This window comes from Streptomyces sp. NPDC087428 (genome assembly GCF_044744085.1).
In the GTDB taxonomy this organism is placed as follows: Bacteria; Actinomycetota; Actinomycetes; order Streptomycetales; family Streptomycetaceae; genus Streptomyces.
In genome coordinates, this window is record NZ_JBIUXR010000023.1 from 59,025 (window position 1) to 106,468 (window position 47,444).

General features: G+C 72.0%; 44 protein-coding genes (1 of these 44 only partly in view). 28 read left to right on the forward strand and 16 right to left on the reverse strand.

Translation table 11 applies throughout. The annotated features are described in order from the left end of the window. A protein-coding gene (locus tag ACIO3R_RS36135; RefSeq protein WP_402111247.1) for an SAM-dependent methyltransferase crosses the window boundary here: on the reverse strand, nucleotides 1-864 show its 5' portion. 105 nt of this gene lie to the left of the window's left edge; only the first 864 of its 969 coding nucleotides appear in the window; the start codon lies at nucleotides 862-864; the stop codon falls past the left edge of the window. A gap of 96 nt (nucleotides 865-960) precedes the next feature. Here ACIO3R_RS36135 and ACIO3R_RS36140 point away from each other — a divergent pair, with 96 nt between their 5' ends. Together ACIO3R_RS36140 and ACIO3R_RS36145 are read left to right on the forward strand one after the other, a co-directional pair. Further along, complete coding sequence (locus ACIO3R_RS36140; RefSeq protein ID WP_385034863.1) at nucleotides 961-2,166, forward strand: sensor histidine kinase; 1,206 nt, start codon at nucleotides 961-963, stop codon at nucleotides 2,164-2,166. 78 nt (nucleotides 2,167-2,244) lie between these two features. Beyond that, complete coding sequence (locus tag ACIO3R_RS36145; RefSeq protein WP_385034865.1) at nucleotides 2,245-2,919, forward strand: response regulator; 675 nt, start codon at nucleotides 2,245-2,247, stop codon at nucleotides 2,917-2,919. 14 nt (nucleotides 2,920-2,933) lie between these two features. Here the strand turns inward: ACIO3R_RS36145 and ACIO3R_RS36150 are convergent, their stop codons facing one another. Next, nucleotides 2,934-4,046: a DUF5937 family protein gene (locus ACIO3R_RS36150; protein ID WP_402111248.1), complete on the reverse strand. Its 1,113-nt coding sequence runs from the start codon at nucleotides 4,044-4,046 to the stop codon at nucleotides 2,934-2,936. An 87-nt stretch (nucleotides 4,047-4,133) separates the two neighbouring features. Beyond that, nucleotides 4,134-5,366: a threonine aldolase family protein gene (locus ACIO3R_RS36155; protein ID WP_385034869.1), complete on the reverse strand. Its 1,233-nt coding sequence runs from the start codon at nucleotides 5,364-5,366 to the stop codon at nucleotides 4,134-4,136. 193 nt (nucleotides 5,367-5,559) lie between these two features. On the opposite strand from ACIO3R_RS36155, the gene ACIO3R_RS36160 reads away from it, so the two are divergent. The 10 genes from ACIO3R_RS36160 to ACIO3R_RS36205 all read left to right on the forward strand — a co-directional run bounded on the left by ACIO3R_RS36160 (nucleotide 5,560) and on the right by ACIO3R_RS36205 (nucleotide 13,764). Then, nucleotides 5,560-6,519, forward strand: coding sequence for a Rossmann-like and DUF2520 domain-containing protein (locus tag ACIO3R_RS36160; protein ID WP_385034871.1), 960 nt, complete (start codon nucleotides 5,560-5,562; stop codon nucleotides 6,517-6,519). Then, the gene (gene panC, locus ACIO3R_RS36165) at nucleotides 6,516-7,562 is read left to right on the forward strand and encodes a pantoate--beta-alanine ligase (protein ID WP_402111250.1); all 1,047 of its coding nucleotides are present in this window, start codon (nucleotides 6,516-6,518) and stop codon (nucleotides 7,560-7,562) included. Before ACIO3R_RS36160 ends, panC begins: the two co-directional genes overlap by 4 nt. Next, nucleotides 7,559-9,295, forward strand: coding sequence for an L-aspartate oxidase (locus ACIO3R_RS36170; RefSeq protein WP_385034875.1), 1,737 nt, complete (start codon nucleotides 7,559-7,561; stop codon nucleotides 9,293-9,295). Before panC ends, ACIO3R_RS36170 begins: the two co-directional genes overlap by 4 nt. Nucleotides 9,296-9,297: 2 nt before the next feature. Then, nucleotides 9,298-10,341 (forward strand): carboxylating nicotinate-nucleotide diphosphorylase, encoded by a 1,044-nt coding sequence (nadC, locus tag ACIO3R_RS36175; RefSeq protein WP_385034877.1) that lies wholly within the window; start codon nucleotides 9,298-9,300, stop codon nucleotides 10,339-10,341. Then, entirely contained in the window at nucleotides 10,341-11,138 is a 798-nt protein-coding gene (locus ACIO3R_RS36180; RefSeq protein WP_189546096.1) for a type III pantothenate kinase, read from the forward strand. Before nadC ends, ACIO3R_RS36180 begins: the two co-directional genes overlap by 1 nt. A 150-nt stretch (nucleotides 11,139-11,288) precedes the next feature. Then, nucleotides 11,289-11,864 (forward strand): hypothetical protein, encoded by a 576-nt coding sequence (locus ACIO3R_RS36185; protein ID WP_385034885.1) that lies wholly within the window; start codon nucleotides 11,289-11,291, stop codon nucleotides 11,862-11,864. A gap of 75 nt (nucleotides 11,865-11,939) precedes the next feature. Further along, nucleotides 11,940-12,119, forward strand: coding sequence for a hypothetical protein (locus tag ACIO3R_RS36190; protein ID WP_385035012.1), 180 nt, complete (start codon nucleotides 11,940-11,942; stop codon nucleotides 12,117-12,119). 124 nt (nucleotides 12,120-12,243) lie between these two features. Continuing rightward, entirely contained in the window at nucleotides 12,244-12,717 is a 474-nt protein-coding gene (locus tag ACIO3R_RS36195) for a BlaI/MecI/CopY family transcriptional regulator (RefSeq protein WP_402111254.1), read from the forward strand. Nucleotides 12,718-12,726: 9 nt separating this feature from the next. Continuing rightward, nucleotides 12,727-13,284, forward strand: coding sequence for an amino-acid N-acetyltransferase (locus tag ACIO3R_RS36200; RefSeq protein WP_385035007.1), 558 nt, complete (start codon nucleotides 12,727-12,729; stop codon nucleotides 13,282-13,284). Nucleotides 13,285-13,428: 144 nt separating this feature from the next. Next, a complete protein-coding gene (locus tag ACIO3R_RS36205; protein ID WP_024494064.1) occupies nucleotides 13,429-13,764 on the forward strand; it encodes an Lsr2 family protein in 336 nt (111 codons plus the stop codon). On the opposite strand, the gene ACIO3R_RS36210 is transcribed toward ACIO3R_RS36205, so the two are convergent. Next, nucleotides 13,743-14,363 (reverse strand): SCO3374 family protein, encoded by a 621-nt coding sequence (locus ACIO3R_RS36210; RefSeq protein WP_385035005.1) that lies wholly within the window; start codon nucleotides 14,361-14,363, stop codon nucleotides 13,743-13,745. The two genes, ACIO3R_RS36205 and ACIO3R_RS36210, sit on opposite strands and share 22 nt — an antisense overlap. Before the next feature lie 442 nt (nucleotides 14,364-14,805). On the opposite strand from ACIO3R_RS36210, the gene ACIO3R_RS36215 reads away from it, so the two are divergent. Continuing rightward, nucleotides 14,806-17,334 (forward strand): ATP-dependent Clp protease ATP-binding subunit, encoded by a 2,529-nt coding sequence (locus tag ACIO3R_RS36215; RefSeq protein WP_363029574.1) that lies wholly within the window; start codon nucleotides 14,806-14,808, stop codon nucleotides 17,332-17,334. Nucleotides 17,335-17,417: 83 nt separating this feature from the next. On the opposite strand, the gene ACIO3R_RS36220 is transcribed toward ACIO3R_RS36215, so the two are convergent. After that, the gene (locus tag ACIO3R_RS36220; protein ID WP_402111255.1) at nucleotides 17,418-20,642 is read right to left on the reverse strand and encodes an NACHT domain-containing protein; all 3,225 of its coding nucleotides are present in this window, start codon (nucleotides 20,640-20,642) and stop codon (nucleotides 17,418-17,420) included. Next, nucleotides 20,639-21,031 carry a trypco2 family protein gene (locus ACIO3R_RS36225; RefSeq protein WP_385035001.1) on the reverse strand — a complete coding sequence of 131 codons (393 nt, stop codon included), beginning with the start codon at nucleotides 21,029-21,031 and terminating at the stop codon, nucleotides 20,639-20,641. Before ACIO3R_RS36225 ends, ACIO3R_RS36220 begins: the two co-directional genes overlap by 4 nt. A 458-nt stretch (nucleotides 21,032-21,489) precedes the next feature. Between ACIO3R_RS36225 and ACIO3R_RS36230 the strand changes: the two genes are divergently transcribed. Then, nucleotides 21,490-22,197, forward strand: coding sequence for a M23 family metallopeptidase (locus tag ACIO3R_RS36230; protein WP_402111257.1), 708 nt, complete (start codon nucleotides 21,490-21,492; stop codon nucleotides 22,195-22,197). A 20-nt stretch (nucleotides 22,198-22,217) separates the two neighbouring features. Here ACIO3R_RS36230 and ACIO3R_RS36235 read toward each other — a convergent pair whose 3' ends face one another. Beyond that, nucleotides 22,218-22,802: a TetR/AcrR family transcriptional regulator gene (locus ACIO3R_RS36235; RefSeq protein WP_402111259.1), complete on the reverse strand. Its 585-nt coding sequence runs from the start codon at nucleotides 22,800-22,802 to the stop codon at nucleotides 22,218-22,220. A 123-nt stretch (nucleotides 22,803-22,925) separates the two neighbouring features. Between ACIO3R_RS36235 and ACIO3R_RS36240 the strand changes: the two genes are divergently transcribed. Continuing rightward, the gene (locus ACIO3R_RS36240; protein WP_385034995.1) at nucleotides 22,926-24,509 is read left to right on the forward strand and encodes an MDR family MFS transporter; all 1,584 of its coding nucleotides are present in this window, start codon (nucleotides 22,926-22,928) and stop codon (nucleotides 24,507-24,509) included. Nucleotides 24,510-24,588: 79 nt separating this feature from the next. On the opposite strand, the gene cseC is transcribed toward ACIO3R_RS36240, so the two are convergent. The 5 genes from cseC to ACIO3R_RS36265 form a co-directional block, all read right to left on the reverse strand. Then, nucleotides 24,589-25,980: a two-component system sensor histidine kinase CseC gene (cseC, locus tag ACIO3R_RS36245; protein ID WP_385034993.1), complete on the reverse strand. Its 1,392-nt coding sequence runs from the start codon at nucleotides 25,978-25,980 to the stop codon at nucleotides 24,589-24,591. After that, nucleotides 25,977-26,684, reverse strand: a complete 708-nt coding sequence (gene cseB, locus ACIO3R_RS36250; protein WP_385034991.1) for a two-component system response regulator CseB — start codon at nucleotides 26,682-26,684, stop codon at nucleotides 25,977-25,979. Before cseB ends, cseC begins: the two co-directional genes overlap by 4 nt. Nucleotides 26,685-26,694: 10 nt before the next feature. Then, nucleotides 26,695-27,432, reverse strand: a complete 738-nt coding sequence (locus ACIO3R_RS36255; RefSeq protein ID WP_385034989.1) for a hypothetical protein — start codon at nucleotides 27,430-27,432, stop codon at nucleotides 26,695-26,697. Beyond that, nucleotides 27,420-28,058 (reverse strand): SigE family RNA polymerase sigma factor, encoded by a 639-nt coding sequence (locus ACIO3R_RS36260; RefSeq protein WP_385034987.1) that lies wholly within the window; start codon nucleotides 28,056-28,058, stop codon nucleotides 27,420-27,422. The genes ACIO3R_RS36255 and ACIO3R_RS36260 overlap by 13 nt, the downstream gene beginning before the upstream one ends. Nucleotides 28,059-28,297: 239 nt before the next feature. Next, nucleotides 28,298-29,200, reverse strand: a complete 903-nt coding sequence (locus ACIO3R_RS36265) for an A/G-specific adenine glycosylase (protein ID WP_385350105.1) — start codon at nucleotides 29,198-29,200, stop codon at nucleotides 28,298-28,300. 506 nt (nucleotides 29,201-29,706) lie between these two features. Here ACIO3R_RS36265 and ACIO3R_RS36270 point away from each other — a divergent pair. Then, entirely contained in the window at nucleotides 29,707-30,510 is an 804-nt protein-coding gene (locus ACIO3R_RS36270) for a hypothetical protein (RefSeq protein ID WP_402111284.1), read from the forward strand. 60 nt (nucleotides 30,511-30,570) lie between these two features. Here ACIO3R_RS36270 and disA read toward each other — a convergent pair whose 3' ends face one another. Together disA and radA are read right to left on the reverse strand one after the other, a co-directional pair. After that, nucleotides 30,571-31,695 (reverse strand): DNA integrity scanning diadenylate cyclase DisA, encoded by a 1,125-nt coding sequence (gene disA, locus ACIO3R_RS36275; RefSeq protein ID WP_363029598.1) that lies wholly within the window; start codon nucleotides 31,693-31,695, stop codon nucleotides 30,571-30,573. A gap of 124 nt (nucleotides 31,696-31,819) precedes the next feature. Continuing rightward, nucleotides 31,820-33,232, reverse strand: a complete 1,413-nt coding sequence (gene radA, locus ACIO3R_RS36280; protein ID WP_402111263.1) for a DNA repair protein RadA — start codon at nucleotides 33,230-33,232, stop codon at nucleotides 31,820-31,822. Nucleotides 33,233-33,426: 194 nt separating this feature from the next. On the opposite strand from radA, the gene ACIO3R_RS36285 reads away from it, so the two are divergent. Next, nucleotides 33,427-35,277 (forward strand): hypothetical protein, encoded by a 1,851-nt coding sequence (locus tag ACIO3R_RS36285; RefSeq protein WP_402111266.1) that lies wholly within the window; start codon nucleotides 33,427-33,429, stop codon nucleotides 35,275-35,277. A gap of 27 nt (nucleotides 35,278-35,304) precedes the next feature. On the opposite strand, the gene ACIO3R_RS36290 is transcribed toward ACIO3R_RS36285, so the two are convergent. After that, complete coding sequence (locus tag ACIO3R_RS36290; RefSeq protein ID WP_385034978.1) at nucleotides 35,305-36,144, reverse strand: hypothetical protein; 840 nt, start codon at nucleotides 36,142-36,144, stop codon at nucleotides 35,305-35,307. Between the two features lie 198 nt (nucleotides 36,145-36,342). Between ACIO3R_RS36290 and ACIO3R_RS36295 the strand changes: the two genes are divergently transcribed. The 10 genes from ACIO3R_RS36295 to proC all read left to right on the forward strand — a co-directional run bounded on the left by ACIO3R_RS36295 (nucleotide 36,343) and on the right by proC (nucleotide 45,447). Next, nucleotides 36,343-37,293 (forward strand): Ppx/GppA family phosphatase, encoded by a 951-nt coding sequence (locus ACIO3R_RS36295; RefSeq protein WP_385040331.1) that lies wholly within the window; start codon nucleotides 36,343-36,345, stop codon nucleotides 37,291-37,293. Nucleotides 37,294-37,387: 94 nt separating this feature from the next. Next, nucleotides 37,388-38,215 carry a sugar phosphate isomerase/epimerase family protein gene (locus ACIO3R_RS36300; protein WP_385040329.1) on the forward strand — a complete coding sequence of 276 codons (828 nt, stop codon included), beginning with the start codon at nucleotides 37,388-37,390 and terminating at the stop codon, nucleotides 38,213-38,215. Then, a complete protein-coding gene (locus ACIO3R_RS36305) occupies nucleotides 38,212-38,835 on the forward strand; it encodes a TetR family transcriptional regulator (RefSeq protein WP_402111269.1) in 624 nt (207 codons plus the stop codon). Before ACIO3R_RS36300 ends, ACIO3R_RS36305 begins: the two co-directional genes overlap by 4 nt. A gap of 131 nt (nucleotides 38,836-38,966) precedes the next feature. After that, nucleotides 38,967-40,817 carry a dihydroxy-acid dehydratase gene (ilvD, locus tag ACIO3R_RS36310; RefSeq protein WP_385040323.1) on the forward strand — a complete coding sequence of 617 codons (1,851 nt, stop codon included), beginning with the start codon at nucleotides 38,967-38,969 and terminating at the stop codon, nucleotides 40,815-40,817. Between the two features lie 158 nt (nucleotides 40,818-40,975). After that, complete coding sequence (locus tag ACIO3R_RS36315; RefSeq protein ID WP_385040320.1) at nucleotides 40,976-41,422, forward strand: acetyltransferase; 447 nt, start codon at nucleotides 40,976-40,978, stop codon at nucleotides 41,420-41,422. Nucleotides 41,423-41,491: 69 nt separating this feature from the next. Continuing rightward, nucleotides 41,492-42,064 (forward strand): hypothetical protein, encoded by a 573-nt coding sequence (locus ACIO3R_RS36320; protein ID WP_402111271.1) that lies wholly within the window; start codon nucleotides 41,492-41,494, stop codon nucleotides 42,062-42,064. A 59-nt stretch (nucleotides 42,065-42,123) separates the two neighbouring features. Then, nucleotides 42,124-42,960: a class I SAM-dependent methyltransferase gene (locus ACIO3R_RS36325; RefSeq protein ID WP_402111273.1), complete on the forward strand. Its 837-nt coding sequence runs from the start codon at nucleotides 42,124-42,126 to the stop codon at nucleotides 42,958-42,960. A 64-nt stretch (nucleotides 42,961-43,024) separates the two neighbouring features. Beyond that, on the forward strand, nucleotides 43,025-43,792 hold the full coding sequence (locus tag ACIO3R_RS36330) for an ABC transporter ATP-binding protein (RefSeq protein ID WP_385040314.1): 768 nt from the start codon (nucleotides 43,025-43,027) through the stop codon (nucleotides 43,790-43,792). Beyond that, the gene (locus ACIO3R_RS36335) at nucleotides 43,789-44,553 is read left to right on the forward strand and encodes an ABC transporter permease (protein WP_385040311.1); all 765 of its coding nucleotides are present in this window, start codon (nucleotides 43,789-43,791) and stop codon (nucleotides 44,551-44,553) included. Before ACIO3R_RS36330 ends, ACIO3R_RS36335 begins: the two co-directional genes overlap by 4 nt. 84 nt (nucleotides 44,554-44,637) lie before the next feature. Beyond that, nucleotides 44,638-45,447: a pyrroline-5-carboxylate reductase gene (proC, locus tag ACIO3R_RS36340; protein WP_385040308.1), complete on the forward strand. Its 810-nt coding sequence runs from the start codon at nucleotides 44,638-44,640 to the stop codon at nucleotides 45,445-45,447. 1 nt (nucleotide 45,448) lies between these two features. Here proC and ACIO3R_RS36345 read toward each other — a convergent pair whose 3' ends face one another. Continuing rightward, a complete protein-coding gene (locus ACIO3R_RS36345; protein WP_385040306.1) occupies nucleotides 45,449-46,036 on the reverse strand; it encodes a cysteine hydrolase family protein in 588 nt (195 codons plus the stop codon). Between the two features lie 74 nt (nucleotides 46,037-46,110). On the opposite strand from ACIO3R_RS36345, the gene ACIO3R_RS36350 reads away from it, so the two are divergent. Next, entirely contained in the window at nucleotides 46,111-47,133 is a 1,023-nt protein-coding gene (locus tag ACIO3R_RS36350; protein ID WP_402111275.1) for a GlxA family transcriptional regulator, read from the forward strand. Nucleotides 47,134-47,444 lie beyond the last annotated feature (311 nt).

Here is a 47,444-nt window from a genome sequence, read left to right on the forward strand (position 1 = left end):
GCTCGACGCCAGGGACAGCGGCGGGCGCCCGCCGCTGACGCCCAGGTCGTGCAGCGCCTCGCGCTGGGTGCGGATCTCCGCGGCCGGACCGCCCGCCGCCGCGCACGCGTCCAGTGCCACGTGGGAGGTGAGGTCGCAGCTGCCGTCCGGCACCGGCCGCACCTCGCGCCCCGCCCGGAAGCCGGTCAGCGTGCCGAAGGGCGGCCGCGCCTCCCGTAGGTGCATGTAGTCCACGGCCACCGCGAGCCCGCCGGACAGTGCGGACACCGCACGCGCCCACGCCTCGTCGCGCGGGCGGCCGATCTCCGCCCGGCCGCCCGGTCCCGCCGACGGCCACCAGCGGCTCAGCCACCGGGCGTCGGCCCCGCCCACCGGCTCGCCCAGCCGCTCCGCACCGTCCGACGGCCGGACCAGCACGTAGCGGTCGACGCCGTCCTGGTCCGTCTCGGCGATGGGCGTCGGCACGTTGTCCAGCCACTCGTTGGCGAACAGCAGCCCGCGCACGCCGCGCGGGGGCTCCGCGCACCACTGAACCCGTGGGTCCAGACCGCTGGGGCGCGCGGCCAGCTCCACGGCGTACGCCCGTACCGCGAGACCGTCGCCGCCCTCCGACGGGAGCGCGGCGAGCACTCCCGTCAACAGCTCTCCGCGCCCCGCCCCCAGATCCACCAGGTCCACCGAACGGGTCCCGAGCTCGCCGGCCGTCCTGACCAGCAGCCGGGCGACGGCCGCGGCGAACAGCCCGGATGCGTGCACGGAGGTACGGAAATGACCCGCGGGCCCCTCGGGGCTCCGGTAGAACCCCCCGTCCCCGTACAAAGCGGTCTCAGCCGCCTCCTGCCACCCGCGCCAGTCATCCGTCACATATCCAAGTCTCCACCTTGGGGAGTACGGTCTGCGGACCCGGATCGGCCCTTTGGCTGACCCGTGCACCTGTCGGCTGTCCCTACGCTGGGTTACGTGCAGCGCCTCTACGATTTCATCCGCAGACACCCGATGGGCGTCGACAGCTTCTGGGCTGTCTTCCTCCTCGGGCTCTCCGGCATGACCATTGTGGTGGGCGGTGTCGGGCGCGGCAGCGGTGAGCGCTTCGCCGTGGTGCCGGTCGTCATCGGTCTCAGCGTCGTCGTCGCACTGCGCCGCCGCGCCCCCGAGAAGATGCTGCTGCTCGCCATCGCGATGGGCGTCGTCCAGCTGGTGTTCGGGGTCAGACCGACCACCGCGAACTTCGCCATGCTGGTGATCACCTTCACCGTGGCCACCGTCGGGGAGCGCTGGGCGTCCCGGCTCGCCCTGACGTGCAGCCTGTGCGCGGCCGGGCTCTCCCAGCTCCGCTGGCCGAACGAGGAGCCGGGCAGCTGGGCGCAGAAGGGCTTCATCGTCGTCGTGATGACGGTGCCGTTCGTGCTGGCCTGGGTGCTCGGTGACTCGATGCGGACCCGGCGGGCCTACTTCGACCAGCTGGAGGAGCGCAACGCCCGGCTGGAGCGGGAGCGCGAGGCGCAGTCGAAGGTCGCGGTGGCCGCGGAGCGGGCCCGTATCGCCCGCGAACTCCACGATGTCGTCGCGCACAACGTCTCGGTGATGGTGGTGCAGGCCGACGGCGCCGCCTATGTCATGGACGCGGCGCCCGATCAGGCCCGGCAGGCGCTGGAGACCATCTCCAGCACCGGCAGGCAGGCGCTGGCGGAGATGCGGCGGCTGCTCGGTGTGCTGCGGACCGGAGACGTGCGGGAGAGCGGGGAGTACGTCCCGCAGCCCGATGTCGAGCAGATCGAGGACCTGGTCGGCCAGGTCAGGCAGTCCGGTCTGGCCGTCGACTTCAAGATCGAGGGCACACCGCGCCCGCTGCCCAGCGGCGTCGAGCTGACCGCGTACCGCATCGTGCAGGAGGCGCTGACCAACACCCGCAAGCACGGCGGCCCCAACGCCGGGGCCAGTGTGCGGCTGGTGTACTTCGACGACGGCCTCGGCCTGCTGGTGGAGGACGACGGCCGGGGCGCCGCGCACGAACTGTACGAGGACGGCGGCGCCGACGGCGCGGGCCACGGGATGATCGGCATGCGTGAGCGGGTCGGCATGGTCGGCGGCACGCTGGATGCCGGACCGCGCCCCGGCGGCGGATTCCGGATCAGCGCGCTGCTGCCGCTCAAACCGGCCGACTAGGGCTTCTCGAAGACGGCTCGGCCGTCCCCGCCCACCGAGGACCTACCGCAGAACGAAAAAACAGGAGACAGAGACCCCATGGCGATCCGCGTGATGCTCGTCGACGACCAGATGCTGCTGCGTACCGGCTTCCGGATGGTGCTGGCCGCGCAGCCGGACATGGAGGTCGTCGCGGAGGCCGGCGACGGCGCGGAGGCGATCGAGAACCTGCGGTCCACCGCGGTCGACGTCGTGCTGATGGATGTGCGGATGCCGCGGCTGGACGGCGTCGAGGCCACCCGCCGCATCTGCGCGCAGCCCGACGCGCCCAAGGTGCTCATCCTGACGACGTTCGACCTCGACGAGTACGCGTTCTCCGGGCTGAAGGCCGGGGCCAGCGGCTTCATGCTCAAGGACGTGCCGCCGGGCGAGCTCCTCGCCGCGATCCGTTCCGTGCACAGCGGTGACGCGGTCGTCGCGCCGTCCACCACCCGCCGGCTGCTCGACCGCTTCTCCCCGATGCTGCCCAGCGGTACGGCCGAGCCGCGCCACAAGGACGTCGCCAAGCTCACCGAGCGGGAGCGCGAGGTGATGCTGCTGGTGGCGCAGGGCCTGTCGAACGGCGAGATCGCCGCGCGGCTGGTGCTCTCGGAGGCGACCGTGAAGACGCATGTCGGCCGCATCCTGACCAAGCTCGGCCTGCGCGACCGGGTGCAGGTCGTCGTCCTCGCCTACGAGACCGGGCTGGTGCGGGCCGGCGGCGGGGCGGGCTGAGCGCGGGCGGGCCCTCAGCGCAGGATGCCCTCCAGGAAGTCGCTGCCGAGCCGCGCCACGACGGTCAGGTCCAGCTGGTGCAGTACGTACCGGCCGCGCCGCCGGGTCGTGATCAGACCGGCCCTCTTGAGCACCGCGAGATGGCGGGAGACCTCGGGAGAGGTGATGCCGTGCGTCTCCGCGAGCTCCCCGGTCGTGTACGGGGAGCGGGCGATGTTGCGGCACAGCCGCATCCGCACCGGGTGGGCCAGCGCCTCCATCCGCAGCTGGAGCAGCTCGACGGAGGCGGGGGAGGGCAGCTCGGGCCGGTGCACCGGGTAGTGGATCACCGGGCGCCAGCCCGGCGCGTGCAGCACCGTCAGGTGCGGCCAGCCGAGGCTGGTCGGGATGAGCGTGATGCCGGGGCCCACGGCCGGGTCGGTGGCGTCGGTCGAGCCCTCGGTCAGCTTGTCGATGTGGACGCGGTCCCCGGTGGCGTCCAGTGACACCGCGGTGGACACCGCGCCCAGCGCCTCGCCGATCCCCTTGTGCCGCAGCAGATCCGTCTTGTGCCGGGCGTCGGCCACCAGCTGGACCCGCGTCCGCCGCCAGGTGTCCGCGAAGAACGCCTGGTCACAGTCCTCGAAGAGGCGCCGGACCCAGCGGCGCACGGAGGCGGGGTCGGTCAGCAGCCGCTGGGTGAACTCCGCCTGCTGCGGGCCCCGCGTCGCCGCCATGTCCAGGGCGCGGGCGCGCATCCCGGCGTCGACCAGGGGCGAGGGCGCGCCGGCCCCGTACAGGGCGGCGCAGGTGAATTCCAGGGCCGCGGCGACGAAGCGCTCGTCGTCCAGCCGGTCGAGGATGTCCAGGTCCTCCGCGAGGCCGGCGCCCGTCCTGCCGTCGCCGCCGCGGACCCCCGCGAACGGCATGAAGACGTCCGAGAAGGTGTTCCGCCACAGGAAGTCCGCCTCGTGCAGCCGGTCGGCGAGGTCCGGCTCCAGGGCCGTGGCGGTGGCCGTCGCCCAGCCGTGCAGTCCCGGGTGGTGCCCCGGCTCGGAGAGCGCGTGCAGGGCGAGCCCCAGCTCCGCGAGGGGGGAGGTCTCGAAGACGATGCGCCCGGGGTCCAGCCCCGTGATGTCGATGGTCACGCTCACCCCTCCATGGTGCGGGGTGAGCGCGGCGGGCCGGGACCCGATTGACGGCCGGCGTCAATCGGCGGCCCGCCGGGCGCGCCGCTACTTCTGCCGGGCGAGCCGCTCCTGCTCGGCCACCAGCTTCAGGAAGTCGCCCACGGCCGCCTTCACGTCCGCCGCCGTCCACGTCAGCCCCGACTCGGTCACGCTGACCTCCGTGCAGGAGATCCCGGGGGGCCCGGCGCCGGCCGGCTGCCACATGCGGAAGAGCGCCGTGCCCCTCTCCTCCGCCTGCCGCACCGACGCCTCCGTAAGGACGTCGGACGCGTACGGCAGCCACACCTGGAACTGGTGCGTGTGCGGCGGGTCGGGATGCACCCGGAACCACCCGGCACCGGCCTCCGTGAAGCCCTCGGACAGCGCCTCCGCCACCACCCGCGCGTGGGCCACGTACGACGGCAGCTTCGGCAGCTCCCGCTCCAGGCCGCTCAGGGCGGAGAGCGCCGCCGGGAACTGCTGGAAGAGCTGGCCCCCGTACCGGTGCCGCCAGGTCCTGGCCTCCTCGATCAGCGAGGCGGAACCGGCGAGCGCGGCCCCGGAGATCCCGCCGAGGGTCTTGTAGAACGACACGTACACGCTGTCCGCGAGCGCCGCGATCTCCGGCAGCTCCCGCCCGAAGTGCGTCGCGCACTCCCACAGCCGCGCCCCGTCGAAGTGGACCACCGCATCGCGTTCGCGGGCGGCCGCCACCACCGCCTCCAGCTCCTCCCAGGTGGGCAGGACGAAGCCCGCGTCCCGCAGCGGCAGCTCCAGCATCAGGGTGCCGAACGGCTCGTCGAAGTCGCGGATCTCGTCCGCCGTGGGCAGCCGGGGCTCGGACGTCGGGTGGACGGTACGCAGCCCGCTCACCACCGACAGCGCGCCGCGCTCGTACATCTCGGGGTGGGCGAGCGGATGCAGCGCCACCGTCGGGTTGCCGGTGCGCCCCGCCCAGGAGCGCAGCGCGGCCTGCTGCGCCATCGTCCCGGTCGGGAAGAACGCGACCGCCTCCTTGCCGAGCACCTCGGCGATCCGCTGCTCCAGCTCGGCGACCACGCCGCCGCCGTAGATGTCCACGGGCTGCCCGAGATCGGTGAGCGTGCCGGCGTCGGCGGCCAGCACGGCCAGCTGCTCGCCGAGTGAGCGGTCCATCGGAGCCCGCCACAGGGTCCGCTCGGCCCGCTGCCACGCGGTGATCCGGCGGATCCGCGGGAACCGGTCCGCGTCCTGGGGTCCGTCCGGGCCCGGTGTCCCGTCCGCCGCTCCGGCGCCCGCCTGCTCGTTCATGTCTGCCATGGGACGATCATCACGCAGAACCGGGCTCCCGCCCACGGGTTATTCGCACCCCCGTCCGCCCCCGTCCGGAGCGGCCCGGCCGGCCGGGTTTCCCACAGCCTGTGGACAGTCGGGAGCCGGACGAAACGCTGGCGTAGCATGCAGAGAAATCGTCCGGTACCCCCCGCGGACTGGAACGGAAGGCCACTGCCGCGTGAATGCAACAGCCCCCAAGGAGCCCCTCGACGCGAGGGACCGCCCCGCCCGTCTCACCGTCGGCGTCGTCGGCGCGGGCCGCGTCGGCCCCGCGCTGGCCGCGTCCCTGCGACTGGCGGGACACCGCCCGGTCGCCGTGTCCGGCGTCTCCGACGCCTCGGTGCGCCGCGCCGCCGACCTGCTCCCCGACGTCCCCCTGGTGACGCCCGCGGAGGTCCTGGCGCGCGCCGAGCTCGTCCTGCTGACCGTGCCCGACGACGCCCTGCCGGGCCTCGTCGAGGGCCTCGCCGAGACCGGCGCGGTCCGGCCGGGACAGCTGATCGTGCACACCTCGGGGCGGTACGGCACGAAGGTGCTGGACCCCGCGCTGCGGGCCGGCGCCCTGCCGCTCGCCCTGCACCCGGCGATGACGTTCACCGGCACCTCCGTGGACGTCCAGCGGCTGGCCGGCTGCTCCTTCGGCGTCACCGCCCCCGAACAGCTGAGGCTCGCCGCCGAGGCGCTGGTCATCGAGATGGGCGGCGAACCCGAGTGGATCGCGGAGGAGTCCCGTCCGCTCTACCACGCGGCCCTCGCCCTCGGCGCGAACCACCTGGTCACGCTCGTCGCCCAGTCGATGGAGCTGCTGCGCACGGCGGGGGTCACCGCCCCCGACCGGATGCTCGGCCCGCTGCTCGGCGCCGCGCTCGACAACGCCCTGCGCTCCGGTGACGCCGCCCTGACCGGCCCGGTCGCCCGCGGCGACGCCGGCACGGTCGCCGCGCACATCGGGGAGCTGCGCGCCCACGCCCCGCAGACGGTGGCCGGATACGTCGCGATGGCCCGCGCCACCGCCGACCGCGCCCTCGCCCACGGCATGCTCAAGCCGGAGCTCGCCGAGGACCTGCTCGGCGTCCTGGCCGACGGCGGCCGCACCGATGGCGGCCGCACCGGCGCCGGACCGGAGGAGTCCCGATGACCGACCCCGCCGCCACGCTGCTCCGCACCGCCGCCGAGCTCGACGCGTACACCCCGGCCGCGACCGCCGGCAGCACGGCCGGCGCCCCCGGCACCCGGCCCGAGCGCGCCGTCGTGATGACGATGGGCGCCCTGCACGAGGGCCACGCCTCGCTGATCCGCGCCGCCCGCGCGGTCGTCGGACCGGCCGGTCAGGTCGTCGTCACCGTCTTCGTCAACCCGCTCCAGTTCGGGGAGGCGGCCGACCTCGACCGCTACCCCCGCACCCTCGACGCCGATCTCGCCCTCGCGGGCGCGGCCGGCGGCGACGCCGTCTTCGCCCCGTCCGCCGACGAGGTCTACCCCGGCGGGGAACCGCAGGTCCGGATCTCGGCAGGACCGATGGGCGAGCGGCTCGAAGGGGCCTCGCGCCCCGGGCACTTCGACGGGATGCTCACCGTCGTCGCCAAGCTGCTCCACCTCACCCGCCCCGGCCTCGCGTTCTACGGGCAGAAGGACGCCCAGCAACTGGCGCTGATCCGCCGCATGGTCCGCGATCTGAACTTCCCCGTGGAGATCGTGGGGGTGGAGACGGCCCGGGAGCCCGACGGCCTCGCGCTCTCCAGCCGCAACCGCTTCCTCGACGCGCACGAGCGCCACACCGCCCTCGCGCTGTCCCGGGCCCTGTTCGCCGCCCGTGACCGGCTCGCCGCCCAGCAGGCGCTGCACGCCCGCGCACTGTCCGGCGGGTCGAGCGAGGACCGGGCCGCCGGGCTCATCCGGCTCGGCGAGGCCCGGCTCGCCGCCGACGCGCAGGCGGTCGCCCGCGCCAGGCCGGACGGCGGACCGGCCGCCGTGCGCGCCGCCGCCCGCGCTGTCCTGGACGACGCGGCGGCCGAACAGCCCCCGCTCGAACTCGACTACGTGGCCCTCGTGGACCCGGCGGACTTCACCGAGTTCCCCGACGACCGCACCGCCGGCGACGCGGTGCTCGCCGTCGCCGCCCGGGTGGGTGCCACCCGGCTCATCGACAACATCCCGCTGACCTTCGGAGCCACCACGTGACCGGAATACGGCTGACCGCCCCCGCCCCCGGCTGGTCCATCGACGCCGATGTGGTGGTGGTCGGCTCCGGCGTGGCCGGCCTCACCACCGCACTGCGCTGCGCCGCCGCGGGCCTCGCCACCGTCGTCGTCACCAAGGCCCGGCTCGACGACGGCTCGACCCGCTGGGCCCAGGGCGGCGTCGCCGCGGCCCTCGGCGAGGGCGACACCCCCGAGCAGCACCTCGACGACACCCTGGTCGCGGGCGCGGGCCTGTGCGACGAGGCGGCGGTGCGCACCCTCGTCACCGAGGGCCCCGACGCCGTGCGGCGGCTGATCGGGATCGGCGCGCACTTCGACACCACGGACGACGGCGACATCGCGCTGACCCGCGAGGGCGGCCACCACCGCCGCCGCATCGCCCACGCGGGCGGCGACGCGACCGGCGCGGAGATCTCCCGCGCCCTGGTCGAAGCCGTCCGCTCGGCCGCCCTGCACACCGTCGAGAACGCCCTGGTCCTCGATCTGCTCACCGACGCCGAAGGCCGTACGGCCGGCGTCACCCTGCACGTCATGGGCGAGGGACAGCACGACGGCGTCGGCGCGGTGCACGCCCCCGCGGTGGTCCTCGCCACCGGCGGCATGGGCCAGGTCTTCTCCGCCACCACCAACCCGCCCGTCTCCACCGGCGACGGCGTGGCACTCGCGCTGCGGGCCGGAGCGGAGGTCTCGGACCTCGAATTCGTCCAGTTCCACCCCTCGGTCCTCTTCCTCGGCGCCGGCTCGGAGGGCCAGCAGCCCCTGGTGTCGGAGGCGGTGCGGGGCGAGGGCGCCCACCTCGTCGACGCACACGGCACGCGTTTCATGGTCGGGCAGCACGAACTGGCGGAGCTGGCCCCGCGCGACATCGTCGCCAAGGCCATCATCCGCCAGATGCAGCTGCACGACACCGAGCACATGTACCTCGACGCCCGTCACTTCGGCGCCGAGATGTGGGAGCAGCGCTTCCCCACCATCCTGGCGGCCTGCCGCGCCCACGGCATCGACCCGGTCACCGAGCCGATCCCCATCGCCCCGGCCGCGCACCACGCCTCCGGCGGTGTCCGCACCGACCTGCGGGGCCGTACGACGGTCCCCGGCCTGTACGCCTGCGGCGAGGTCGCCTGCACCGGGGTGCACGGCGCCAACCGGCTGGCCTCCAACTCGCTCCTCGAAGGACTGGTGTTCGCCGAGCGCATCGCGGCCGACATCGTCGCGGACCGCCCGCGCGCCGGCGCGGAGGCCGTCGTCACGCACCCGGTGACCTCGCCGCTGCTGGCGCCCGAGGCCCGGGGCACGATCCAGCGCATCATGAGCCGCGGCGCCGGCGTCCTGCGCTCCGCCGACAGCCTCGCCACCGCCGCCGACGAGCTGGAGGACCTGCACCGCAGCGCGTTCCTGAACGCCGGCGCGGCCGAGCCGAAGCTCGCGGTGCCCGGCGTCGAGGCCTGGGAGGTCACCAACCTGCTCCTGGTCTCCCGGGTGCTGGTCGCCGCGGCCAGGCAGCGCGAGGAGACCCGCGGCTGCCACTGGCGCGAGGACCGGCCCGAGCGCGACGACGAGAACTGGCGCCGGCACCTTGTCGTACGGCTCACCCCCGACCGGCAACTGGTCGTCCGCCGGACGGATACCGAGGGTTTCGGCCCCGTGCGCCCGGCCGGGGCAGCAGACTGCGCAGCAGCAAGCACCACCCACCCCACTCCCGAGGAGCCGTAACCGTGAGCACGCCCGAAGAGAATCCGCGCCCCACACCCGTGGACGTACCGCTGATCCAGATCGGCGCGCCCGCACCCGCCGCGGGCGGCTGCGGTGACGGCTGCGGCTGCGGCGGGGGCGACGGCTACGGCCTGGACGACCTGGAGTGCGGCCTCGACCCGTCGCTCGCCCAGCTCCTGGCCGACGCGGGCCTGGACCCGGTCCAGGTCGAGGACGTCGCGCACGTCGCCATCGCGGAGGACCTCGACGGCGGGGTGGACGTCACGACCGTGGCCACCGTCCCCGAGGACGCCGTGGCCACCGGCGACTTCACCGCCCGCGAGGCGGGTGTGGTGGCCGGGCTGCACATCGCCGAGGCCGTCCTGTCCATCGTCTGCACCTCCGAGTTCGAGGTCGAGCGGCACGTCGAGGACGGCGACCGCGTCGTCCCCGGCCAGAAGCTGCTGACGGTCACCACCCGGACCCGCGACCTGCTCACCGGCGAGCGCGGCGCGCTCAACCTGCTCTGCCGGCTCTCCGGCATCGCCACCGCCACCCGCGCCTGGGCCGATGTGCTCGAAGGCACGAAGACCGAGGTCCGTGACACCCGCAAGACGACCCCGGGCCTGCGCGCCCTGGAGAAGTACGCGGTGCGCTGCGGCGGCGGCGTCAACCACCGCATGTCGCTGTCCGACGCCGCGCTCGTCAAGGACAACCACGTCATCGCGGCGGGCGGGGTGGCCGAGGCCTTCAAGCGGGTCAGGGACGAGTTCCCGGACATCCCGGTCGAGGTCGAGGTCGACACGATGGAGCAGGTCACCGAGGTGCTGGACGCGGGCGCCGACCTGATCCTGCTGGACAACTTCACCCCCTCGCAGACGGCGGAGGCCGTCGCCCTCGTGGGCGGCCGCGCGGTCCTGGAGTCCTCCGGCCGGCTGTCGCTGGACTCCGCCCGCGCCTACGCGGAGGCCGGTGTGGACTACCTGGCCGTCGGCGCGCTCACCCACTCCTCGCCGATCCTCGACATCGGCCTGGACTTCCGCGACACCGACGGGGCCGACGCCTGATGCTGCTCACCATCGACGTCGGAAACACCCACACGGTGCTCGGCCTGTTCGACGGCGAGGAGATCGTCGAGCACTGGCGGATCTCCACCGACGCCCGCCGCACCGCGGACGAGCTGGCGGTGCTGCTCCAGGGTCTGATGGGCATGCACCCACTGCTGGGCATGGAGCTGGGCGACGGCATCGAGGGCATCGCCATCTGCTCCACCGTCCCGGCCGTCCTGCACGAGCTGCGCGAGGTGACCCGCCGCTACTACGGCGACGTCCCCGCCGTCCTCGTCGAGCCGGGCATCAAGACGGGCGTGCCGATCCTGATGGACAACCCGAAGGAGGTCGGCGCGGACCGCATCATCAACGCGGTCGCCGCCGTCGATCTGTACGGCGGTCCGGCGATCGTCGTCGACTTCGGCACGGCCACCACCTTCGACGCGGTCTCCGCCCGCGGCGAGTACACCGGCGGCGTCATCGCGCCCGGCATCGAGATCTCGGTCGAGGCGCTCGGCGTCAAGGGCGCGCAGCTGCGCAAGATCGAGCTGGCCCGGCCGCGCAGCGTGATCGGCAAGAACACCGTCGAGGCCATGCAGTCGGGCATCATCTACGGCTTCGCCGGCCAGGTCGACGGCGTCGTCGCGCGGATGAAGAAGGAACTGGCGGCCGACCCCGACGACGTCACCGTCATCGCGACGGGCGGCCTTGCTCCGATGGTGCTGGGCGAGTCCTCCGTCATCGACGAGCACGAGCCCTGGCTCACGCTCATCGGCCTGCGCCTGGTGTACGAGCGCAACGTGTCGCGCCTGTAGTCCGGGCCCGGTCACAAGGCCCTGACCGGCGGTTCGGGGGTGCGGCGGCTCATCGGGGCCGCCGCGCCGCCCGACGGCCAGTTAAACGGATTTTGTCCATTTAGCACGTATTGTCGCGTCATGCCCACGCCCTACGGATCACGCGGCGGTATGGCGTTCAGCGCGGACGAGCTGCGAGTGCTCCGACGTGCCCTCGCCATCGCCCTCCACCCCGCGCCCCTGCCCGACGAGGATGTCCAGGACTGCCTGCGGCTAGCGGGCTCCGTGGACGAGACGGTCAGCGAGGCGGGACGGCTGCGCGCTTTCCTCCTCGCCGACCTCGTCCGCTACCGAAGCGCCCTCCCCGGCTCCCTCAGCGGCTATCTGGAGCTCCTCCAGGACGCCCTGGCCGCCGGGTACGACCCCCGCCCCGAGGATCTGGCCGCACTGCGCGCCCTGCGCGGCGGGCCGGTCGCCGCGGCGCTCCTGGAGCGCTGTCAGGTGCTCGCGGAGCGTTCGGTGCGCGCCCGGCTGGCCGGGCGCTCCGTCGCCGCGACGGCCCCGGCGCCCCGCAGCCGGCTGCTCGCGCTGCCCGGCGGCCGTGCCGCGGAGCCGGACAAACCGAAGGTCCCGGCGGCCCCGGCCCGCCCGGCGGCGCCGTCCGAGCGCCCGGCGCCGAAGCCCTCCGAGGTCTTCCCGCCCCGCCGCCGCCCGGTGCCCCCGCCGCAGCAGCGCGCCGCGGGGTAGCGCGCGCCGGGGCGGCCCGACGCGCGGTGGAGGGGGCGCGCGGAAGTCCGTACCGGGCTCGCTACTCTGGACGGCATGGACTACGTATCCGCGCTCGTGCCCCCCGTGGTGATGGCAGCCTTCTTCATCGGCCTGGTCGTGACGATCGTCAAGAGCCAGGGCGGTCCCAACAAGGCCAAAGAGGACGCGGCCGTGGACGCGGCGATCAGCCGTGCCGAGTCGGCCCACCAGGCCGCGCGGACCGAAGCGGTCTGACTCCGTAAAACCGCGCGCATTGCGCACAGCACCGTACGAAGGGCGTACGGCTCCGAGAGAGCCGTACGCCCTTTTGCTGTGCGAATAACCGGCCATTCCAGACATTTGGCACTAGGGTGACGCTGTGCCCCGCCAATTGGGAGAGCTGGAAGACGCCGTGATGACCCGGGTCTGGCAATGGAACCGTCCGGTCACCGTGCGGGAAGTCCTTGAGGACCTTCAGCAGGAACGGTCCATCGCCTACACCACCGTCATGACGGTAATGGACAATCTCCATCAGAAGGGCTGGGTGCGCCGGGAAGTGGACGGCCGCGCATATCGATATACGGCGGTCTCCACCCGTGCCGCGTACGCGGCCGCACTGATGAACGAAGCCTGGTCGAGGAGTGACAACCCGGCCGCCGCGCTGGTCGCGTTCTTCGGCATGATGTCGGCCGAGCAGCGCGAAGCTCTCCGGGATGCCATGCGGATCGTTGTGCCCGCCCTTCCGGAGGCCGAGGTGCCGCCGGGCGGCGAAGCGGCCGATGAAGCGGTCGGTGAAGGGGCCGGTGAAGGCGCCGAAGCGGCCGATGGAGCGGAGTCGGAGGCCGGGCGATAGCGTCGGGGTATGTCCTCAGAGCTTCCACAAACCGATTTCCAGACCGAACCGTCGGTTATAAACGCGGCCATCACCGTCCGGCGTGCGAGGACGAGCGATGTGGGATCCGTCCGGCGTCTCCTCGACGGCTACGTACGTGAAGGCATCCTGCTCGACAAAGCGACGGTCACGCTTTACGAGGACATCCAGGAGTTCTGGATCGCCGAACGCGACGAGGACGCCCGGGTCATCGGCTGCGGCGCACTGCACGTGATGTGGGAAGACCTCGCCGAAGTCCGTACTCTCGCGGTCGATCACAGCATCAAGGGCGCCGGAGTCGGGCACCAAGTGCTCGACAAGTTGTTGCAGACCGCCCGCTGGCTGGGCGTGCGACGGGTTTTCTGTCTCACCTTCGAAGTCGACTTCTTCGCGAAGCACGGCTTCGTGGAGATCGGAGAGACGCCGGTCGACGGAGATGTCTACAGCGAGCTGCTGCGTTCCTATGACGAGGGAGTCGCGGAGTTCCTGGGTCTCGAACGAGTGAAGCCGAACACCTTGGGTAACAGTCGGATGCTTCTGCACCTGTGACCGCCGGAAGAACGCGGCGCTCTATGTCCGAATCGCGCACGTTTCCCGTCTTCTTGTGCTCCTGAACCTCTCCCGAGGGTTTGTGTTTTCCGGGGAAAAGCGGTTTCCTTTCCGCGTACTCCATTTTCGATGAAAGGAAATCCGGTGGCACAGAAGGTTCAGGTCCTTCTTGTTGACGACCTCGACGGCGGCGAGGCGGACGAGACCGTCACGTTCGCGCTGGATGGCAAGACGTACGAGATCGACCTCACCACGAGCAACGCGGACAAGCTCCGTACACTGCTCGAGCCTTACGCCAAGGGCGGTCGCCGTACCGGTGGCCGTGCCGCCTCCGGGCGTGGCAAGGGCCGTGCGGTTCCCGGCGGCAACAAGGACACCGCCGAGATCCGTAAGTGGGCCCGCGAGAACGGCCACAACGTGAATGACCGCGGCCGTGTTCCCGCGGACATCCGTGAGGCCTACGAGAAGGCCAACGGCTGACCGGCCGACTCATCGGAGGCCGGCCCGGTCCTGGCGCGCATCAGCCGGGCCCGGTGGCATTCCGTCGCCACGGCGTCCACGAGCCGGACGAGGTCGGGAGTATCCCCACCCCTGCTCCCGAAGCCGGAGAGGGCCGGGAGCACCGTTTCCCCCTCCTGCTCGTGCAGTGGCCAGGGGGGCCGCAGCCAGACGGCGGCCCCCGGCGGGCCCGGCCGGCCCGGCGGTGGCGGTGCGGTGATCCGGCCGCCCGCGCCGAGAGCGGTCAGCGCGAGGGCGACTTGGCCCCACTCCAGCCAGTCGAGCAGTCCGGGCAGCTCATCCGCGCTTCCCGCTGCCACCAGCAGGCTCATCCGCTCACCCATGAGCGCCACGGGCCCCGCACGGCCCACCCGGCGCAGCGCCGCGTGACCGGCGGCGGCGGGGACGACGAGCGCGTCGAACCGCAGCCCGGTCAGCAGCCGTACCGGGGCGACACCCGCGGTGGCCCAGCCGAGCTCCCGCTCGTACCACTGGGCGCAGCCGTCCCTCGGTTCACCCCCGGCACGGGCGTCCCGTCCGGTGGGAAGCGGAGTGCGGGGAGGCGGGACGGTGGGAGCCATGCCGGAAGAACTCCCGATCCGGCCCAGGGGTTACGCAGCGTCCTTGACCGAACGCGTACTGTGTCCGAGTTGGGGGCGTACGGGCGCATTCATGGGTACCAAGATGTTCGCCCGTAGCGGAGGGAACCCGCGTGCGCCGCATGGACTGTCTGTAATTGCGGGTAAGACATCCCTAGTGGGGAGGGGCGACACGCGGCCACCGGACGTCTCACGTTCGCCATCGGCGTACTGGCGATAGGGGTATCTGCCTGGCCTGCGGGAACATCGTCTCGCACCATCGGGTTGGAGCAGTTGTCGGCGTTCGGGGCGGGAGATCCCCCGGGAAGCAGGGCTCGGGTGTCGGCAGTTGAAATGAGCGGTCCCCGCTTGCGGGACTAAGCTGCGGAAGGACAGGGAGGGGACCGACCCCTTACTGCCTGACCGCTCTGAGGAGCGATTAACGATGTTCGAGAGGTTCACCGACCGCGCGCGGCGGGTTGTCGTCCTGGCTCAGGAAGAAGCCCGGATGCTCAACCACAACTACATCGGCACCGAGCACATCCTCCTGGGCCTGATCCACGAGGGTGAGGGTGTCGCCGCTAAGGCCCTGGAGAGCCTCGGGATTTCGCTCGAGGCGGTCCGTCAGCAGGTGGAGGAGATCATCGGTCAGGGCCAGCAGGCCCCGTCCGGCCACATCCCCTTCACTCCCCGGGCGAAGAAGGTCCTGGAGCTGTCGCTCCGCGAGGCCCTTCAGCTCGGCCACAACTACATCGGCACCGAGCACATCCTGCTCGGCCTGATCCGCGAGGGCGAGGGCGTCGCAGCCCAGGTCCTCGTGAAGCTGGGCGCCGACCTGAACCGGGTGCGCCAGCAGGTCATCCAACTGCTCTCCGGCTACTCGGGCGGCAAGGAGGCGGCCACGGCGGGCGGCCCCGCGGAGGGCACGCCCTCCACCTCGCTGGTGCTGGACCAGTTCGGCCGGAATCTCACCCAGGCCGCTCGTGAATCCAAGCTCGACCCGGTCATCGGGCGCGAGAAGGAGATCGAGCGGGTCATGCAGGTGCTGTCCCGCCGCACGAAGAACAACCCCGTCCTCATCGGCGAGCCCGGTGTCGGCAAGACGGCGGTCGTCGAGGGCCTGGCCCAGGCCATCGTCAAGGGCGAGGTGCCCGAGACCCTCAAGGACAAGCACCTCTACACCCTCGACCTCGGTGCGCTGGTCGCCGGTTCCCGCTACCGCGGTGACTTCGAGGAGCGCCTGAAGAAGGTGCTCAAGGAGATCCGCACCCGCGGCGACATCATCCTGTTCATCGACGAGCTCCACACCCTGGTGGGTGCGGGTGCCGCCGAGGGCGCGATCGACGCGGCGAGCATCCTCAAGCCGATGCTGGCGCGAGGTGAGCTCCAGACCATCGGTGCCACCACGCTCGACGAGTACCGCAAGCACCTGGAGAAGGACGCCGCTCTCGAGCGCCGCTTCCAGCCCATCCAGGTCGCCGAGCCCTCGCTGCCGCACACCATCGAGATCCTCAAGGGTCTGCGCGACCGCTACGAGGCCCACCACCGCGTGTCCATCACGGACGAGGCGCTGGTCCAGGCCGCGACGCTGGCCGACCGGTACATCTCGGACCGCTTCCTGCCGGACAAGGCGATCGACCTGATCGACGAGGCCGGTTCCCGGATGCGCATCCGCCGGATGACCGCGCCGCCGGACCTCCGCGAGTTCGACGAGAAGATCGCGGGCGTCCGCCGCGACAAGGAGTCGGCCATCGACTCCCAGGACTTCGAGAAGGCAGCGTCTCTCCGGGACAAGGAGAAGCAGCTGCTGGCCGCGAAGGCCAAGCGCGAGAAGGAGTGGAAGGCCGGCGACATGGACGTCGTGGCCGAGGTCGACGGCGAGCTCATCGCCGAGGTCCTCGCCACCGCCACCGGCATCCCGGTCTTCAAGCTGACGGAGGAGGAGTCCTCCCGTCTGCTGCGCATGGAGGACGAGCTCCACAAGCGCGTCATCGGCCAGAAGGACGCCATCAAGGCCCTCTCGCAGGCGATCCGCCGTACGCGAGCCGGTCTGAAGGACCCGAAGCGCCCCGGTGGCTCGTTCATCTTCGCCGGTCCGTCCGGTGTCGGTAAGACCGAGCTCTCCAAGACGCTCGCCGAATTCCTCTTCGGTGACGAGGACGCGCTGATCGCCCTCGACATGTCGGAGTTCAGCGAGAAGCACACGGTCTCCCGTCTCTTCGGCTCTCCCCCCGGGTACGTGGGATACGAAGAGGGCGGTCAGCTCACCGAGAAGGTGCGCCGCAAGCCGTTCTCCGTCGTCCTCTTCGACGAGGTCGAGAAGGCCCACCCCGATATCTTCAATTCCCTGCTCCAGATTCTGGAGGACGGTCGCCTGACCGACTCCCAGGGCCGGGTCGTGGACTTCAAGAACACGGTCATCATCATGACGACCAACCTCGGGACCCGGGACATCTCCAAGGGCTTCAACCTGGGCTTCGCCGCCCAGGGCGACGTGAAGACGAACTACGAGCGGATGAAGAACAAGGTCAACGAAGAGCTCAAGCAGCACTTCCGGCCCGAGTTCCTCAACCGTGTCGACGACACGGTCGTCTTCCACCAGCTCACCGAGGAAGACATCATCCAGATCGTCGACCTCATGCTCGCCAAGGTGGACGAGCGGCTGAAGGACCGCGACATGGGCATCGAGCTCAGCGCGGACGCGAAGTCGCTCCTGGCGAAGAAGGGCTACGACCCCGTGATGGGCGCCCGGCCGCTGCGCCGGACGATCCAGCGCTCGATCGAGGACATCCTCTCCGAGAAGATCCTCTTCGGTGAGCTGCGCCCCGGTCACATCGTGGTCGTCGGCACCGAGGGCGAGGGTGACGAGAAGACGTTCACCTTCCGCGGCGAGGAGAAGTCGGCTCTGCCCGACGTCCCCCCGATCGAGCAGGCGGCAGGCGGCGCCGGCCCGAACATGACGAAGGAAGCGTGACAGGCGCGTAGCGCCCGAGCACGCGGAAGGGGCTGCCCCGGACCGGTTTCGACCGGACCGGGGCAGCCCCTTTTCGCTTGTGCTCAGCGGCGCACCTTGAGCCCCTCGCCGCCGGACACCTCGCCGAAGCCCGTGACGTCGACCGTGAGGCCCGGCAGCACTTCCAGCGGGGTCAGGTCGATGGCCGGACCACGGGGGTGCGGCGTGAGCCGGAGCCTCTTCAGCGCGGGGAAGACCCGGGGGAGCGGACCGAGGTCGCTCAGTTCCCCGAACGGATTGAGCCTGAGTACGGTGACCGACGGGACCACGGCGGCGCCCAGGAACTCCGAGGTGTTCGCCCGCACCGCCAGCTCCGTCACCTGGGGGGACTGCCGGAGTGCGGCGCACAGGGGGTGAATCGCCGTGGGGGAGCGCAGTTCCAGGTCGTGCAGGCCGTCCCAGCCGTCCAGCGTGTCGATCGTCGGCCCGTGCTTGCTGCTGAGCGTCAGCGTGGTGACCAGCGGGTGTGCGGGCACGTCACTGAGCCGGTGGGCCGTGAGGACGTCGAGGTGCAGGGTGTACAGGTCGCTCGCGGCCGTGGCCCGCAGGGCGGTGACGGGCAGGCGGCTCATGTCCAGCCGGAGCCATTTCAGCTCCGGGAGCCGGCCGAGCGGGCCGAGTTCCTGAACGTTCGGGCAGTCCGTCAGTGACAGGTCCACCAGCGTTCCGGCCGTGTCCGCCAGGAAGGACAGATCCGTCAGCGCGCTGTTCTCCCGGATGGTGAGCCCGCTCCACGGCCTGCCGCGCAGCCCGGCCCGTAACTCGGCCGAGGTGAGTTCCCCGATGGTGCTCAGCTGGGTGACGGCCGGGAGATGGCGCAGGGCCGCCAGCTGGTCCACCGTGCGGATGTTCAGCCTCCGGTGCTTCAGATCCATGGTGGAGAGGACCTGCTGCGCGTAGAGGGCTGCCGGGTACCTGTCCCAGCTGTCCCGGAACGGCAGCCCGAGCGCGGGGTGTGCGAGCGCCCAGCTGCGGGCGTACGGGACGGACTCCGCACCACCGGCCTCCGCGATCAGATCCGCGATGTGGCGGGTCTCGTCGAAGGTGAGGCCGGGATCGGCGGGGTCGGGGAGATGGCGCAGCCCGGCCGGACCGAGCCGGGCGAGCAGGCGGCCCTCCACGAAGGAGCCGGGCGGGAACAGCGCCGCCACGGCGTCGGAGACCCGGGTACGGGTCGCGTCGTCGAGCCAGGTCGCGTGCTGCGCGCACAGCGCGGCCAGGACGTGGAGCTCGGCCTGGGTGACACTGCCGTCCGGGTTCGGCCGGGTGTCCAGCAGGCCGTTGATCAGTACGGGGTGCTCGCGGCGGCCGCAGTGTCCGGCGGACAGCAGGATGACGTCCTGCCACTGCTGGGAGTCCGCCCGGCCGATCAGTTCGTGGAGATGGCCGCCCTCGACGAACTCCTTCGCGGCGAGGAAGTCCTGGAAGGTCCGGTGGGCGAACTGGTAGACGCCGGCGGTCCGCTCCTGGAGGACGCCGCTGCGGTTCAGCAGATGCGTCAGGATCTCCTGCGCCGAGCCCTGCCGCCTGATCTGCTCCATGCCGCGCAGCGCCTGGTCCAGCTGGTGCAGTGCCTGGTCGCGGTCCAGCTCCGACTGGCCGCCGCGCACCAGCCAGATCGCGATGCGCTGGAGGAGCTGGGCCTGCTCGTCGACGTTCATCGTGATGCCCTCGGGGGCGTCGATCCTGCGCCGCTTGTCGCGGTCGCCGAGCAGCATGGAGAGCGCGGAGTCGTACAGGCTCCAGCGGGTCTCCGGCAGGAGGCCCTGGCGCCGCCGGTGCAGGGCACAGATCACGGCGCACAGCAGCGGGGTGCGGGCCAGGTTGCTCAGGGTGGAGTTGGCGGCGAACTGCCGGGTCAGATCGCGCTCCAGCTCGGCCGGCGCCGCGTGGTCCGGGTCATCGAGCCGGGCCGCCCGGTGCCAGGCGGCGACGAAGGCGGCGATGTCCTCGTTCCGCATCGGCAGCAGTCGCAGCTCCTCGAAGTCCTCGGCGGCCAGCCAGTCCGGGGCCACCGCGTGCGGGCGCACGGTCGCGACGCAGCGGGTCGCCGGATAACGGCGCAGCAGCCGGGACAGCCAGTCGTACGCGGCCTCGCGGTCGTCCGGCGGGACCTCGTCCAGTCCGTCCACGAGCAGCAGCCCGCGACCTGACTCCAGTACCCGCCCGGCCCAGCCCTCCGGCGGGTCGTCGATGGCCGGCCGGGCGGCGGTGGCCAGCTGTCCGACGGACGGGAACGTGCTGCCCCGGGCCCGCAGGGTGCGCAGCGGGACGACGAACGGGACCAGTCCGTTGAGCGCCGTCAGCCGCGGCCCCAGGGTGCCGGCCGAGGCGTGCGCCGCCAGCCACCAGACCAGGGTGGTCTTCCCGGCGCCCGCGTCGCCCCGCAGCAGTACCCGGGGGCGGTCGGAGAGCAGGGTGTCGATACGCCGGGGCCCGGGGTGCGGGGCGGCGGGTGCTCCGGGGAGGCCGTGGGACTGCGCCTCCAGGCTGAGGTAGGCGGTGTCCAGGTCCCATTCGGAGTCGCGTCGGCCGAGCTCGTCGAGCCCGAAGATCTTGGTGCGCCGGTACGCGGCGCCGAGCGCGGCCGCGTACTCCTCCTCGTAGTGCAGGTCCTTGGGGAAGTGCCCGTGGACCCGTTCGTAGGAGAGAGCGTTGCCGGTCTCGCGGTAGATCAGCCGGAAGGGCTCGGAGGTGACGAGCGGGCCGAGGGGTACGCACTCCACCCGCCGGCCCCCGCGCCGGGGCGGGATCTGGCGGGCGATGCCGAGCAGGACGGTGCCCGCGAAGACCGGGCCGCCGGACAGTCCGCGCAGTGCGGGGAGCTCGTGGTCGGCCCCGGCGGGCGGTCCGTCCAGCTCGCAGACGAGCAGATTGCGTACCCGGCCCGCCATGGGCAGCACGGTGGCGGTGTACTGGTCGGCCTCCAGCTGCTCGTCGGGGCCGAAGCGCTGCACGTCGGGGAAGCCGGTGATCTCGCAGTCGGCGAGCGTCTGGCTGCTGTGCAGGACGCCGAGCCGTACCGGGCCGACCGGGAGCAGCGGGGCGGTGGTCTCGACGAGGGCGGCGTCGAGGCCGTGGTCGATCCAGACGACGGCCGCGTCCGTGCGGCCGGCGAGGTCCGGGTGCGCGACGGAGCAGCGTCCGCCGCCCTTGACGACGTGGGCGCAGGTCAGCACCAGCCGGTCGGTGAGCAGGACGCCGCTGCCCTGGCCGGAACCGGTGCCCAGGACCACGACGGTGCGGTCCGCGGGCTGCACGGCCGTCACGGCCGGGGCCGCCCCTGGCCGAACCCTGCCGTACTCCCGTCGCCCTCGTGGCCGATCTGCCAGGCCTCGCCGGTCGTGACGTCGCGGGGTTTCAGGGTGAGGGCGACCTTGTGGGTCTGCCCGGTGGTGCGGCCCGCGTCGGCGCCGGCCTCCACCACCCAGGCCTTCACCCGGGCGGAGCCCTTGACCTCCTTGCGGAGTTCGAGGGTGAACTCCATCTGGATGTCGCCGACCTCGAAGGCCAGCGGGCGGCCGGTGCCGCGGGCGGCGGCCTCGATGAGCTGGTTGCGGACCGACTCGACGGCGTCGGCGAGCTCGATGCCGTCGAGCCGTCCCGTGTCCGGCGTCGTACCGCCGTTTCCGCCCGTACCTGCGGTGTTGCCGGTCATGTGGTCCCCCCGGGAGCCGATCGGTTCTCGCCGTATCAGCGTAGTCAGGTTGCCCGCCGAAGGTCCCGAATCGGACAGCCTTTGGTCCCACCGGCGGTGACAAGGCGCACAGCCCTTTCGAGGCCTACTAGGCGGCTTAGGAGAAGGCGCCGTGATCCCGGGTGGGACCTTCGGCCCTGTGGGCGGCGGGACCTTGGGGGCTGCTGGGTGGAGTGCCCCGATAATGGGGCCATGTCCGATTAGGGCGGTTTGGAACTGGGGTTAAACGTCTCCGGGTGAAGAGATCCGAAGCCGCGGGAGTGGTGGGGTCCGGGACCCGCGGAACTGAATTCCCGGGGCCTCGGCTACGGCTTTTCTTCGTAGATGGGGGGTTTGAGCACAGGTGGGGGTGCGGGTTACCAAGGGATAGCCAGCCCGGCCGGAATGCCGGGTCCAGTCATCTCCGGAGGTTTCCGCTTATGTCGAAGCGCGTTACGTTCAAGCACTCCCACCGCCCGTCCGCTTCCCGTGTGCGCGGCGCCGTGGTGGCGGCCGGTCTGGGTACGTCGATGGTCCTCGGTGCGGGCGCTGCGTTCGCGGCCGGCACGACGGGGACCGCCGGCACCGCGAGCCTGCCGAGCACCACCGCGGCCGACTCGGTCGCCGAGCAGGCGGCCGCACAGGGCAAGGCCGCCGAGCACACGGCCGCGAAGAAGGCCGATGCGGCGAAGAAGAAGGCCGCGGCCAAGAAGAAGGCCGCGAAGAAGCTTCGCTGGGAGACCCCGGTCCGCCACTACCAGCTGAGCGCGAGCTTCGGCAACGACGGCAGCCGCTGGTCGCACAAGCACTCCGGCCAGGACTTCGCCGTGCCGATCGGCACCAAGGTCGAGGCCGCGCACAAGGGCACCATCGTGAAGGCCGGCCCGAACGGCGGCGGCGACGGTCCCGCGTACGGCAACGCCGTCGTGATCAAGCACAGCAACGGCACGTACTCGCAGTACGCGCACCTCTCGAAGATCGACGTGCGCATCGGCCAGCACGTGGACAAGGGCCAGAAGATCGCCCTGTCCGGCAACACCGGCAACTCCAGTGGTCCGCACCTGCACTTCGAGATCCGGACCACCGCGAACTACGGTTCCGCGGTCAACCCGGTCAACTACCTCCACAAGGTGGGCGTCAAGGTCTGACCGGCCGCGACACCGATCCGCTACTGGTCGGAACCCGGGTCATGCGCCTGGGTCACCAGATCGACGGCGACCTCCAGGACGGCCTTGCGCTTGTCCTCGGGGTCGCCGTCGACGTCCTTGAGGGCGAACATGCCGGCGTGCATCGTGAAGAGCGCGCTGAAGCACCGCACCTGGTCGACGATCGGCGCGTCGTCGTCCCTGATCAGCTCGATGAGCCCCAGGACCCTGCCCTTGATCGTGTTGCCGATGCTCAGGTCGCGCACGGTCGCCTGGTTCTCCTGCATGAAGCGGAAGAGCGGGGCGGCCTTGGTCAGCGCCTCGCTGTAGCGGCCGAGGATCTCCTTCTTCGTCTCCAGGGTGCGCGGCTGCTCCCGCCCCCAGGCGATCAGGTCCTCGACGGGCCGGTTGAGGTCCTCGAAGATGCTGGTGAGGATGTCTTCCTTGGTCTTGAAGTGGTAGTACAGCGCCGCCTTGGTGACATCCAGCCGCTCGCTGATCTCTCGCAGGGAGGTCTTCTCGTAACCCTGCTCGACGAAGAGTTCCAGAGCGACGTCCTGGATGCGCTGACGGGTGTTGCCCCGGCGCGGCTGCGGCGTGCTGCTCATGGTGCTCTCCCAAAACTTACTTGACGCCCGGCTAGTTACGGGGGTACTTTCCCCCAGTGTAATCAACTAGCCGGGCGGCAAGTAAGTGCCTCGGTGTACTGGGGATCAGGGGAGTTGGGGATCATGTCGGACCTGAAGAAGGCGCCGGACAGGAAGGCGGAGGGCGGGCCCGCCGACCGGGCGCCGAAACGCGAGCCGCAGCAGCGCAGCGTCCGGGTGGTGGTCCTCGCCCTGATGATCGCCATGCTGCTGGCCATGCTCGACAACCTGATCGTCGGCACCGCGATGCCGACCATCGTCGGCGACCTCGGTGGACTCGAACACCTGTCCTGGGTCGTCACGGCCTACACCCTGGCCACCGCCGCCTCCACTCCCATCTGGGGCAAGCTCGGCGACATGTACGGGCGCAAGGGCATCTTCCTCACGTCCATCGTGATCTTCCTGATCGGTTCCGTCCTCAGCGGCATGGCCCAGGACATGGGCCAGCTGATCGGCTTCCGCGCGATCCAGGGCCTCGGCGCCGGCGGTCTGATGGTCGGCGTCATGGCGATCATCGGTGACCTCGTACCGCCCCGCGAGCGCGGCAAGTACCAGGGCATGATGGCCGGTGTCATGGCGATCGCCATGATCGGCGGACCGCTGGTCGGCGGCACCATCACCGACCACCTCGGCTGGCGCTGGAGCTTCTACATCAACCTGCCGCTGGGCGCGGTCGCGCTGATCATGATCACCACTGTGCTGCACCTGCCCAAGCGGGAGCGTACGAAGGCGAACGTCGACTACCTCGGCGCCGGGCTGCTGACCGTCGGCATCACCTCGATCGTGCTGGTCACCACCTGGGGCGGCTCGCAGTACGACTGGAACTCCGCCGTCATCATGGAGCTCATCGCGATCGGTGTCGCCGCACTGGCCGGCTTCCTCTTCGTCGAGACGAAGGCCGCGGAACCGATCATCCCGCTGCACATATTCCGCAACCGCAACTTCACCCTGATGTCCGTGGTCGGCTTCATGGCGGGCTTCGTGATGTTCGGCGCGGTGCTCTTCCTGCCGCTGTTCCAGCAGTCCGTCCAGGGCGCGTCCGCGACCAACTCCGGACTGCTGCTCCTGCCGATGCTGCTCGCGATGATGGTCGTCTCGCTCGTCGCCGGACGGATCACCACCAGCACCGGCAAGTACAAGGTCTTCCCGATCATCGGCTCGATCCTGATGGTGACCGGCCTCTTCCTGCTCTCGCAGATGGACACCGGCACGACCCGGTTCACCTCCGGGGTCTACATGGCCGTGCTCGGCGCGGGCATGGGCTTCCTGATGCAGATCACGATGCTCGTGGCGCAGAACAGCGTCGAGATGAAGGACATGGGCGTCGCCTCGTCCTCCACCACCCTCTTCCGGACGCTCGGCAGCTCCTTCGGCGTCGCCATCATGGGCGCGCTGTTCACCGGACGGGTGAACGACGAGATGGCCGCCCGCGGCGGCGCGGGTGCCACCACGCACGGCGCCCAGCTCGACGCGGCGAGCCTGGCGAAGCTGCCGGTCCCGGTCCGCGAGGCGTACGAGTACGCGGTCTCGTCCGGCACGCACATCGCCTTCCTGGTGGGCGCCTCGGTCGGAGTGGTCGCCCTGGTGGCGGCGCTGTTCGTCAAGGAGGTGCCGCTGCGGGGCGCCGGACCGGAGACGCCCAAGGTCCCGGTGGCCGAAGCCGTGTAGGTCACGGCCGGCCGGAAACGGTACGAGGAGGCCCCGGGGCGCGCGCCCCGGGGCCTCCTCGCTGCCGCGCCGGTCCGGCTCAGCGGTCCGGCCGCTCGCCCTTCGCCCGGCTCCCGCTGTCGGCGGCCGTCCTGCCGTCCGGCTCGGGGCCGCGCTGTTCGCCCAGCTGGAGCATCGGGTAACTGCCGGTGTCGGTCGGCGCGTGCTCGGGCAGCCACAGCACGGCGATCGCGCCGCCGGTCCCCTTGGCCGCGCCCTCGGGGGCGGCGTTGCGGAAGGTCAGCCGGGCACCGAGCACCCGCGCCTGACCGGCCGCGATCGTCAGCCCGAGGCCGTGACCGTGGCCCGCCCGGTCGGTGCTGCCGGTACGGAACCGGCTCGGGCCCTCACGCAGCAGCGCCGCCGGGAAGCCCGCACCGTGGTCGCGGATCCGCACCACCCGGCCCTCGACCGTGACCTCCACCGGGGTGGAGCCGTGCTTGGCGGCGTTGCCCAGCAGATTGCCCAGGATGCGCTCCAGCCGGCGCGGATCGGTGCTGACCCACGACTCGTGGACCACCTGGACCCGCACCTCCGGGTCCAGCAGCGCGATCCGGCGGCTCACGAAGTCGCCCAGCGCGACCTCCTGCAACTCGGCCCGCTCGGACGCGCTGTCCAGCCGGGCCACCTCCAGCACGTCCTCGACCAGCGTGCGCATCGCCTGCGCCCGGTCCCGTACGAGCTCCGTGGGGCGGCCCGGCGGCAGCAGCTCGGCCGCCGTCAGCAGCCCCGTCACCGGGGTGCGCAGCTCGTGTGCGATGTCCGCGGTGACCCGGCGCTCGGCCTCGATCCGCTCGTTCAACGCGTCCGTCAGGGCGTCCACCGCACCGGCCAGCTCATCGGTCTCGTCCCGGACGACGCCGCCGACGGCGTCCCTGACCCGGACCTCCGTATTGCCCTGCGCGACCTTCCCGGCCGCGGCCGCCGCCTTGCGCAGCCGCCGCGACAGCTGGCCGCCGATCAGCACCCCCAGCGCGCAGCCGCCGAAGACCACCGAGACCGATCCGATGACCAGGGCCCGGTCGAGATCGCCCATGATCGTGGTGGAACGGTCGGCGAACCGGGTGTGCAGCGAGAGCACGTTGCCATGGGGCAGCGGTACCGCCGCCCAGACGTCCGGGACCCCGCCGCCGTCCTCCACGTGCGTGGCACGCCGGTTCTTCCGGGTCTCCTGACGCAGGCTCTTCGGCATCGTCGGGTCGTTGAGCTTCGCGCCGAAGCGGGGATCGGCCTTCTTCGTCTTCTTCGCCTCGTAGAGCAGCTGGGCGTAGGTCAGCCGCTCCAGCTGGACCTCGCGGGCGTTCTCCAGCATCGAGACCCTGGCCGCGTTGTGCACGACCAGGCTCAGCGCGACCGCGATCAGGGCGCCGACCGCCGCGATCGCGATGCTGATCTTCCAGCGGACACTCGTCCGCAGGGCGGGCCGCCTCATGCCCTGAGCTTGTAGCCGAAGCCGCGGACCGTCTCGATCCGGTCCTGGCCGATCTTCGTACGCAGCCGCTGCACATGGACGTCCACGACCCGGGTGTCGCCGCCCCAGCCGTAGTCCCAGACCCGCTCCAGCAGCTTGTCGCGGGAGAGCACCGTGCCGGGCGCGGACGAGAACTCCAGCAGCAGCCGCATCTCGGTCGGAGTCAGGCCCACCTGCTCGCCGGCCCTGCGCACCTCCATGCCCTCGGTGTCGATCTCCAGGTCGCCGAAGACCAGCACCCCGCCCTCCGGCCCGGCCTCCGCCCCGGCGCCGCCGCCCGGACCACCGCCGGAGGCGTGGCCGAAGCGTCGCAGCACGGCGCGGATGCGGGCCACCAGCACCGCGCCGTCGAAGGGCTTGGTGACGTAGTCGTCGGCCCCGGCCTCCAGGCCGAGCACCACGTCGATCGAGTCGGCGCGGGCCGACAGCATGATCACGGGAACCGTCGACTCGTCCCGGATGCGCCGGCACAGGCTCACCCCGTCCAGTCCGGGCACCATCACGTCGAGCAGGGCGATGTCGGGCCGGTCGGCCCGGAACGCGTCGAGGCCCCGGAGACCGTCGGGCATCGCGGTGACCACGAAGCCGTCCCGCTCCAGCGCCAGCTGGGTGGCCTCGCGGATGACGTCGTCGTCCTCGACGAACAGGACATGGGTCTCGGCCATCGGAAAGCTCTCAGTTCTTCGTCGGTTCCGTGGGCTCCGGGAAGTCCCCCTCCCCGGCGCCGACGGCTCGGTTGAAGTCGTTGTGCACCCGGTCCTGCTCGCTGAACCGGGTGTTCGCCCAGTGGTACGTGATCACTTCCTCGCCCGAGGGATAGGCGACCGAGTCCTTCTTCCCGTAGACCTGTGTCGTCACCACCAGGTCACCGCGGTCGATGGTCCCGTAGACCGCGGGCTGCTCGGTGGCGAACACGTTCTCGTACGCGCCGTCGCGGTACCGGTACACATAGGTGCCGACGCCCACCGAGTCACCGCAGGTCATCACGTTCACGACCACATCGGCCGCGGGGCCGCCGGTCAGCTTCCCGTACGAGGTGTCCACCGGGTACTCGTCACCGGTGCAGGCCTTCAGGTCCGTCCTGACCCGCTCGCTCACCTTCGGATCCGCCTTGAGCAGGGCCACCGCGTCGACCCGGGGGATCGGCCTCGCCCGGGACGGCGTCGTGGGGGTCGGCGTGATCCGGGCGACCGGCTGGGTGCCCGCCGGGCCCTCGTCGCGCGTACCGGTGCCACCGGTGGAGCAACTGACGGCGAACAGCCCGATGACGGCGAGCCCGGCCAGAGCCGTACTGCTCGCCGCCCATCCGGTCGGGAACCGTCTGCCTCCGGCGCCGGTCCCTCTCCCGCTTCCCCCGCCGGTGACCGCGCCGCCGCTTCCGCCGCCGTCACCGCTGCCTGTCAGGCCGCGCACCGCTCCCGCCCCCGCTCGTCATGACGCCCGATCCCCGGCGCCCCGGACCGTGTCCGGGGCCGCACCGGAGCCGCCGCGGCACGGACGGCCGGACTGTGCTCCCGGTCCTCGCGGATCCGGGCCGCACGGCCCGCCTCTTCCCTGCTCTCCAGCTCCTGGCGCAGCCTCGCCAGCGCACGGTGCAGCGTGCTCTTCACCGTACCGGCCGACATGCCGAGCGCCGCCGCGGTCTCCTCCGTGCTCATCTGCTCCCAGTGTCGCAGCACGACGACGCTGCGCTGCTTGGGAGCCAGCACGCCCAGGACGTCCATCAGCAGGGCGCGGTCGGCACGCTGCTCGGTGCCGTCCTCGATGCTGGCGTCGGGGAGCTGCTCGGTGGGGACCTCGTCCAGCTTGCGGGCCCGCCACCACTCGGTCCGGGTGTTGATCATGACGCGGCGCAGATAGGCGTCGGCGAGGGACTTGTCGGCGATGCCGTCCCAGCGCCGGTAGGTGCGGGCCAGCGCGGTCTGCAGCAGGTCCTGCGCGTCCACGGGGTCGGGGACCAGCCGGCGTGCGCTGCGCAGCAGCGCCTCCTGCCGGGTACGCACGTACTCCTCGAATCCGAGCACCTCGCCCTGCGCCATAACAACCGCCTCCGTCCCCGTGGAACCCCGTAGTACCGCTGCCAGCCGCTTGGTCGTCGGGCTGACGTCGGTGACGCTACGGAGCGGTTGTCACGAGGCTGTGCGGAGCAGCCATACGCCGACGCACGGCTGCCCATCGGTTGTGTAACAGCACAGGAGGAGTGGGGCAAAGAGGCCCCTCCGGGGGTGCGGAAAGGGGGTCGCACCCGGGGCCGGGCGGGGGGAGACCCGCCCGGCCGTCAGGTCAGCGGCAGCCGGTACTGGCCGCCCGCCAGCGGTTCGACGAGGCCGTCGGCGACCAGGCCGTCCAGCGCGCGGGCCCGCTGCACCGGTTCCTCCCACACGGCGTCCAGCGCCGACTGCGGTACCGGTGTCACCGACTCGCGCAGCACGGCGAGCAGCCGGCCGCGCACCTGCCGGTCCGTACCGGCGTAGGTCTGGCCGCGGCGCGGGGGCCCCTGGTGCGCGGGCTTCCCGGCCAGCCGCCAGGCGCACTGCTCCGCGATCGGGCAGCGCGCGCAGTCCTCGTTCTTCGCGGTGCAGACGAGGGCTCCGAGCTCCATCGTCGCGGCGGCCCACCGCGCGGCCCGCTCGTCCTCTTCGGGCAGCAGCGCGCGGGCGAGCTTGCGCTCGGCGGCGGTGGTCGCGTTCGGCGGGTACTGGATGCCGGTCGCGGCCCGTGCGAAGACCCGGCGGACGTTCGTGTCGAGGACGGCGTGCCGCTGCCGGTAGGCGAACGAGGCCACGGCCGCCGCCGTGTACTCACCGATCCCGGGCAGCGCGAGCAGCTGGGCGTGCTCGCTCGGTACGTCGCCGCCGTGTCGTTCCGTTATTGCCTGGGCGGCCCCGTGCAGCCGCAGCGCCCGCCGGGGGTAGCCGAGCCGGCCCCAGGCGCGGACCGCCTCGCCGGGAGGGTCGGCGGCGAGGTCGGCGGGGCGCGGCCAGCGGGCCAGCCACTGTTCGTAGACCGGGAGCACCCGGTTGACGGGGGTCTGCTGCAGCATGAACTCGCTCACCATCACGCCCCAGGCGCCCGCTTCGGGGCGGCGCCAGGGCAGATCGCGGGCGTGCTGGTCGAACCACCCGATGACGGGGGTGTGGAGGGAGGCGGGGGGCGTCTGTGTCGCTGTCGTGGCAGTCATCGCACGTCCGATCCTGGCACGGAAGGGCAGACGACGGACCGGTGCACGGGGGTGTCGCCCCTCATAAGAGCCCTTGGAGTGATAGTGCCACCCGTCTGTCCCCACGCCACCGGACCTCCGGCCCGGCAACTGGCCGCATCGGGTCCGGCGGCCCGGCCTCCGTGCGACCCTGCGGTTTCCCGTCCGGATCCCCGGCCAGGCTTCTGGCCAGGTTTCTGGCCAGGTTTCCGTTCCGGGGTTTCTGTTCGGGGTTTCTGTTCCGGGGTTCCGTTCAGATATGGACCACCAGGTGACGGAGGGTAGGTATCCAACCCCTGTGATCACGTTGGGCGATCATCGCGACGGCCGTCCCGTGGACAGCGGGAGCGAGAACGGGCCGTCCCGGGATGATGATCCGCAAAACTTGGCGATCAGGGCGGCGGGTGGGGCGGGAGTTGGGGCCGATCTCTCGTACAGTTTGCGCCGTGGGATCTCTGCGTAATCCGATCGGGCCGCTTCCCTCCACCATTTACTGGCGACGGAGGGCAGTAGCGGCGACGCTGATCGCGCTGCTCGCGTTGTTGGTCGTATGGGCCGTCACCTCCCGTGGCGGCAAGGGGGATCACGACGACTCCAGGGCCCCCGGCTCCGGTCCCACCGACGCGATCACGCCTGGACCCTCCGGTTCCGGCCCGGCCATCAGCGAACAGCCCGGCGGGCGCGACGAGTCGGGTGACTCCGGCGGGGGCGGCGGCAGCGGCGGCGGCTCGGACGCGGGTTCCGGCGGCGCGGGCGGCGGCAACGGCGCCTCGGGCACGGCCGGTTCCGGTTCGGACGGCGGCAACGACGGCGGTTCCGGCTCCGGTTCGGGCGGCGCCGGCGGCAGCGGCGTCACAGCCGGACAGCGGCTCCCGGCCGGCACGTCGATCCCTGACTGCACCCCCGGCGCACTGCGGTTGACCCTGAAGAGCGACGTCAGTTACGCACCCGGCGAGAAGCCGAAGTTCCGGCTGATCGCCAAGAACACCGGCTCCACCGCGTGCAAGGCCGACTTCGGCCCGAAGAGCGCCGTACTCACCGTCACCGAGGCCGGTGGCGACGACGACGAGGTGTGGTCCTCCAAGGACTGCCCGCGCAACGCGGCCGCCGTGCTGCTGAAGGTCCCGGCGGGCGCGACCGTCGTGCACACCGTGGAGTGGAACCGCGCGAAGAGCGCCCCGAAGTGCGCCACGCCGCCGCCGGGGAGCGCCGGACCCGGCACGTACCTGGTCGAGGCCAAGGCGCCGGGCGAGCCCGTGCAGCGCGCCTCGTTCGTCCTCGCGAAGGACTGACCCGGCCCCGAACGCCTCGACGGCTCCCGCGCGCCCCCGAAGGGCGCCCGGGAGCCGTTGTCACACGTACCGTTCCAGGATCGACGACTCGGCCAGCCGCGACAGGCCCTCGCGCACACTGCGCGCCCGCGCCTCGCCGACCCCGTCCACCGTCTGGAGATCGTCCACACTCGCCGCGAGCAGCTTCTGCAGGCCGCCGAAGTGCTCCACGAGCCGGTCGATGATCGCCCCGGGCAGCCGCGGCACCTTCGCCAGCAGCCGGAAACCGCGCGGCGAGACCGCGGAGTCCAGCGTCTCCGGGGAGCCGCTGTACCCCAGTGCCCGAGCGACGACGGGGAGTTCGAGCAGCTCGGTGTGGGACAGCGCGTCCAGCTCGGTGAGCGCCTCCGCCACCGTGCGCGACCGCTTCGCGGTCGGCTCCGGCACGTAGTCGCGCACCACCAGCTCGCGCTCCGGCTCCACACCCGCGATCAGCTCGTCGAGCTGGAGCGAGAGGAGCCGGCCGTCGGTCCCCAGCTCCACCACGTACTCGGCGATCTCGGTCGCGATCCGGCGCACCATCTCGAGGCGCTGCGCGACGGCGGTCACGTCCCTGACGGTCACCAGGTCCTCGATCTCCAGGGCGGAGAGCGTGCCCGCGACCTCGTCGAGCCGGAGCTTGTACCGCTCCAGCGTGGCGAGTGCCTGGTTGGCGCGGGAGAGGATCGCGGCGGACTCCTCCAGGACCCGGCGCTGCCCGTGCACGTACAGCGCGATGAGGTGCATCGACTGCGAGACCGAGACCACCGGGAAACTGCACTGCCTGGAGACCCGGTCCGCCGTGCGGTGGCGGGTGCCGGTCTCCTCGGTGGGGATGGAGGCGTCCGGGACCAGCTGCACGCCGGCCCGCAGGATCTTGGTCATGTCCTTGTCGAGGATCAGCGCCCCGTCGAGCTTCGCCAGCTCGCGCAGCCGGGTCGCGGTGAATTCCACGTCCAGCACGAAGCCGCCGGTGCACATCGACTCGACGATCTTGTCCATGCCGAGCACGATCAGCCCGCCGGTGTTGCCACGGAGAATGCGCTCCAGGCCGTCCCGCAGGGCCATTCCGGGCGCGACGGCGGTCAACGAGGCGCGCATCAGCGCCTCGTTACCGGTGCCTTGGCCGGACTTTCCGGGCGATGCTGCCCGGTCGCTGGCTGCCACTGCACTCCTCCGGTCACAGGTTTGCGGTGCCCTTTGGGCCTCTCGTCCGGATCAGGTCCGATCCGAACGGAACACCCCACGTCCCTCATACCGTTCGTACGGACGGGCGAGACCAGGGCAAAGTCTACCGGCGTGCGCCGTCCTCCTGTGGGGCCTGTGCACGAGACCGGCGCGGGAGCACGCTGAGCGCGTCGCCCATGTTGGCGACTTCCGTGACTTTCATACCGGCCGGGACCTTCCCCGGATCGGTCGGAACCAGCGCGTGCGTGAAGCCCAGACGGTGCGCCTCGGCCAGTCTGCGCTGGACCCCGGTGACCCTTCTGACCTCGCCCGCGAGCCCCACCTCGCCGATCGCCACAAGATTCTTGGGCAGCGGTGTGTCACTCGCCGCACTGGCCAGGGCCAGCGCGATCGCGAGGTCCGCGGCGGGCTCGGTGAGCTTCACGCCGCCGACCGTGGCGCTGTAGATGTCCCGCTTGCCCAGCGAGCTGATCCGGCCGCGCTGCTCCAGTACGGCCAGCATCATCGACACCCGGGACGTTTCGAGACCAGAGGTGGTGCGCCGGGGTGAGGGGATCTGGGAGTCGACCGTGAGCGCCTGCACCTCGGCCACCAGGGGGCGCTTGCCCTCCAGGGTGACGGTCAGACAGGTGCCGGGCACGGGTTCGTCGCGGCGGGTGAGGAAGAGCCCGGAGGGATCGGCGAGGCCGGTGATGCCCTCGTCGTGGAGCTCGAAGCAGCCGACCTCGTCGGTCGCCCCGTACCGGTTCTTCACGCCGCGCACGAGCCGGAGCCGGGCATGGCGGTCCCCCTCGAAGGACAGCACCACATCGACGAGGTGCTCCAGCAGCCGGGGCCCGGCGATCGCCCCGTCCTTGGTGACGTGACCGACCAGGATGGTCGACATGCCGCGCTCCTTGGAGGCGCGGATGAGTGCCCCGGCGACCTCCCGGACCTGCGCCATGCCACCGGGCGCGCCCTCGATCTCGGGCGAGGCCACCGTCTGCACGGAGTCCAGGACCAGCAGGGACGGCTTGACCGCGTCCAGATGGCCGAGGACCGCGGACAGGTCGGTCTCGGCGGCCAGGTACAGATGGTCGTTGATCGCCCGGATCCGGTCGGCGCGCATCCGGACCTGGCTCGCGGACTCCTCCGCGGTGACATAGAGCGTGTGGTGCTCGTCGCTCGCGGCCTTGGCCGCCACGTCCAGCAGCAGCGTGGACTTGCCCACGCCCGGCTCGCCCGCCAGCAGGACGACGGCGCCGGGCACCAGCCCGCCGCCCAGCACCCGGTCCAGCTCGCCGACACCGGTCGAGCGGGCGGTGGCCTGCCGGCTGTCGACCTGGCCGATGGGGAGGGCGGCGGTGGAGACACGGCCGGCCGCTGTCGTCCGTACCGCGGGGGCGCCGCCGAACTCCTCGACCGTCCCCCACGCCTGGCACTCGAAGCAGCGGCCGAGCCACTTGGCGGTCGTCCAGCCGCATTCCGTGCAGCGGTAGGACGGCCGGTCCTTCGCGGATTTCGTACGGGCAGCCATGGCGCCACCGTATAGGTGACCTCGGACAGTGCCGTCCGGCGCGGTGCGGCCGGGGGGAGCGCACGCCCCTTTCCGCCGCGGAATCGGGGAATCCTGTCCGATCCCGTCCGCTTTCACGCGATACATTCACCCGTAAGGGTTAAATCTACTCAAGGGGCGCCAGGGCCGTGCCCCGTCCTGCCTACGGTCGCAAGGTGACGAGCAGCAGGCTGGAGATCCCCGCGAGCACCCCCGGCGCACACCGGACGCAACACCGTGCGCCCCACTCCTCACCGAAGAAGCCGCCTGCCCGTTACGAGCCGCACCTCGACGGCCTGTTCACCTACTGCCTCTCCGTGCTCTGCGACCACGACGCCGCCACCGACGCGCTCGGCGGGGTGCTCGCGCTGGCGGAACGGCAGGGCGGACGGTGTCCCACGGACGAGGAGGAACGTAAAACCTGGCTGTACGCGCTGGCCAGGTGGACGTGCCTGCGCAGGCTCACCGAGCAGAAGCAGGGCCGTCAGGCGCACCGTCAGCACGACAAGCCCCGGGCGCGCGGCCAGTCGGCGGCGGAGAGTCACCGCGCCCCCGCCCCGGCCGTGCAGGGAGTGCGCGCAGGACGGCGTACGCCCCCCTCTCCCGTGGCCGCCCACGCACCCAGGTCCCCCGCCGCACCGACCCGCTCCGCGCCCGCACCGGAGACCCCCGCCGCCGCCGAGGCGCACCGCCGAGAACTGGCCCAGCTCGCCTGGCCGGAGGCCGCGGGCACCACTCCCGAGCAGCGAGAGGCGCTGGAGCTCGCGGTACGGCACCGGCTCGCCCCGGTCGCGGTCGCCGCCGTCCTCGGTCTGGAGGCCGCCGCGGCCAGGGAACTCCTGGCCGCGGCCGCCTGCGAGGTGGAGCGGACCAGGGCCGCGCTCGCCGTCGTCGAGTCGGGCGGCTGCCCCGCGGCGGGCAGGCTCACCGGCGACCGGCGCGTGCTGCTCTCCGCCCCCCTGCGCCGCGAGCTCGTACGGCACGTGGACGACTGCCCCCGCTGCCGCCGCGCCGCCGAGCGGGCCGGGGCCGAGGGGCCCTGGCCGGGCGCCGCCGTCACCACGGCCGCCGCGCTGGCGGTCGTCGAGGCGCCGCGCCCGTCCGCGTACGTGGCCATGATTCATGCCCAGAAGCATCAGAAGAATCGGTCCGCCACTCCGCGGTTCGACCGGGCGGGCTTCCCGATGGACCCCAAGGACCACGCCGCGCGCCGGGACCGGCTGCGGTCGAGGTTCATGACGACGACGGTGGTCGCCACGGTCGTCGCCGCCCCGGTGATCGCCCTGTGGTCCGCCTACCGGGGCGCACCGCTCACCGGTGAGGGACACGACGGGTCCTCGGTCACCGCGACCGAGAGGGACGGGAGCGGCGGCGACCCGTACGACCGCTACGAGAACGCGGGCAACGCCACCCCCGAGTCCGGCCCCCGTTTCACGGACGACGACGGCCTCCCGGACGTCTCGGCCGAGGTCATCAGCGTGGACACGGAGGCGGGCCCGGACGCCGGGCGGCACCGCGCGGGCGGGCTCACCGTCGAGGCGCGCCTCTCCGGCGGCACCACGATGATCACGCTGACCGCGTCGAAGGCCGGCCCGGTCGCCTGGTCGGCCCGTACCCCCGCGTCCTGGCTGCGCCTCAGCAGCGCGTCCGGGAAGCTCGCCGCGGGCGGCTCCGTCACCCTCCGCGTCCTCGTCGACCACGGGCGCGAACCGGCCTCGCGCTGGACCGCGCGGGTCGCCCTCGCCCCGTCGGGGTCGGTCGTCGCGATCCACGGGGACGGCGCGAGGCGCCCGTCGGGCGGCGGTCCGCACCCCTCGCGGCCGGGCGGCTCGCTCCGTCCGCGCCCGCCCGCCCCGCCGACGTCCTCACCGGACCCCACGGACCCGGCACCGGACCCGACCGACCCGACACCCGGCCCGACGGACCCCACGGCACCGACGGACCCGGGCGGGCCGGGCCAGTCACCCGGCCCGTCGGCCCCGACCGGCCCGGGAAAGAGCCCGAGCGTCCCGCCGCCGGCGAACTGAGGCGCCGCCGCCCGGCGGGACCCGGGGCTACGCCGGGTCGGCCGGGTGGGGTGCCATCGGCAGCAGCGAGGAGAGCCGCTCCTCGCACAGCCCGACCAGCCGGTCGTACCCCTCCTTGCCCATCAGCTCGGTCAGCTCGGGGCGGTACGACACGTACACCGGCTCCCCGGCCCCGTGCGCCGACGTCGCCGAGGTGCACCACCAGTGCAGGTCATGACCGCCGGGACCCCAGCCCCTGCGGTCGTACTCACCGATCGTCACCTGGAGCACCCGGGTGTCGTCGGGCCGGTCGATCCAGTCGTACGTACGGCGGACCGGCAGCTGCCAGCACACGTCCGGCTTGGTCTCCAGGGGCTCCTTGCCCTCCCGCAGCGCCAGGATGTGCAGCGAGCAGCCGGCCCCCGCCGCGAAGCCGGGCCGGTTCTGGAAGATGCACGAACCCTCCCAGCGCCGCGTCTGGCGCTCCCCGTCGTCGTCGGTCTGGACCCAGCCCGACTCCGTACCCACCCCGTGGAACTGCCACAGGTCCGGGGTCAGCCGGGCGACATGACCGGCCACCCGCTTCTCGTCGTCCTCGTCCGAGAAGTGGGCGCCCAGCGTGCAGCACCCGTCATCCGCGCGACCGGCCTGAATGCCCTGGCAGCCACTGCCGAAAATGCAGCTCCACCTGGACGTCAGCCAGGTCAGGTCACAGCGGAAGACCTGCTCGTCGTCGGCGGGGTCCGGGAACTCCACCCACGCCCGCGCGAAGTCGATCCCCGTCTCGTCGGACCCGTTGGGTCCCTCTGTCTCCGGCTGCCGCATCTCCTGCTTCGTTTTCTGCTTCTTCGTGACTTTGTCCGGCTTCGCCTTTTTCGTCTTTGGCACGCGCCCAGAGTAAGACCGACCGGCGCATGGGGCGGCGTCGCGGGGCCGGGTGCGCGCACCTGCGACGTTGTCGTCCCCCGACGACGCTCCGCGTTGCCTCGGTCCGCCGCCGCGCGGCCGCGCGCACCCGGCCCCGCTCCTTCCTCCACCCCCATGCGCCGGTCGGTCCGAACCGACCGGCGCAGTAGCGTTCGTCGTATGAGACTCGGAGTCCTCGACGTGGGGTCGAACACGGTTCATCTGCTGGTGGTGGACGCGCACCCCGGCGCCCGCCCGCTGCCCGCGCACTCGCACAAGGCGGAGCTGCGCCTGGCCGAACTCCTCGACGAGGACGGCGCGATCGGCCCGCTCGGCCTGGACCGGCTGGTGGCGACGATCGCCGACGCGGCCCAGGCCGCCGAGGACAAGGGCTGCGAGGACGTACTGGCGTTCGCCACCTCCGCGGTACGGGAGGCGAGCAACGCCGACACCGTGCTGGCCCGGGTGCGGGACGAGACGGGCGTCGACCTCACCGTCCTCAGCGGTTCGGAGGAGGCCCGGCTCACCTTCCTCGCCGCCCGCCGCTGGTTCGGCTGGTCGGCGGGCAAGCTGCTGGTCCTGGACATCGGCGGGGGCTCGCTGGAGATCGCGTACGGCATCGACGAGGAACCGGACGCCGCGGTGTCACTGCCGCTCGGCGCCGGACGGCTCACCGCCGGCTGGCTGCGGAGCGATCCGCCGGACCCGGCGGAGGTCAAGGCGCTGCGCCGGCACGTACGGGCGAGGATCGCCCGCAGCGTCGGCGAGTTCACCCGCTTCGGCCGCCCCGACCACGTCGTGGCCACCTCCAAGACCTTCAAGCAGCTCGCCAGGATCGCGGGCGCCGCCCGCTCCACCGAGGGGCTGTACGTGCAGCGCACCCTCAGCCGCAAGGCCCTGGAGGAGTGGGTGCCGAAGCTGGCCGCGATGACCGTCGAGGAGCGCGGGAGCCTGCCGGGCGTCTCCGACGGACGCTCCGCCCAGTTGCTGGCGGGGGCCCTGGTAGCGGAGGGCGCCATGGACCTCCTGGGCGTCGAGGAACTGGAGATCTGCCCCTGGGCGCTGCGCGAGGGCGTCATCCTGCGCCGCCTGGACCACCTGCCTGCGCAGGAGGCGGCGGCCCTGGCCTGACGGGCGCCGCGGACGGCCGCGGGAGGGTCATGGCCCTTCTCACTTTCCGCCGGACGCTCTCGGCGCACCGCACCGCGGCCCGTACGCTGTCTGCGTGGCAGAACCAGTGGTGCGCGTCCCGGATGCGAAGGTCGCCCTGTCGACGGCCTCCGTCTATCCGGAGTCGACGGCGACGGCCTTCGAGATCGCCGCGCGTCTGGGGTACGACGGTGTCGAGGTCATGGTCTGGACGGATCCCGTCAGCCAGGACATCGAGGCGCTGCGCCGCCTCTCGGACTACCACCAGGTGCCGATCCTCGCCGTTCACGCGCCCTGTCTGCTGATCACCCAGCGGGTCTGGTCCACCGATCCCTGGGTCAAGCTCCAGCGGGCGCGGGCGGCCGCGGAGAAGCTCGGGGCGTCCGCCGTCGTGGTCCACCCGCCGTTCCGCTGGCAGCGGCAGTACGCGCGTGACTTCGTCAGCGGGATCTGGCGGATGGCGGACGAGACCGATGTGCGGTTCGCCGTCGAGAACATGTACCCGTGGCGCTACCGGGACCGGGAGATGCTCGCGTACGCCCCCGACTGGGACGTCACCCACGACGACTACCGGCACTTCACCGTGGACCTCTCGCACACCGCGACCGCCCGCACGGACGGCATGGCCATGGTCGACCGCATGGGCGACCGGCTGGCCCACGTCCACCTCGCCGACGGCAAGGGCTCGGGCAAGGACGAGCACCTGGTGCCCGGCCGGGGCGACCAGCCCTGCGCCGAGCTGCTGGAGCGGCTGGCCCGTACCGGCTTCGACGGCCATGTCGTCGTCGAGGTCAACACCCGCCGGGCGATGTCCACCGCGGAACGCGAGGCCGACCTCGCCGAGGCGCTGGCCTTCACCCGGCTGCACCTCGCGTCGTCCTCCGCCCGGATGCCGCGCCCATGACGACGGGCGACGGCGGCGCGAGCCCCAGACGGCGCGGCCGCCCCTCCCGCACCGAGGCGACGGCCGGCCCCGACGCCCGCACCCGCATCCTGGAGGCCGCCCGCACCGAGTTCGCCGAGCGCGGCTACGACAAGACGTCGGTCCGCGGCATCGCGAAGGCGGCCGGCGTGGACGCGGCACTCGTCCACCACTACTTCGGTACGAAGGACGAGGTCTTCGCCGCCGCGATCGAGGTCTCCTTCGAGCCCGCCCTGGAGATCGCGGACGTCCTCGACGGCGGTACGGAGGACCTGGGGGAGCGGCTGGCGCGCTACTTCATCGGGGTGTGGGAGAACCCGGTGTCCCGGGCCCCCCTGCTCGCGATCATGCGTTCGGCGATGACCCACGACGCGGCGGCGAAGGTCCTGCGCCACTTCGTGCTGCGGCGCCTGCTGGGCCGGATCGCGGAGCAGGTGGACGTCCCCGACGCGACCTTCCGCGCGGAACTGGCCGCGTCGCACATGGTGGGCATCGCGGTGCTGCGGTACGTGATCCGGGCGGAGCCCCTGGCGTCGGCGGACCCGGAGAAGATCATCGCCATGGTGGGGCCCACCCTCCAGCGCTACCTGACGGAGGACTGACCCGCGCACCGCCCGGCACCCGCGGCCCCGGCCCGGAATCCCCGGTCCCGGATTCCGGACACCCCGTCCACATCCTGGCGCCGGAGGCGTACGCTCGGAACCAGTCTTTACTGTCGAAGGAGCGAGAGACGATGCCGCAGCTGAGGTCCCGCACTGTCACCCACGGCCGCAACATGGCGGGCGCCCGCGCCCTTATGCGGGCCTCGGGCGTAGCGAGCGAGGACATCGGCAAGCCGATCATCGCGGTCGCCAACTCCTTCACGGAGTTCGTCCCCGGCCACACCCACCTCGCCCCCGTCGGCCGGATCGTCTCCGACGCGATCAAGGCCGCGGGCGCGGTGCCCCGCGAGTTCAACACCATCGCGGTCGACGACGGCATCGCGATGGGCCACGCCGGGATGCTCTACAGCCTCCCGTCCCGTGACCTGATCGCCGACTCCGTCGAGTACATGGTCGAGGCGCACTGCGCCGACGCACTGATCTGCATCTCGAACTGCGACAAGATCACCCCGGGCATGCTGATGGCCGCGATGCGCCTCAACATCCCCACGGTCTTCGTCTCCGGCGGCCCGATGGAGGCCGGCAAGGCCACCCTCGTCGACGGCACGGTCCGCAAGCTCGACCTGATCAACGCCATCAGCGACGCGGTCGACGAGAGCGTCTCCGACGCGGACATGCTCCGTATCGAGGAGAACGCCTGCCCGACGTGCGGCAGCTGTTCCGGCATGTTCACCGCCAACTCGATGAACTGCCTGACCGAGGTCCTCGGCCTCGCCCTCCCCGGCAACGGCTCGGTCCTGGCCACGCACACCGCCCGCAAGGCGCTGTACGAGGATGCCGGCCGCACGGTCGTGGAGATCACCAAGCGCTACTACGAGCAGGACGACGAGACGGTCCTGCCGCGCGCCATCGGCACCCGCGCCGCGTTCGACAACGCGATGGCGCTGGACATCGCCATGGGCGGCTCGACCAACACGATCCTGCACCTGCTGGCCGCCGCCCAGGAGGCCGAGCTGGCCTACGACCTCGACGACATCAACGAGGTCTCGCGCCGGGTCCCCTGCCTCTCCAAGGTCGCCCCGAACGTGGCGCCCGGCGGCACGTACTACATGGAGGACGTCCACCGGGCCGGCGGCATGCCCGCCATCCTGGGTGAGCTCCACCGTGCCGGTCTGCTCAACGAGGACGTGCACTCGGTGCACTCCGACACACTCGCCGAGTGGCTCAAGAACTGGGACATCCGCGGCGGCTCGCCGTCCCCGGAGGCCGTCGAGATGTGGCACGCGGCCCCCGGCTGCGTCCGTTCCGCGACCGCCTTCTCGCAGTCCGAGCGCTGGGAGACCCTCGACCTGGACGCGGCCGGCGGCTGCATCCGCGACCTGGAGCACGCGTACTCCAAGGACGGCGGCCTCGCGGTCCTCAAGGGGAACCTCGCCGTGGACGGCTGCGTCGTGAAGACGGCCGGCGTCGACGAGTCGATCTGGACCTTCGAGGGCCCGGCGGTCGTCTGCGAGTCGCAGGAGGACGCCGTCGACAAGATCCTCCGTAAGGAGATCAAGGAGGGCGACGTCGTCGTCATCCGTTACGAGGGCCCGCGCGGCGGCCCCGGTATGCAGGAGATGCTGTACCCGACGTCGTTCCTCAAGGGCCGCGGCCTCGGCAAGAGCTGCGCACTGGTCACGGACGGCCGCTTCTCCGGCGGTACGTCGGGCCTGTCCATCGGGCACGCCTCACCGGAGGCGGCATCCGGCGGCACGATCGCGCTCGTCGAGGACGGCGACCGGATCCGGATCGACATCCCGAACCGCTCGATCGAGCTCCTCGTCCCCGACGCCGAGCTGGCCACCCGCCGCGAGGCGCTGAACGGTGTGTACGCGCCGAAGGACCGCGAGCGCAAGGTCTCCGCGGCGCTGCGCGCCTACGCGGCCATGGCGACGAGCGCGGACCGCGGCGCCGTCCGCGACGTCTCCAGGCTCGGCTGACCGACCCCGCGTCCGGCCCCTCCCCGTGAGGGGCCGGACCCATGTCCGGACCCGGAGCACCGCCGTGGGCGTCCGCCATGGCCCGAGAGCTACTCCGTGTGACCGGGTGATCGCAGTAGGCTCGCACCCTCGTCCTGCATGATCATGAATGGGGGAGTATGCGCACCTCTGTACGTCACTCAGCGGTCATCACCTCAGCCGTCGCCGCCCTCGCGGCCCTCGGCGCCACCCCGGCCGGTGCGGCTCCGGCCGCCGTCACGCCGGCCAGTGTCTGTGGATCCGGGTACACCCAGATCGACTCGCACGCGTTCCGGGACTCGTCCGTCGAACTGGCCCGCGTCTACCTGTTCTACAACGCGAGCACCAAGTACAACTGCGTCGTCACCTTCCACGCCTCCGCCACCGCCGGCCAGGCACTGACCACCGGTGCCTGGCTCGACGTGGACGGGGACGGCAAGGAGCAGGTCAAGGACCAGGGGAAGTACTCCTCGTACGCGGGCCCGGTCCGGCTCGCCGCGGGCACCCACTGCGTGAAGTGGGGCGGCCTGATCGAGGTGGGCGGCGGTACGTACTCGTACACGAGCCCGTGGAGTCACTGCGGCTGACGCACGACGGCGCTGCGTCCGTGAGAGCGGTCGCAGCGCCACCGCCCCGGCCCTGGGACAATCGACCTCGTGAGCGAGAACAGCGAGACCCCCGACGACACCGCGCCCGGCACCGCCGAGTCCGCGACGGCGCCCGACGGCGCCACCGCGACCGCCCCCGGTCCGCAGCCCGAGCCCATCCGCTTCTTCGGCACGACCTGGGTCGCCCATGACGGCCACTACGGTCTGCGCCGTGTCGGAGTCGCCGTCGGCTCGCTCGCCGCGGCCGCCGCTTCCTGTTTCGTGCTGCGGTTCGCCTACCAGGGCCTGGAGATCGCCGACGTCGGCAGTTTCGTCGGCATCCTGGTGGTCCTGATGTTCGCGGTCTGCAGCGCGATCGCCTTCCGCAAGGCCTGGGAGGGCTTCAGTGGCCGCCCGGCCGACCCCGCCCGCGAGGACAACCTGCGCGGCCTCAAGACCATCGGCTTCATCGGCGGGCTGCTCGCCTACTTCATCCGTACGTTCTCCGAGGCGCCGGGCGAGAAGCTCCGGCGAGCGGAGTACGAGGCGGCCCAGGTCCGGTACGCGAAGCGGCGCTCCGCCCGGACCGGGAATCCGGCGGCCCGCAAGACGGCCAAGGCGAAGAAGGCCCGCCGCAAGTAGGGCGCCCCGGCGTTGCGAACCCCTCGCCCCGGCCGGGCTGCCGAGGCCACGATGGTCACATGGCAACTACAAGCACCCCGGACTCCGGCCCGATCCCGTCGTCCTCTCCGCGCCCCTCGCCCGCACCCCCGCGCGCCCTGTCGTTCGACCGCGCCGCCGCCCAGTACGGCGCGGCCCGCCCCGGCTACCCGGACGCCCTCCTGGACGTCGTCGAGGAACTCTCCGGCCGGCCCCTGCGAGGTGCCCGCACCCTCGACGTCGGCGCGGGCACCGGTATCTCGACCCGCCGGCTCCACGACCGGGGCGCCGCCGTCGTCGCCGTCGAACCCGGTCCCGGGATGGCGGCGGAACTGCGCAGGACCCTGCCGGACGTCCCGCTGGTACGGGGCGACGGCAACCACCTCCCCTTCGCCGCGGCCTCGGCCGATCTGATCACGTACGCCCAGTCCTGGCACTGGACCGACTCCGCCCGCTCCGCCCCCGAAGCCATGCGCGTCCTGCGGCCGGGCGGTGCGCTGGCCCTGTGGTGGAACGTCGCCGACTCCGACGTGGCCTGGGTCGCGGAACAGGGCGCGCGGCTGCTCGCCTTCTTCGCCGCAGAGCTGCCCGAAGTGGCCGGGCCCGGGGCGGTGAACGCCGGTGCCCACGGCTCGGCCGTGTCCCCCCGCGACCTGCCGGCCGGGCTCACGTTCGTGCACCGTCGCGTGCCCTGGACCCGGCGCGTCCCGCTGGCCACCCACCTCTCCAACCTCGGCAGCCACTCCGCGTTCCTGATCCTCGGCGACGAGCGCGCCCGGCACTTCCTCTCCGAGGAGCGCGAGCACCTCGCGCGGCGCTTCCCGGACGGCACGGTGGAGGAGACGTACGTCGTCGAGCTGAGCCTGACCATCCTCTGAACCGGAAGGCGCGGAGGCCGCGGGGCCCTTGACGGAAGGATGCCACCGCGACAATATTCATCACATGATGAATTCTTCGGGCGTCGCCATCGAGGCCCGTGGCCTCACCGTCGTACGAGGCAACCGCACCGTCCTCAAAGGCCTCGGCTTCACCGTCGAGCGGGGCGGGATCACCGGGCTCCTCGGACCCTCCGGCTGCGGCAAATCCACCCTGCTGCGGGCCGTCGTCGGCACGCAGGCCAAGGTCACCGGCACCCTCGACGTCCTGGGCAGCCCGGCCGGCCACCCCGCCCTCCGGCCGCGGATCGGGTACGTCACCCAGGCACCGTCCGTCTACACGGACCTCACCGTCCGGCAGAACCTCGACTACTTCGCGGCGATCCTCCAGCCGGGCCGCCGACACCGGGAGGCCCGCCGCGAAGCCGTCACCCACGCCCTCACCGAGGTGGACCTGACCAGCCACTCCGCCGCCCTCGCCGGCACCCTCTCCGGCGGCCAGCGCACCCGCGTCTCCCTCGCCGTGGCGCTGCTCGGCACCCCCGAACTCCTCGTCCTCGACGAACCCACCGTCGGCCTGGACCCGGTGCTCCGGCGTGATCTGTGGAGCCTCTTCCACAGCCTCGCCGCCGACCGGGGCACCACCCTCCTCATCTCCTCCCACGTCATGGACGAGGCCGAGCGCTGCCACCGGCTGCTCCTGATGCGCGAGGGCGAGATCCTCGCCGACGACACCCCGGAGGCACTGCGCACCGGCTCCGGCACCGACACCGTCGAAGAAGCCTTCCTCCACCTGGTCGACGCGGCCGCCACCCGTCAGGAGAACGCCCGATGAGCACGACCACCGCCGTCTCACCCCTCAGCGCCGCCCGCACCCTCGCCACCGCCGCCCGCGTCCTGCGCCAACTGGCCCACGACCCCCGCACCGTCGCGCTGCTCCTGCTGATCCCGGTCGTCATGATCACGCTGCTGCGGTACGTCTTCGACGGCAGCCCCCGCACCTTCGACTCCATCGGCGCCTCGCTGCTCGGCATCTTCCCGCTGATCACGATGTTCCTGGTGACCTCGATCGCGACCCTGCGCGAACGCACCTCGGGCACCCTCGAACGCCTCCTCGCCATGCCGCTGGGCAAGGGCGACCTGATCGCGGGCTACGCCCTCGCGTTCGGCGCCGTCGCCGTCCTCCAGTCCCTCCTGGCGACGGGCCTCTCCGTCTGGGTCCTCGGCCTGGACGTCACCGGGTCACCGTGGCTGCTGCTCCTGGTCGCCCTGCTCGACGCCCTGCTCGGCACGGCGCTCGGCCTGTTCGTCTCGGCCTTCGCGGCGTCCGAGTTCCAGGCCGTCCAGTTCATGCCGGCCGTGATCTTCCCGCAGCTCCTGCTCTGCGGACTGTTCACCGCCCGGGACGGGATGGCACCCGCCCTCGAAGCGATCTCGAACGTCCTGCCCATGTCGTACGCCGTCGACGGCATGAACCAGGTCCTCCACCACACGGACCTCACCGGAGACTTCATCCGCGACCTCGTGATCGTGGCGGGCTGCGCGCTCCTGGTCCTCACCCTCGGCGCCGCCACCCTCCGCCGCCGCACCACCTGACGGGCCGGTGCGAGGATGGCGGGCACGAGCACCGAGAACCGCCGGCACCGCGTAACCGCCGGCACCGCCCGGAGGGTGAACCGCATGACCCAGACAGTTGCAGTCCTCGGCACCGGCAAGATCGGCGAGGCCCTGCTCAGCGGCATGATCCGGGCCGGGTGGCGCCCGGCGAACCTGCTGGTCACCACCCGCCGCTCCGAGCGCGCCGAGGAACTCCGCAACCGCTACGGGGTCGACTCCGTCAGCAACGCCGAGGCCGCCGGGCGCGCCGACATCCTCATCCTCGCCGCCAAGCCCCAGGACATGGGCCGCCTCCTCGACGAGCTCTCCGCCCATGTCACCGCCGACCGCCTGGTCATCAGCGCCGCGGCCGGCATCACGACCGCCTTCATCGAGGACCGCCTCACCGAGGGCACCCCGGTCGTCCGCGTCATGCCGAACACCCCCGTCCTGGTCGACGAGGGCATGTCCGTCATCTCCGCGGGCAGCCACGCCACCGGCGCACACCTCGCCACCGCGGAGGCGATCTTCGGCGGGGTCGGCAAGACCCTGCGCGTCCCCGAGTCCCAGCAGGACGCGGCCACCGCGCTCTCCGGCTCGGGCCCCGCGTACTTCTACTTCCTCGTCGAGGCGATGACGGACGCCGGCATCCTGCTGGGCCTGCCCCGCGCCCAGGCCCACGACCTGATCGTCCAGGCCGCCATCGGCGCCGCCGTGATGCTCCGGGACAGCGGCGAACACCCGGTCAAGCTCCGCGAAGCCGTCACCAGCCCGGCCGGCACCACCATCAGCGCCATCCGCGAGCTGGAGAACCACGGCGTACGCGCCGCCCTCATCGCGGCCCTCGAAGCCGCCCGCGACCGCAGCCGCGAGCTCGCCTCCGGGAACGGCTGAGCTAGCGCGCGGCGGCCGCGATCAGCTCCGCACTGCGCACCACCTCCGCGAACCCACCGCCGTGCAGCGACACGGCGGTGGCCCGCGCCAGCTCCTCCGCGCCGAGCGTCCACCCCCAGGGCCCGGCCCCGTCGAAGGTGTACGTCGCGTCGAACGCGAAGAACACCTCGTAGCCCAGGTTCCCCGCCATCCGCGCCGTGGTCTCCGCGCACATATTGGTCTGGATCCCGGCCACCACGATCTGCCGCACCCCGCCCGCGCTCAGCCACGCCCCCAGATCGGGCGTCCCGTAGAACGCCGAGTTCACGCTCTTCGTCAGAAACAGCTCGGGCCCACCGCCCTTTCCGCGCCGCTCCTCCACGTACGGCTTGAAGGCGTTCCCCGGATATCCCACCCGCAACGGCGAATCAGGCTTCGGCGAGTCATGCCGTACGAACACGACGGGACGCCCGCCCGCCTGCCAGGCGTCGATCAGCCCGGCGATGTTCCGGTCCGCCGAGGGATTGTTCCGCGGTCCCCAGTACCCCTCCTCCTCGAATCCCTGCTGCACGTCCACCACGACCAGCGCTGCGTTCTCCGCGATATCCATGGCTACGATGCTGCCGCCCCGGGCCCTGGCGGCCCAGAGGCCGGAAAGTCATCGATCGATGCTTTACTGCCACCATGGCCACGCCCCCGAGCAGGACCGCCGCCCCGTCCCGGATCGCGCTCGTCTCCTTCCCGGGCATCCGCGCGTTCGACGTCTCGGTCATCACGGAGGTCTGGGGCGTGGACCGCACCGACCGGGACGTCCCCGCGTTCGACCTGCGCCGCACGGCGGCCGACTCTGCCCCCATCCCGCTGCGCGGCGGCCTCTCACTGGCCCCCGACCGCACACTCGCCTGGCTGTCCCGCGCCGACCTGATCGTGGTCCCCGGCCTCGACGACCACCTGACACCGGCACCCGCCCCGGTCCTCGAAGCGCTCCGCCGCGCCCATGCCCGCGCCACACCGATCGCCGCCCTCTGCGGAGGCGCCTTCACGCTCGCCCAGGCGGGGCTCCTGGACGGCCGGCGTGCTGTCACCCACTGGAACCTCACCGACCTCCTGCGCACCCACCACCCCGGCGTGACGGTCGTTCCCGACGCCTTGTTCGTCCACGACGACAACCTCTGGACCTCCGCGGGAACGGCGGCGGGCATCGATCTCTGCCTGCACCTCGTCCGTACGGCCCATGGCGCGGAGGCCGCCGCGACGATCGCGCGTTCGATGGTCACGGCTCCGTTCCGCACCGGTACCCAGGCGCAGTTCATCGAGCACCCCACCCCGCACACCGACCGCGACGCCGACACCCTCGCGGCGGTACGGGCCTTCGCCCTGACACATCTGGCCGAACCGCACACGGTGGCCGGCCTCGCCGCCCGCGCGGGCATGTCCCCGCGCTCCTTCGCCCGCCACTTCCAGGCGACCACCGGCACCGCACCGCTGCGCTGGCTGATCACCCAACGCATCGCCGCAGCTCAGAAGCTCCTGGAGCGCACCGATCTCCCCCTCCCCGAGGTCGCCCGCCGCACCGGCTTCGGCAGCGAGATCACCATGCGCCAGCACTTCGCGACCCACCTGTCCACCAGCCCCCGTGACTACCGCCTGGCCTTCCACCACACCCCGGCAGGACCCGGGGTTGACACGCCCGGCCCGCATCCGTAATGTGCTCCGAGTTGTCCGACGTGAGCGCCGACCCCGGTCGGTCCCCGGACAGCCATTCCGCAGTAACCACAACGAGCGAGCGACAGCTGTCGCCTGCCTGTGCGTGCGCATTCGCGAAATGAGGAATCCACGTTCGAAGGAACGTGACCCCGATTAGCGTCGGGGGCCTGGATTCCGCTAAAGTCTCACTCGTCGGAACGGCCCAACGGCCGGGAAGACAAGCCCCACTGACTGGGAATCAGGCCCGAAAGGATCTGATAGAGTCGGACTCGCCGGAAAGGGAAACGCGAAAGCGAAGAACTGGAAAGCGA

What these genes read in the sequence shown, in the direction of transcription:
- ACIO3R_RS36145 (WP_385034865.1), top strand. Translation starts at nt 2,245, where the DNA reads ATGGCGATCCGCGTGATGCTCGTCGACGACCAGATGCTGCTGCGTACC.
- ACIO3R_RS36155 (WP_385034869.1), bottom strand. Translation starts at nt 5,366, where the DNA reads ATGGCAGACATGAACGAGCAGGCGGGCGCCGGAGCGGCGGACGGGACA.
- panC (WP_402111250.1), top strand. Translation starts at nt 6,516, where the DNA reads ATGACCGACCCCGCCGCCACGCTGCTCCGCACCGCCGCCGAGCTCGAC.
- ACIO3R_RS36180 (WP_189546096.1), top strand. Translation starts at nt 10,341, where the DNA reads ATGCTGCTCACCATCGACGTCGGAAACACCCACACGGTGCTCGGCCTG.
- ACIO3R_RS36185 (WP_385034885.1), top strand. Translation starts at nt 11,289, where the DNA reads ATGGCGTTCAGCGCGGACGAGCTGCGAGTGCTCCGACGTGCCCTCGCC.
- ACIO3R_RS36190 (WP_385035012.1), top strand. Translation starts at nt 11,940, where the DNA reads ATGGACTACGTATCCGCGCTCGTGCCCCCCGTGGTGATGGCAGCCTTC.
- ACIO3R_RS36200 (WP_385035007.1), top strand. Translation starts at nt 12,727, where the DNA reads ATGTCCTCAGAGCTTCCACAAACCGATTTCCAGACCGAACCGTCGGTT.
- ACIO3R_RS36210 (WP_385035005.1), bottom strand. Translation starts at nt 14,363, where the DNA reads ATGGCTCCCACCGTCCCGCCTCCCCGCACTCCGCTTCCCACCGGACGG.
- ACIO3R_RS36215 (WP_363029574.1), top strand. Translation starts at nt 14,806, where the DNA reads ATGTTCGAGAGGTTCACCGACCGCGCGCGGCGGGTTGTCGTCCTGGCT.
- ACIO3R_RS36225 (WP_385035001.1), bottom strand. Translation starts at nt 21,031, where the DNA reads ATGACCGGCAACACCGCAGGTACGGGCGGAAACGGCGGTACGACGCCG.
- ACIO3R_RS36230 (WP_402111257.1), top strand. Translation starts at nt 21,490, where the DNA reads ATGTCGAAGCGCGTTACGTTCAAGCACTCCCACCGCCCGTCCGCTTCC.
- ACIO3R_RS36235 (WP_402111259.1), bottom strand. Translation starts at nt 22,802, where the DNA reads ATGAGCAGCACGCCGCAGCCGCGCCGGGGCAACACCCGTCAGCGCATC.
- ACIO3R_RS36240 (WP_385034995.1), top strand. Translation starts at nt 22,926, where the DNA reads ATGTCGGACCTGAAGAAGGCGCCGGACAGGAAGGCGGAGGGCGGGCCC.
- cseC (WP_385034993.1), bottom strand. Translation starts at nt 25,980, where the DNA reads ATGAGGCGGCCCGCCCTGCGGACGAGTGTCCGCTGGAAGATCAGCATC.
- cseB (WP_385034991.1), bottom strand. Translation starts at nt 26,684, where the DNA reads ATGGCCGAGACCCATGTCCTGTTCGTCGAGGACGACGACGTCATCCGC.
- ACIO3R_RS36260 (WP_385034987.1), bottom strand. Translation starts at nt 28,058, where the DNA reads ATGGCGCAGGGCGAGGTGCTCGGATTCGAGGAGTACGTGCGTACCCGG.
- ACIO3R_RS36265 (WP_385350105.1), bottom strand. Translation starts at nt 29,200, where the DNA reads ATGACTGCCACGACAGCGACACAGACGCCCCCCGCCTCCCTCCACACC.
- radA (WP_402111263.1), bottom strand. Translation starts at nt 33,232, where the DNA reads ATGGCTGCCCGTACGAAATCCGCGAAGGACCGGCCGTCCTACCGCTGC.
- ACIO3R_RS36295 (WP_385040331.1), top strand. Translation starts at nt 36,343, where the DNA reads ATGAGACTCGGAGTCCTCGACGTGGGGTCGAACACGGTTCATCTGCTG.
- ACIO3R_RS36305 (WP_402111269.1), top strand. Translation starts at nt 38,212, where the DNA reads ATGACGACGGGCGACGGCGGCGCGAGCCCCAGACGGCGCGGCCGCCCC.
- ilvD (WP_385040323.1), top strand. Translation starts at nt 38,967, where the DNA reads ATGCCGCAGCTGAGGTCCCGCACTGTCACCCACGGCCGCAACATGGCG.
- ACIO3R_RS36315 (WP_385040320.1), top strand. Translation starts at nt 40,976, where the DNA reads ATGCGCACCTCTGTACGTCACTCAGCGGTCATCACCTCAGCCGTCGCC.
- ACIO3R_RS36325 (WP_402111273.1), top strand. Translation starts at nt 42,124, where the DNA reads ATGGCAACTACAAGCACCCCGGACTCCGGCCCGATCCCGTCGTCCTCT.
- ACIO3R_RS36330 (WP_385040314.1), top strand. Translation starts at nt 43,025, where the DNA reads ATGATGAATTCTTCGGGCGTCGCCATCGAGGCCCGTGGCCTCACCGTC.
- ACIO3R_RS36335 (WP_385040311.1), top strand. Translation starts at nt 43,789, where the DNA reads ATGAGCACGACCACCGCCGTCTCACCCCTCAGCGCCGCCCGCACCCTC.
- proC (WP_385040308.1), top strand. Translation starts at nt 44,638, where the DNA reads ATGACCCAGACAGTTGCAGTCCTCGGCACCGGCAAGATCGGCGAGGCC.
- ACIO3R_RS36345 (WP_385040306.1), bottom strand. Translation starts at nt 46,036, where the DNA reads ATGGATATCGCGGAGAACGCAGCGCTGGTCGTGGTGGACGTGCAGCAG.
- ACIO3R_RS36350 (WP_402111275.1), top strand. Translation starts at nt 46,111, where the DNA reads ATGGCCACGCCCCCGAGCAGGACCGCCGCCCCGTCCCGGATCGCGCTC.